Origin of the sequence: Roseovarius conchicola (assembly GCF_041403425.1) — a bacterium.
In the GTDB taxonomy this organism is placed as follows: Bacteria; Pseudomonadota; Alphaproteobacteria; order Rhodobacterales; family Rhodobacteraceae; genus Roseovarius; species Roseovarius conchicola.
This window is the reverse complement of sequence record NZ_JBGEHK010000001.1, coordinates 561,883-617,792: the sequence shown is the minus strand read 5'-3', so window position 1 is coordinate 617,792 and position 55,910 is coordinate 561,883. Positions and strand designations below refer to the sequence as shown.

At 58.4% G+C, this 55,910-nt stretch carries 59 protein-coding genes and 1 tRNA gene (2 of these 60 only partly in view); 21 read left to right on the top strand and 39 right to left on the bottom strand.

Translation table 11 applies throughout. From position 1 onward, the window contains the following. The 3 genes in view from trmFO to gluQRS are tightly spaced (at most 12 nt apart) and all read left to right on the top strand, a layout consistent with a single transcriptional unit that may run on beyond the window. Nucleotides 1–807, top strand: partial view of a methylenetetrahydrofolate--tRNA-(uracil(54)-C(5))-methyltransferase (FADH(2)-oxidizing) TrmFO gene (gene trmFO, locus V6N02_RS02885; protein ID WP_371223982.1) — the 3' portion only. Its footprint begins 558 nt before the window's first position; only the last 807 of its 1,365 coding nucleotides appear in the window; the start codon falls outside the window, past its left edge; the stop codon is at nt 805–807. A gap of 12 nt (nt 808–819) precedes the next feature. Further along, nucleotides 820–1,434: a class I SAM-dependent DNA methyltransferase gene (locus tag V6N02_RS02880; RefSeq protein WP_371223981.1), complete on the top strand. Its 615-nt coding sequence runs from the start codon at nt 820–822 to the stop codon at nt 1,432–1,434. Beyond that, complete coding sequence (gluQRS, locus tag V6N02_RS02875; RefSeq protein ID WP_371223980.1) at nt 1,431–2,285, top strand: tRNA glutamyl-Q(34) synthetase GluQRS; 855 nt, start codon at nt 1,431–1,433, stop codon at nt 2,283–2,285. The genes V6N02_RS02880 and gluQRS overlap by 4 nt, the downstream gene beginning before the upstream one ends. Here gluQRS and hisI read toward each other — a convergent pair. Beyond that, nucleotides 2,282–2,644, bottom strand: a complete 363-nt coding sequence (gene hisI, locus V6N02_RS02870) for a phosphoribosyl-AMP cyclohydrolase (protein WP_371223979.1) — start codon at nt 2,642–2,644, stop codon at nt 2,282–2,284. The two genes, gluQRS and hisI, sit on opposite strands and share 4 nt — an antisense overlap. A gap of 66 nt (nt 2,645–2,710) precedes the next feature. On the opposite strand from hisI, the gene V6N02_RS02865 reads away from it, so the two are divergent. Next, the gene (locus V6N02_RS02865; RefSeq protein ID WP_371223978.1) at nt 2,711–3,166 is read left to right on the top strand and encodes an iron-sulfur cluster assembly scaffold protein; all 456 of its coding nucleotides are present in this window, start codon (nt 2,711–2,713) and stop codon (nt 3,164–3,166) included. A 19-nt stretch (nt 3,167–3,185) separates the two neighbouring features. Next, nucleotides 3,186–3,377: a hypothetical protein gene (locus V6N02_RS02860; RefSeq protein WP_371223977.1), complete on the top strand. Its 192-nt coding sequence runs from the start codon at nt 3,186–3,188 to the stop codon at nt 3,375–3,377. 203 nt (nt 3,378–3,580) lie between these two features. On the opposite strand, the gene V6N02_RS02855 is transcribed toward V6N02_RS02860, so the two are convergent. The 5 genes from V6N02_RS02855 to sciP form a co-directional block, all read right to left on the bottom strand. Further along, nucleotides 3,581–3,703 carry a hypothetical protein gene (locus V6N02_RS02855; RefSeq protein WP_371223976.1) on the bottom strand — a complete coding sequence of 41 codons (123 nt, stop codon included), beginning with the start codon at nt 3,701–3,703 and terminating at the stop codon, nt 3,581–3,583. Nucleotides 3,704–3,933: 230 nt separating this feature from the next. Then, nucleotides 3,934–6,024, bottom strand: a complete 2,091-nt coding sequence (gene recG / locus V6N02_RS02850) for an ATP-dependent DNA helicase RecG (RefSeq protein WP_371223975.1) — start codon at nt 6,022–6,024, stop codon at nt 3,934–3,936. Next, entirely contained in the window at nt 6,021–8,288 is a 2,268-nt protein-coding gene (gene ligA / locus V6N02_RS02845; RefSeq protein WP_371223974.1) for an NAD-dependent DNA ligase LigA, read from the bottom strand. Before ligA ends, recG begins: the two co-directional genes overlap by 4 nt. A 123-nt stretch (nt 8,289–8,411) precedes the next feature. Then, a complete protein-coding gene (gene ctrA, locus V6N02_RS02840) occupies nt 8,412–9,128 on the bottom strand; it encodes a response regulator transcription factor CtrA (protein WP_371223973.1) in 717 nt (238 codons plus the stop codon). A 95-nt stretch (nt 9,129–9,223) separates the two neighbouring features. Further along, complete coding sequence (gene sciP, locus V6N02_RS02835; protein WP_371223972.1) at nt 9,224–9,502, bottom strand: CtrA inhibitor SciP; 279 nt, start codon at nt 9,500–9,502, stop codon at nt 9,224–9,226. Between the two features lie 173 nt (nt 9,503–9,675). Here sciP and mnmA point away from each other — a divergent pair, with 173 nt between their 5' ends. Further along, nucleotides 9,676–10,821 carry a tRNA 2-thiouridine(34) synthase MnmA gene (gene mnmA / locus V6N02_RS02830; protein ID WP_371223971.1) on the top strand — a complete coding sequence of 382 codons (1,146 nt, stop codon included), beginning with the start codon at nt 9,676–9,678 and terminating at the stop codon, nt 10,819–10,821. Between the two features lie 28 nt (nt 10,822–10,849). Here mnmA and lpxB read toward each other — a convergent pair whose 3' ends face one another. The 13 genes from lpxB to pyrH form a co-directional block, all read right to left on the bottom strand. Continuing rightward, a complete protein-coding gene (gene lpxB, locus V6N02_RS02825; RefSeq protein ID WP_371223970.1) occupies nt 10,850–11,998 on the bottom strand; it encodes a lipid-A-disaccharide synthase in 1,149 nt (382 codons plus the stop codon). After that, entirely contained in the window at nt 11,998–12,804 is an 807-nt protein-coding gene (locus V6N02_RS02820) for an LpxI family protein (RefSeq protein WP_371223969.1), read from the bottom strand. The genes lpxB and V6N02_RS02820 overlap by 1 nt, the downstream gene beginning before the upstream one ends. A gap of 2 nt (nt 12,805–12,806) precedes the next feature. After that, nucleotides 12,807–13,610, bottom strand: a complete 804-nt coding sequence (gene lpxA, locus V6N02_RS02815; RefSeq protein WP_371223968.1) for an acyl-ACP--UDP-N-acetylglucosamine O-acyltransferase — start codon at nt 13,608–13,610, stop codon at nt 12,807–12,809. A 4-nt stretch (nt 13,611–13,614) separates the two neighbouring features. After that, a complete protein-coding gene (gene fabZ / locus V6N02_RS02810) occupies nt 13,615–14,079 on the bottom strand; it encodes a 3-hydroxyacyl-ACP dehydratase FabZ (RefSeq protein WP_371223967.1) in 465 nt (154 codons plus the stop codon). A gap of 74 nt (nt 14,080–14,153) precedes the next feature. Beyond that, nucleotides 14,154–14,768, bottom strand: a complete 615-nt coding sequence (locus tag V6N02_RS02805; RefSeq protein WP_371223966.1) for an OmpH/Skp family outer membrane protein — start codon at nt 14,766–14,768, stop codon at nt 14,154–14,156. Next, the gene (gene bamA, locus V6N02_RS02800; protein ID WP_371223965.1) at nt 14,768–17,080 is read right to left on the bottom strand and encodes an outer membrane protein assembly factor BamA; all 2,313 of its coding nucleotides are present in this window, start codon (nt 17,078–17,080) and stop codon (nt 14,768–14,770) included. The genes V6N02_RS02805 and bamA overlap by 1 nt, the downstream gene beginning before the upstream one ends. A 171-nt stretch (nt 17,081–17,251) precedes the next feature. Next, nucleotides 17,252–17,380 carry a hypothetical protein gene (locus tag V6N02_RS02795; RefSeq protein ID WP_371223964.1) on the bottom strand — a complete coding sequence of 43 codons (129 nt, stop codon included), beginning with the start codon at nt 17,378–17,380 and terminating at the stop codon, nt 17,252–17,254. A gap of 109 nt (nt 17,381–17,489) precedes the next feature. Then, complete coding sequence (gene rseP / locus V6N02_RS02790) at nt 17,490–18,836, bottom strand: RIP metalloprotease RseP (RefSeq protein ID WP_371223963.1); 1,347 nt, start codon at nt 18,834–18,836, stop codon at nt 17,490–17,492. Between the two features lie 9 nt (nt 18,837–18,845). Continuing rightward, nucleotides 18,846–20,018: a 1-deoxy-D-xylulose-5-phosphate reductoisomerase gene (dxr, locus tag V6N02_RS02785; RefSeq protein ID WP_371223962.1), complete on the bottom strand. Its 1,173-nt coding sequence runs from the start codon at nt 20,016–20,018 to the stop codon at nt 18,846–18,848. Then, nucleotides 20,015–20,818 (bottom strand): phosphatidate cytidylyltransferase, encoded by an 804-nt coding sequence (locus V6N02_RS02780; RefSeq protein WP_371223961.1) that lies wholly within the window; start codon nt 20,816–20,818, stop codon nt 20,015–20,017. The genes dxr and V6N02_RS02780 overlap by 4 nt, the downstream gene beginning before the upstream one ends. Beyond that, nucleotides 20,815–21,573, bottom strand: a complete 759-nt coding sequence (locus tag V6N02_RS02775) for an isoprenyl transferase (protein WP_371223960.1) — start codon at nt 21,571–21,573, stop codon at nt 20,815–20,817. Before V6N02_RS02775 ends, V6N02_RS02780 begins: the two co-directional genes overlap by 4 nt. After that, nucleotides 21,573–22,136 (bottom strand): ribosome recycling factor, encoded by a 564-nt coding sequence (gene frr / locus V6N02_RS02770; RefSeq protein WP_371223959.1) that lies wholly within the window; start codon nt 22,134–22,136, stop codon nt 21,573–21,575. The genes V6N02_RS02775 and frr overlap by 1 nt, the downstream gene beginning before the upstream one ends. A gap of 94 nt (nt 22,137–22,230) precedes the next feature. Next, a complete protein-coding gene (gene pyrH / locus V6N02_RS02765; RefSeq protein WP_371223958.1) occupies nt 22,231–22,962 on the bottom strand; it encodes a UMP kinase in 732 nt (243 codons plus the stop codon). Nucleotides 22,963–23,103: 141 nt separating this feature from the next. Between pyrH and miaA the strand changes: the two genes are divergently transcribed. The 3 genes from miaA (at nt 23,104) to V6N02_RS02750 (ending at nt 26,601) form a co-directional block, all read left to right on the top strand. After that, complete coding sequence (gene miaA / locus V6N02_RS02760) at nt 23,104–23,988, top strand: tRNA (adenosine(37)-N6)-dimethylallyltransferase MiaA (RefSeq protein ID WP_371223957.1); 885 nt, start codon at nt 23,104–23,106, stop codon at nt 23,986–23,988. 84 nt (nt 23,989–24,072) lie between these two features. Next, nucleotides 24,073–24,882: a helix-turn-helix domain-containing protein gene (locus V6N02_RS02755; RefSeq protein ID WP_371223956.1), complete on the top strand. Its 810-nt coding sequence runs from the start codon at nt 24,073–24,075 to the stop codon at nt 24,880–24,882. A 69-nt stretch (nt 24,883–24,951) separates the two neighbouring features. Next, entirely contained in the window at nt 24,952–26,601 is a 1,650-nt protein-coding gene (locus V6N02_RS02750) for an ABC transporter substrate-binding protein (RefSeq protein ID WP_371223955.1), read from the top strand. 7 nt (nt 26,602–26,608) lie between these two features. Here the strand turns inward: V6N02_RS02750 and V6N02_RS02745 are convergent, their stop codons facing one another. Further along, nucleotides 26,609–27,193, bottom strand: a complete 585-nt coding sequence (locus V6N02_RS02745) for a lytic transglycosylase domain-containing protein (protein WP_371223954.1) — start codon at nt 27,191–27,193, stop codon at nt 26,609–26,611. A 216-nt stretch (nt 27,194–27,409) separates the two neighbouring features. Here V6N02_RS02745 and ssb point away from each other — a divergent pair, with 216 nt between their 5' ends. Further along, on the top strand, nt 27,410–27,883 hold the full coding sequence (ssb, locus tag V6N02_RS02740) for a single-stranded DNA-binding protein (protein WP_371223953.1): 474 nt from the start codon (nt 27,410–27,412) through the stop codon (nt 27,881–27,883). A gap of 55 nt (nt 27,884–27,938) precedes the next feature. On the opposite strand, the gene V6N02_RS02735 is transcribed toward ssb, so the two are convergent. After that, nucleotides 27,939–28,094, bottom strand: coding sequence for a hypothetical protein (locus tag V6N02_RS02735; RefSeq protein ID WP_371223952.1), 156 nt, complete (start codon nt 28,092–28,094; stop codon nt 27,939–27,941). A 30-nt stretch (nt 28,095–28,124) separates the two neighbouring features. On the opposite strand from V6N02_RS02735, the gene V6N02_RS02730 reads away from it, so the two are divergent. Further along, on the top strand, nt 28,125–29,057 hold the full coding sequence (locus tag V6N02_RS02730) for a GNAT family N-acetyltransferase (protein ID WP_371223951.1): 933 nt from the start codon (nt 28,125–28,127) through the stop codon (nt 29,055–29,057). A gap of 76 nt (nt 29,058–29,133) precedes the next feature. Then, nucleotides 29,134–30,954 (top strand): translational GTPase TypA, encoded by a 1,821-nt coding sequence (gene typA, locus V6N02_RS02725; RefSeq protein ID WP_371223950.1) that lies wholly within the window; start codon nt 29,134–29,136, stop codon nt 30,952–30,954. On the opposite strand, the gene V6N02_RS02720 is transcribed toward typA, so the two are convergent. From V6N02_RS02720 to recA, 4 genes are all read right to left on the bottom strand, one after another. Continuing rightward, nucleotides 30,951–31,427: an MOSC domain-containing protein gene (locus tag V6N02_RS02720; protein ID WP_371223949.1), complete on the bottom strand. Its 477-nt coding sequence runs from the start codon at nt 31,425–31,427 to the stop codon at nt 30,951–30,953. The genes typA and V6N02_RS02720 overlap by 4 nt on opposite strands. Continuing rightward, the gene (locus tag V6N02_RS02715) at nt 31,424–31,711 is read right to left on the bottom strand and encodes a DUF1330 domain-containing protein (RefSeq protein WP_371223948.1); all 288 of its coding nucleotides are present in this window, start codon (nt 31,709–31,711) and stop codon (nt 31,424–31,426) included. Before V6N02_RS02715 ends, V6N02_RS02720 begins: the two co-directional genes overlap by 4 nt. Before the next feature lie 3 nt (nt 31,712–31,714). Then, complete coding sequence (gene alaS / locus V6N02_RS02710; protein ID WP_371223947.1) at nt 31,715–34,378, bottom strand: alanine--tRNA ligase; 2,664 nt, start codon at nt 34,376–34,378, stop codon at nt 31,715–31,717. 127 nt (nt 34,379–34,505) lie between these two features. Then, nucleotides 34,506–35,588 (bottom strand): recombinase RecA, encoded by a 1,083-nt coding sequence (gene recA / locus V6N02_RS02705; RefSeq protein WP_371223945.1) that lies wholly within the window; start codon nt 35,586–35,588, stop codon nt 34,506–34,508. Between the two features lie 195 nt (nt 35,589–35,783). Between recA and V6N02_RS02700 the strand changes: the two genes are divergently transcribed. Next, a complete protein-coding gene (locus V6N02_RS02700; RefSeq protein WP_371223944.1) occupies nt 35,784–36,407 on the top strand; it encodes a gamma-glutamyl kinase in 624 nt (207 codons plus the stop codon). Between the two features lie 4 nt (nt 36,408–36,411). Here the strand turns inward: V6N02_RS02700 and V6N02_RS02695 are convergent, their stop codons facing one another. From V6N02_RS02695 to guaB, 3 genes are all read right to left on the bottom strand, one after another. Next, entirely contained in the window at nt 36,412–38,727 is a 2,316-nt protein-coding gene (locus V6N02_RS02695; protein ID WP_371223943.1) for a PAS domain-containing sensor histidine kinase, read from the bottom strand. 85 nt (nt 38,728–38,812) lie between these two features. Beyond that, on the bottom strand, nt 38,813–39,994 hold the full coding sequence (locus V6N02_RS02690; RefSeq protein WP_371223942.1) for an RsmB/NOP family class I SAM-dependent RNA methyltransferase: 1,182 nt from the start codon (nt 39,992–39,994) through the stop codon (nt 38,813–38,815). A gap of 36 nt (nt 39,995–40,030) precedes the next feature. Then, nucleotides 40,031–41,482, bottom strand: coding sequence for an IMP dehydrogenase (gene guaB / locus V6N02_RS02685; RefSeq protein ID WP_371223941.1), 1,452 nt, complete (start codon nt 41,480–41,482; stop codon nt 40,031–40,033). A gap of 137 nt (nt 41,483–41,619) precedes the next feature. On the opposite strand from guaB, the gene speB reads away from it, so the two are divergent. Continuing rightward, a complete protein-coding gene (gene speB, locus V6N02_RS02680; RefSeq protein WP_371224557.1) occupies nt 41,620–42,573 on the top strand; it encodes an agmatinase in 954 nt (317 codons plus the stop codon). 18 nt (nt 42,574–42,591) lie between these two features. Here speB and V6N02_RS02675 read toward each other — a convergent pair whose 3' ends face one another. Genes V6N02_RS02675 through rpmH form a run of 4 tightly spaced genes read right to left on the bottom strand, consistent with a single transcriptional unit; the run spans nt 42,592 to nt 44,249 of the window. Continuing rightward, complete coding sequence (locus V6N02_RS02675; protein ID WP_371223940.1) at nt 42,592–43,470, bottom strand: sulfotransferase domain-containing protein; 879 nt, start codon at nt 43,468–43,470, stop codon at nt 42,592–42,594. Continuing rightward, complete coding sequence (gene yidD, locus V6N02_RS02670) at nt 43,467–43,700, bottom strand: membrane protein insertion efficiency factor YidD (protein WP_371223939.1); 234 nt, start codon at nt 43,698–43,700, stop codon at nt 43,467–43,469. The genes V6N02_RS02675 and yidD overlap by 4 nt, the downstream gene beginning before the upstream one ends. Then, nucleotides 43,697–44,089: a ribonuclease P protein component gene (rnpA, locus tag V6N02_RS02665; protein ID WP_371223938.1), complete on the bottom strand. Its 393-nt coding sequence runs from the start codon at nt 44,087–44,089 to the stop codon at nt 43,697–43,699. The genes yidD and rnpA overlap by 4 nt, the downstream gene beginning before the upstream one ends. 25 nt (nt 44,090–44,114) lie before the next feature. After that, nucleotides 44,115–44,249 (bottom strand): 50S ribosomal protein L34, encoded by a 135-nt coding sequence (gene rpmH, locus V6N02_RS02660; protein ID WP_005980833.1) that lies wholly within the window; start codon nt 44,247–44,249, stop codon nt 44,115–44,117. A gap of 283 nt (nt 44,250–44,532) precedes the next feature. Between rpmH and V6N02_RS02655 the strand changes: the two genes are divergently transcribed. From V6N02_RS02655 to V6N02_RS02640, 4 genes are all read left to right on the top strand, one after another. Beyond that, a complete protein-coding gene (locus tag V6N02_RS02655; RefSeq protein ID WP_371223937.1) occupies nt 44,533–45,264 on the top strand; it encodes a TVP38/TMEM64 family protein in 732 nt (243 codons plus the stop codon). Between the two features lie 3 nt (nt 45,265–45,267). Beyond that, nucleotides 45,268–46,686 carry a dihydrolipoyl dehydrogenase family protein gene (locus V6N02_RS02650; protein WP_371223936.1) on the top strand — a complete coding sequence of 473 codons (1,419 nt, stop codon included), beginning with the start codon at nt 45,268–45,270 and terminating at the stop codon, nt 46,684–46,686. Nucleotides 46,687–46,707: 21 nt separating this feature from the next. Further along, a complete protein-coding gene (locus V6N02_RS02645; protein ID WP_371223935.1) occupies nt 46,708–48,096 on the top strand; it encodes a sensor histidine kinase in 1,389 nt (462 codons plus the stop codon). 56 nt (nt 48,097–48,152) lie between these two features. Beyond that, nucleotides 48,153–48,229 (top strand) — tRNA-Arg (locus V6N02_RS02640). 380 nt (nt 48,230–48,609) lie between these two features. Here V6N02_RS02640 and V6N02_RS02635 read toward each other — a convergent pair. From V6N02_RS02635 to V6N02_RS02610, 6 genes are read right to left on the bottom strand one after another with little or no spacing between them, the layout of a single operon-like run. Continuing rightward, nucleotides 48,610–50,226, bottom strand: a complete 1,617-nt coding sequence (locus V6N02_RS02635) for a hypothetical protein (protein ID WP_371223934.1) — start codon at nt 50,224–50,226, stop codon at nt 48,610–48,612. Further along, the gene (locus V6N02_RS02630; RefSeq protein ID WP_371223933.1) at nt 50,216–50,380 is read right to left on the bottom strand and encodes a hypothetical protein; all 165 of its coding nucleotides are present in this window, start codon (nt 50,378–50,380) and stop codon (nt 50,216–50,218) included. Before V6N02_RS02630 ends, V6N02_RS02635 begins: the two co-directional genes overlap by 11 nt. 56 nt (nt 50,381–50,436) lie before the next feature. After that, nucleotides 50,437–51,225, bottom strand: a complete 789-nt coding sequence (locus tag V6N02_RS02625) for a nuclear transport factor 2 family protein (protein WP_371223932.1) — start codon at nt 51,223–51,225, stop codon at nt 50,437–50,439. Between the two features lie 21 nt (nt 51,226–51,246). Further along, nucleotides 51,247–51,624: a DoxX family protein gene (locus V6N02_RS02620; RefSeq protein WP_371223931.1), complete on the bottom strand. Its 378-nt coding sequence runs from the start codon at nt 51,622–51,624 to the stop codon at nt 51,247–51,249. 53 nt (nt 51,625–51,677) lie between these two features. Further along, nucleotides 51,678–52,169, bottom strand: a complete 492-nt coding sequence (locus tag V6N02_RS02615; protein WP_371223930.1) for a hypothetical protein — start codon at nt 52,167–52,169, stop codon at nt 51,678–51,680. Nucleotides 52,170–52,172: 3 nt separating this feature from the next. Continuing rightward, complete coding sequence (locus V6N02_RS02610; RefSeq protein ID WP_371223929.1) at nt 52,173–52,472, bottom strand: DUF2218 domain-containing protein; 300 nt, start codon at nt 52,470–52,472, stop codon at nt 52,173–52,175. Between the two features lie 90 nt (nt 52,473–52,562). Between V6N02_RS02610 and V6N02_RS02605 the strand changes: the two genes are divergently transcribed. Next, nucleotides 52,563–53,441, top strand: coding sequence for a LysR family transcriptional regulator (locus V6N02_RS02605; protein ID WP_371223928.1), 879 nt, complete (start codon nt 52,563–52,565; stop codon nt 53,439–53,441). A gap of 390 nt (nt 53,442–53,831) precedes the next feature. On the opposite strand, the gene V6N02_RS02600 is transcribed toward V6N02_RS02605, so the two are convergent. Continuing rightward, a complete protein-coding gene (locus V6N02_RS02600; RefSeq protein WP_371223927.1) occupies nt 53,832–54,815 on the bottom strand; it encodes a LysR family transcriptional regulator in 984 nt (327 codons plus the stop codon). Between the two features lie 38 nt (nt 54,816–54,853). Here V6N02_RS02600 and V6N02_RS02595 point away from each other — a divergent pair, with 38 nt between their 5' ends. Beyond that, complete coding sequence (locus V6N02_RS02595) at nt 54,854–55,156, top strand: DUF1330 domain-containing protein (protein ID WP_371223926.1); 303 nt, start codon at nt 54,854–54,856, stop codon at nt 55,154–55,156. A 57-nt stretch (nt 55,157–55,213) separates the two neighbouring features. Continuing rightward, nucleotides 55,214–55,910: the 5' portion of a CmcJ/NvfI family oxidoreductase gene (locus V6N02_RS02590; RefSeq protein ID WP_371223925.1), read on the top strand. The gene runs 86 nt beyond the window's last position; 697 of the gene's 783 nt are visible here — the first part of the coding sequence; the start codon lies at nt 55,214–55,216; its stop codon lies off the right edge, out of view.

Genomic DNA, 55,910 nt, shown 5'->3' with positions numbered 1-55,910 from the left:
GAGACCGAAGAAGAACGTACTGCCTATCTGAATTGCCCGATGGACAGGGACCAGTATGAGGCGTTCATCGACGCCTTGCTCGCTGCCGAGAAAACCGAGTTCAAAGAAGGCGAAACCGCCAAGTATTTCGATGGTTGCCTGCCGATCGAGGTGATGGCCGAGCGTGGCCGCGAAACCCTGCGCCATGGGCCAATGAAGCCAGTGGGGCTGACCAACCCGCACCAGCCCGAGATCAAAGCCCATGCCGTGGTACAATTGCGGCGGGATAATGCATTAGGAACGCTCTATAACATTGTCGGCTTCCAGACAAAAATGAAATACGGCGCCCAGACCGAGGTGCTGCGGATGATCCCGGGTCTGGAAGACGCGCAATTCGCCCGGCTGGGGGGAATTCACCGCAACACGTTCCTGAATTCACCCACCCTGCTGGATTCCGACATGCGCCTGCGCAGCCAGCCCAACATCCGCTTTGCCGGGCAGATCACCGGGGTCGAGGGCTATGTGGAGTCCGCCGCCATGGGCCTTTTGGCCGGTCGGCTGGCTGCAGCTGAAATTCAGGGCCATCCGCTGCCCGCTCCCCCTCAGGACAGCGCCATGGGCGCCTTGATCCACCACATCACGGGAGGAGCCGACGCCAAGACCTTCCAACCGATGAATGTCAATTTCGGCCTGTTCCGCCCGGTTGATGGCCTTAAAGGCGGGCGTCGGGGGCGCAAAGACCGCTACAAGGCCTATACCGACCGCGCCAAAGCCGCGTGGATGGAATGGCTTGAACACTCCAAGCTGGACGAACCCGCATCCTTATGATTGTCTGACCGCATGTCAGAGAAATTCCTAGACCGCATTTATCAGGACGCCTCGCCCGACGGCGGCAAAGACCTGTACGATGTCTGGGCGGCCACTTATGAGGCCGAGGTGGCCGAAAACGGTTATGCGACGCCAGGCCGTGTGGCCGAGGCACTGCGCGCGCATGTCAAAGACCCTTCTGCACCCCTGCTCGATTTTGGCTGCGGCACCGGCCTTTCAGGTCTGGCCCTGCAACTGGCAGGTTTCACGACGATTGACGGGATGGACCCGAGCGAGGAAATGCTGGTGCGCGCCCGGGAAAAAGGACTTTACCGCAGCGCGATCCAGATTGATCCGAACGACCCCGAGCCGATCCCTGCTGGGGCCTACAGCGCGATCACCTGCATTGGCGTCATTGGCACAGGGGCCGCCCCGGCCAGCACGTTTGATCTGGTGATGAAGGCCTTGCCCAAAGATGGGCTTCTCGCGCTCAGCCTGAACGATCATGCACTGGCTGAAAAGATCTACGAGGCGGCGATGTGTAGCTGGCTCGACTGCGGCGCCGCGCGATTGCTGTTCAAGGAATATGGCGATCATCTGCCGGGACAGAACATGAAGTCTAACGTTTATATAATTGAAAAAGCGTGACATTCACCACTCGGTTTGCACCATCTCCGACCGGCCCACTGCATCTGGGCCATGCGTATTCGGCGCTGCTGGCCCATGACATGGCTCGGGCCGCGGCGGGAGTGTTTCATCTGCGCATCGACGATCTGGATCAATCCCGCTCACGCGCTGAGTGGGAGTCGCAAATATATGAGGATCTGGAATGGCTTGGTCTGACTTGGCCCCTTCCGGTCTTACGTCAATCCGAGCGAATAAAACGATACCGCGAAACACTACAAGTACTTTGGGATCAAGGACTTCTTTACCCCTGCTCATGCAGTCGCGCGGACATACGTGCCGCCGCATCTGCCCCTCAGGAAGGCGCCCCATTACATGGACCAGATGGGGTGGTTTATCCGGGCACTTGTCGCCCGCCATCTCCCCCCGTAGGCCCCATGCCCGATGCGGTTTTGAGGCTGGACATGGCACGGGCTTTGGCGAGGTTAAACTCCGTGATTCAGTTCACTGAAACCGGTACCGGACCGATGAATGAAACAGGTCTGATTTACCCACAGGACCTGGCCCAGACCGTTGGTGACGTGGTTCTTGCCCGCCGCGATATGGGGGCATCCTATCACCTGTCCGTGGTGGTCGATGACGCCGATCAGGAGGTTACCCAGGTCATTCGCGGGCAGGACCTGTTTGCCGCCACGCAAATCCATGTCCTGCTGCAACAGCTACTGGGTCTGCCTACGCCGATCTACCACCATCACAAACTAATCCGCGATGATCAGGGTAAACGGCTGGCAAAACGCGATGACTCACGCGCAATTGCAACCTATCGTGAGGCGGGCCACAGCCCCGCAGACGTCCGTGTCATGGTTGGTCTCTAGATGGGCTCGGGTGCCATCAGCTCCACTTCCTCGCCGTCCTGAATGCCCGTGTAGAAACAGCTCCGCCGATTGGTGTGGCAGGCCGCGCCCGTCTGCTCAATCCGCATCAACAGGCAATCGCGGTCGCAATCAACACGCATCTCGATCAGCTTTTGCACATGTCCCGACGTCTCACCCTTGATCCAGAAGGCCTGTCGCGAACGGCTCCAATAGGTCACCCGGCCCGTCTCTAACGTGCGCGTGACGGCCTCTGCATTCATCCACGCCATCATCAACACTTCGCCGGTCGCATGGTCTTGTGCGATCGCCGGGATCAGGCCACGGTCATCATAAGTCAGACTGTCGGGATTAAAACGCATGGCAAAAACCTTTTGCATCTGGCAATGGTCTCTCTATCTATGAGGTCTGAGACGAAAGGGAAAGCCATGAGCGACCAGCCAGACTTGATCAAACTGTATTCCGGCCAAATTCTGGCCCTTGCTGCGGATATTCCGCATCTGTCGCGGCTGGAGGCACCGGATGCCACGGTCAAGAAACGTGCGCCACTTTGCGGGTCCACCGTGACCGTTGATCTGGAACTCGCCGACGAGGTGATCACCGGCTATGGGCAGGACGTGAAAGCCTGCGCCTTGGGTCAGGCTGCGGCAAGTGTGGTTGGCGGGGCCATCCTTGGATGCACCCCTGATCAGGTCCGCGCGGCGCGCGATGAGCTGAAAGCCATGCTGAAAAACGATGGACCTGTGCCCAACGCGCCTTTTGACGGGTTGGCCGTCCTGCAGCCTGCGCGGGACTACAAGAACCGTCATGCCTCGATCATGCTGACGCTGGAGGCCTCTGTTGAGGCGCTGGACAGCATCGCGGCCAAAAGCTCCTGCGCCTGAACAAAGCGGACGCGAAGCCATGTCACCCCGCACCGTTTGGTCTTTCAATTTCACCGGCTGGGTATTGTTCACCGTCTCGGCAGTGTTCTTCCTGTGGGGCACCTGGAAGTCTGGCGACGTGATTGGAATTCTGGCGAGCCTGGCTTTCCTGATCGCTTGTATTTTCTTCATGATCCCTGCCTGGGTACACCGCCCCGGCCGCAAGCCATAACCCTACAAAAAAACCGCCGCGCATCCGGAGGGATGGCGGCGGAAGGAAAGCTCTGTTCCGTGGGGACCCTTTTGGTGCCTGAGGGGAGGTTGAGGCTAACCCCTCGTGGGACAGTGGACTAGGCAAAGTCAGTCAAGGTGCATCATATGTTGGGGACAGGAGATGCAAGGCACATACGGCACGGAACGTCGCAGGCAGAAACTTTAAATCAAACCGGGCAGATAGAGACCAACGATCAGAGTGACCACCAATGCCACCGCACCAATAGCATCTTCCAGCAACGTGTTCTGCGACCGGATCGCGGCGGATTTGATATCTTCAATCATGGTCATCTCCTCAATGTTCTCACTTTTGTTGCTTCTTTGTTCTCATTTTGAGGCGAACTTGTAAAGAACTTTTTGAGAACATTTGCGAACTTTTTGAGATTAACCAAGTCAACACATTGATCTTAAACAAAAAACCGTCACTTTCTGCGGTGTGTTTTCCGGCGCCTACCATATCCACAGGGCATGGTGTGTTCGCCTGATGCAATACGGGATTGCATACGGCAGCCCCCTCACCCGACGCTGATCAACCGGATGGCCTGGTCCTGCTCCATTAACCAAAGCAGAACACGGGCTGCTTGTCCGCGTGCGCCAGTCAGCCCGGGATCATCTGCCATCAGTTTGCGCGCATCTGATTGAGCCACCGCCATCAGGGCGCTTTGCCGCTCGATATCGGCCACGCGGAACCGTGGCAGGCCCGACTGCGCTGTCCCGATCAGATCGCCCGCGCCACGCATCTGCAAATCGACCTCTGAAATGGCAAAGCCATCTTCGGTCTCCCGCATGGTTTCCAGCCGCTTTTGCCCACCCTCGCTCAATGGCGGTTGATAGATCAGCAAACAGGTCGAAGCCTCCGAACCGCGGCCAACCCGCCCCCGTAACTGGTGCAGCTGGGCCAGACCAAAGCTCTCGGCGCGCTCGATCACCATGATCGTCGCATTGGGCACATCCACACCCACCTCGATGACAGTGGTCGCCACAAGCACAGAGGTGTCACCCCGTTGAAACGCAGCCATGGCAGCATCTTTTTCTTCGGGCGGCATCTGACCATGCACCAGCCCCAACTTGCCCTCGCCCAAAGCGGCACGCAGCCGTTGGAAACGGTCCGTGGCGCTGGACAGATCAATCACTTCGCTCTCTTCCACAAGCGGGCAGACCCAGTAAGCCTGACGCCCCTCGCCAATTGCCTTGCGCAGATGGTCGACAACTTCATCCATCCGGCCTTGATTGACCAATGCTGTCTTGATGGGTTTGCGACCGGGTGGCTTTTCATCCAGCACGCTGACATCCATGTCGCCATATTGCGCCAACGCCAGGCTGCGCGGAATCGGCGTGGCGGTCATAACCAACGTATCAGCCTGCGCGCCTTTCCGGCCCAGTTCAAGCCTCTGGCGCACGCCAAACCGGTGCTGTTCGTCGACAATTGCAAGGCGCAGGTCGCCGAACTCCACGTCCTTTTGAAACACCGCATGGGTGCCCACCAATATCTGGATTTTTCCCTCGGCCAGCGCCGCCAGCTTCGCACGGCGTTCGGCCCCCTTGTCACGCCCTGTCAGGATATCCAGAACCACGCCAGCACTTTCGGCCAAGGGGCGCAACCCTTCCAGATGTTGGCGGGCCAGAATTTCGGTTGGGGCCATCATCACGCCCTGCCCGCCAGCCTCGACCGCGATCAGCAGCGCCTTGAACGCCACCAGCGTTTTGCCTGCCCCCACATCGCCCTGCAACAGCCGGTTCATCCGATGCGGATCGGCCATGTCGGACGCAATTTCGGCAATCGCGCGGGTCTGGGCGCCAGTCAGGGCATAGGGTAGCTCTTCCAGCACTTTCGCCTGTAACTCCCCGGTGCCCACCGTCGCGCGCCCCTTGGCCCGGCGCAGTTGGGTGCGCGCCAAAGCGAGGGTCAGTTGATGGGCCATGAATTCGTCATAGGCCAGCCGTTCACGGGCCGGATGCGCCGGTGAAAGGTCCTGCATCTCGTCCGGCGCATGGGCAGTGGCGATGGCTTCGTGCCAATCGGGCCATCCGGCCTGCGCCTTTTGCACCGGGTCTATCCATTCGGTCAGCTCAGGCGTGCGGGTCAGTACCGACAAAACCGCCTTGCGCATGGTTTTCTGGGTGACCCCCGCCGTCAGCGGGTAGACCGGCTCAAATTCGGGAATATCCGCGGCCTCGTGCGGTTCGAGAATGTGATCGGGGTGCACCATCTGGGCCATGCCATCAAACAACTCGACCTTCCCTGACACAACGCGGCGCGCACCCGTCGGCAGGATGCGTTTGAGGTAATCTTCGCGCGCATGGAAAAACACCAGCTGGAAGGTGGTCGCGACATCCTCGACGATCACGCGATAGGCCGCTCCCTTGCGCGGTGCAGCGCGGTGTTGGCCCACCGTTACCTCCACCGTCACCACACCGGGCAAATCCGCGCCTTGCACGGTCTCCCGTTTGCGCCGGTCGACACCCGATTGAGGCAAAGTGACCAACAGGTCGCGCGGTTTGGTGATCTCAAGCGCCTCAAGCAGCTTGGCGGTTTTGGGGCCGACGCCATCCAGCGTCTCAAGGTCCGCAAACAGCGGAAACAGGATTTCAGGACGACCCGTCATGCGCCCTCGATCAGGGCCAGCCAGCCATCTTCGTCCAGCGTCTCAATGCCAAGATCCGCAGCCTTCTTGGCCTTCGAGCCAGCCCCCGGCCCGGCGACCAGCAGATCGGTCTTGGCGCTCACACTGCCCGACACCTTTGCGCCCAACACCTCGGCACGCGCCTTGGCCTCGGCACGCGTCATCTTTTCAAGAGTGCCGGTAAAGACGACGGTTTTGCCTGCCACGGGGCTGTCGGTGCTGACAGGCGTGTCGTCATCCTGAATGTCCAACGCGTCGGTCAACCGGTTGATCGAAGCGCGCTCGGCCTCTTGCTGCAGGCTGGTGATCAGGGCAACAGCCACGGTGGCCCCGATCCCGTCAATCCCGGTCAGGTCGTCCCATGCCGATTTGGCAGCAGGGTCAAGCCCCTCCCAGATTGCATCGCGCGTCGGTTTGATCCGCGCGCGCCGTCCCTCTCGCGCGGCGGCTTGTCGCTCCGATACCTCAGCAGCATCCGCTTCAAGATGACGAGCAGCCGCCGGAGCAGCCGCATCCACGGCCTGCACAAGCGCGCTCCAAGTCCCGAAATGACGTGCCAGATCAGCGGCCGCCACCTCACCCACATGGCGCAGGCCCAGCGAAAAAATCAGCCGTTTCAGGGGGATTTCGCGTTTGTCTTCAATGGCCTGAAAAAGGTTCTCGGCGCTTTTGTCACCCCACCCTTCGCGATTCTTCAACTGTTGCAGGCCCTGCCCGTACCGTTCTTGCAGCGTAAAAATATCTGCCGGCTCGGCGATCCAGCCATCCGAGTAAAACTGCTCGACCTGTTTGGCCCCCAGCCCTTCGATGTCAAACGCCGCGCGGGATACAAAGTGTTTCAACTTTTCCACCGCCTGCGCCGGACAGACCAGCCCCCCGGTACAGCGACGCACGGCATCCCCGTCTTCACGGATCGCGGCACTTTGACATTCCGGGCAGATGTCGGGGAAGACGTAGGGCGCGGCGTCATCGGGCCGTTTGGACAGGTCCACATCCGCGACTTTCGGAATCACATCTCCGGCGCGATAGACCTGCACCCAGTCACCGACACGGATGTCCTTGCCGCCGCGTATTTCAGCACCGGTGTTATCGCGCCCGGCAATGTAATCCTCGTTGTGAAGAGTGGCATTCGAAACCACGACCCCGCCCACTGTTACGGGCTGCAGGCGTGCCACCGGGCTCAGCGCGCCGGTGCGGCCCACCTGGATGTCGATCCCCTCCAGCCGGGTCCAGGCCAGCTCCGCCGGGAACTTATGTGCGATCGCCCAACGCGGGGTAGTCGAGCGGAAGCCAAGCCGCCCCTGCAAGCCCAGATCGTTGACCTTATAGACGACGCCGTCGATATCATATCCCAACGTGGCGCGGGCCTGTTCGATCCTGGCATACTGTGCCAGCAGCGCATCTGGCCCGTCGCACAGTGCCGTCAGCGGGTTGGTTTGAAAACCCAGCTCTGCCAATCTTTCAATCGCCCCCATCTGGGTGTCGGCCAATGGGGTGCTCAACGCGCCCCAGGCATAGGCAAAGAACCTGAGCGGGCGTGATTTGGTGATGGTCGCGTCAAGCTGGCGTAATGATCCTGCGGCGGCATTGCGCGGGTTGGCAAAGACTTTGGCATCGGCCTCCGCCTGCCGCATGTTCAGCGCCTCGAAATCCGCGTGGCTCATGTAGACTTCACCGCGCACTTCCAACACATCGGGTGCCTCATCAATCCGGGTCGGAATGTCGTCAATGGTTCGGGCATTGGCCGTGACGTTTTCGCCAACGCTGCCATCGCCCCTTGTCGCGGCCTGCACGAGGTCGCCCCCTTCATAACGCAGGGTCAGGCTAAGACCGTCAATCTTGGGTTCGGATGTATAGGCCAGCGGCGCATCCGCATTCACACCGAGATAACGGCGAACGCGGTCATCAAACTCAGAGATATCCTGGACATCAAACGCATTGGACAGGCTGAGCATGCGCACTGCATGGGTGACCTTGGAAAACCCGTCAGCCGGGGACGCCCCCACCTGTTCGCTGGGGCTGTCATCGCGTTTCAGATCGGGAAAGCGTGCCTCGATTGCCGCATTGCGTGCCTTGAGCGCATCAAAGGCGGCATCGGAAAGATCGGGGGCGTCCTGTGTGTGATACGCGGTGTTGGCCGCGGCGATCTCCCTGGCGAGACGCGCCAGTTCGGCGCTGGCTTCAGCTTCGCTCAGCGCCTCAACCGCAATCTTGTCAAAACCTGTTTCGGAGATGCTGTCTTGCATCGGCCTTCCCCTGAACGTCAGGGGCTTAAGCGCCCCCATTTCTGTTCAAGTGATAGGCCTGCGAGGGTCCAAGGTCCAGCCTCGGCAATCGCGGGCAGCGGCGGCAGCGCCCCTGCGCAAAAGTCAGGCCCCAACCGCCACGCGTTGATCGTCGATCTCGCTGGGTTCAGGGTCACGCAGAACATAACCCCTGCCCCAGACGGTTTCGATGTAATTGTTCCCGCCCGTCGCCTCGCTCAGCTTCTTGCGCAACTTGCAGATGAACACGTCAATGATCTTCAGTTCCGGTTCATCCATGCCGCCATAGAGATGGTTCAAGAACATCTCTTTCGTCAAAGTTGTGCCTTTGCGCAGGCTCAGCAGCTCCAGCATCTGATATTCCTTGCCGGTTAGATGCACGGTCTTGTTTTCCACATCCACGGTCTTGGCGTCGAGATTGACGTTGATTTTGCCGGTGCGAATGATCGATTGCGAATGGCCTTTCGAGCGCCGGATGATCGCATGAATCCGCGCCACCAATTCTTCACGGTGAAACGGTTTGGTCAGATAGTCGTCCGCGCCGAACCCGAAGCCCTTGATCTTGTTTTCATTATCATCTGCCCCGCTAAGGATCAGAACCGGCGTATCAATCCGTGCCATGCGCAATTTGCGCAGCACATCATGGCCATCCATATCCGGAAGACCCAGATCAAGCAGAATAAGATCGTAATCATAAAGCTTGGCCAGATCGATCCCCTCCTCACCCAGGTCGGTCGTATAGACGTTCAGGTTGGCATGGGTCAGCATCAATTCAATGCTTTTCGAGGTTGTGGGATCGTCTTCGACCAACAGCACACGCATAGGGATTCTCCGCAGGTTATCAATGTGTCTGAAAACAACGTGGCGAATAATGGTTAACTACTGGTTACCTTCGGAGAACATTTAGCGAATTCTACTTATGGTTGTCTATAGTCTTTCACCGTTGTGGCCTTAAGCGCCTCTTCGCCATGCAGGCTAACAGCCCGTACCCATTCAAGAAACTCTTCCTCGCTGAGGTCATAACGCTTGAGTGCTTCGGCCTGAGAAATCAGCCCATAGACCACCCCGCGCACCACTGCGAGTTTGCGCGAGGCGACCCAACGCCCTGTGTTTGCCTGAGGCAAATCCGCCTGTGTCATGGTTTTGCCATCCGGCAGGGTCACCATGCGGGGCCCATCCACTTTCTTGAGATACATCCTTGGCACCTTTGCTCATGCTCTGGAGATATCCTGCGCCGTCAGGCTTAACGCCAAATGAAATGGCGATTTTGAATGATTAGGATTTTCCCCAAAACTCATGTGTTCGCCGCACTCTTCCCCCCTGCCGCTTTCCACCCTATATAGCGCGGCAGAAGCCCCCGGAGGATTGGATGTCACTGGATCACCCCCTGAACTCGCTTGGATTTGCCAAGCCAGCCTCGCAAACGCGTGTCGTTGTGGCGATGTCGGGCGGTGTGGACAGTTCCGTCGTGGCCGCGCAACTGGCCGAGGAAGGCTATGACGTGGTCGGCGTGACGCTGCAACTCTATGATCACGGTGCGGCGCTGGCAAAGAAAGGCGCCTGCTGTGCTGGCGTGGACATCCATGATGCGCGCCGCGTGGCCGAGGACATGGGCTTTCCGCATTACGTTCTGGATTATGAGAACATTTTTAAGGATGCGGTGATTGACGAGTTTGCCGACAGCTATCTGGCCGGCGCCACACCTGTTCCCTGTATCCGCTGCAATGAACGGGTGAAATTCAAGGATCTGCTGGAAACCGCGCGCGATCTGGACGCCGATTGCATGGCGACGGGCCATTATATTCAGCGCAAAGAAGGTGCCAACGGCCCCGAGTTGCACAGCGCTGTAGATGCCGCGCGCGACCAAAGCTATTTCCTGTTCTCCACCACGCCCGAACAGCTCAGCTTTCTGCGCTTCCCGTTGGGCCACCTGCCCTCGAAAGAAGCAACGCGGGAACTGGCCGCTAAATACGGGCTGGTGGTGGCCGATAAACCCGACAGTCAGGACATCTGCTTTGTGCCCAACGGCAACTATGCCTCGGTGATTGAAAAGCTCCGCCCCGGTGCCGCTGAACCCGGCGAGATTGTCGATGTGGATGGCAGTGTTTTGGGCACCCATAACGGCGTGATCCATTACACGATCGGACAACGCCGCGGCCTTGGCATCGGCGGGCTGTCTGACCCGCTCTATGTGGTCAAACTGGACGTGGATGCCAAACAGGTTATCGTCGGGCCGAAAGAGCTGCTTTCGACCCGGGTGATACCAGTGCGCGAGATCAATTGGCTGGGCGATACCCCGTTCGAGAGCGAGGCGGAGCGACATGTATCTGTCAAAGTTCGCTCGACCCGCCCTCCGCGCGAGGCAATCATCCGCCCGATCAGCGCAACCGAGGCCGAGGTGGAATTGCTGACGCCGGAAGAAGGAGTCTCGCCCGGTCAGGCCTGCGTATTCTACGAAACCGGCGGCAGTCGAATCTTGGGCGGCGGCTGGATCTGGCGCGGGCATACCGGGTAACCCGGGTTTCAACCCGGCACCGGGTTACTCACAAGCGTTTCATCACAGCCTTTGCAGCCCGCAAGCCCGGCGCTTCAACGCCTCGGCCCAAGCGATCCATTGTTAGTGTCATCGCGTCGGTTTGCGCCGCGTGATCCTCGATCATCGCCAAAACGCCGGGGCCGATCAGTTCAGGGCGGCAGTCCTTGCCGTTGAATTCCGGAATTGCGCGGGTGTCTGAGATCAGATTGACCAGCGTCAACGTGTCGATCTTCAGCATCGCGGCGATGATCTGACGGGTCAGCCAAGCGGCGTCGTAAGCGATAACCATGGGGGTGCCCGCCGCCGCCAATTCAAGGGACACGGTGCCAGAGGCGGCCAGCGCAAAATTCGCGGCATGAAAAGCACATTTCTTTTCAAGAAGATAATCATCATCCCTCATGTCATTCGGTGACAGAACGACAGGGGCTTTGGGCCAGGATGGCAGGCTTTCTTCCAACACCGCCGCCGCCCCGCTGGTGGTCGGAACCACAAGGTGTAGACCCGGGTGTTTCTCCAAGACCAGCCGCAGGGACTCACCAAAGATTGGAGCCAGTCGGCGGACCTCAGACCGGCGAGACCCCGGCAAGACCAGCAAGACAGGATTCTCGCCAAATCCATGGTGATCCCGGAACGCCTGTACCTGCTCCGCACTGGGCGCGGATTCGGCCACGACCGGATGACCGACAAAATCACAATCCATGCCTTCCGCCTCCATGTAAGGCGGCTCAAACGGCAGCAGTGCAAGAACCTGATCAATATAGGGGGCCATCTTTTTGGCCCGCCCCGGACGCCACGCCCAGACGGACGGCGCCACATAATGAACTGTTCTGATGTCACTTTTGGCCTTCACCAGCTTGGCGAGGCGCAAACAGAACTCGGGGCTGTCGATAGTGATCAAGACGTCCGGTTTAGCCTCCAATATGGCCTCGGCCGTCTGGTGCAAGCGGCGGCGCAGATGCAGGTATTTCGGCAGGATTTCCGATATACCAATCACGCTCAACTCGTCCATGGGAAACAGGCTGTCCATCCCTTCGGCCTGCATCAACGGCCCGGCCAAGCCGGAAAACTCCACCGGGCCGAGGGACTTCAACCCGGCCATCAGGGCCGCACCCAGCTTGTCGCCTGATGGCTCTCCGGCCACCAGAAAGACCCGCATCACATCACCCGCGAGGACAGGAAAAGCCCCGCATCTTCAACGGCCTTTAGGGTTGCGTCGCGGTCGAGGATCATCACGCGTCCGGCCTCGATCACCAACCCGGCCAAGCCAGCCTGCGCGACAGCCTCAATCGTCTTGGGGCCAATCGCGGGCATATCGACGCGCAAGTCCTGACCGCGCTTGGCCGCCTTCACGAACACACCCTTGGCTCCTTGCCGCAATCGCTCCTCGGTTTGGCTGACGAAACGCAGCAACGCGTCGGTGCCCTGCACTGTTTCTATCCCAAGACACTGCCCGGCAGCCACCACACAGCCCTGCCCCACATCCAAAGGCGAGAGCGCATTCAGGATGTCCCAGGCGCGATCCGCGTCCTTGAGATCGTCGGCACTTGGCTCAATGCCGATTTTCAGCGTCTCGTCCGCGGTAAGTACAGGCAACAATTCATGCGCGCCAATAACAGCGAACCCCTGCTCTTCGAAAATGTCGATGACCTCGCTGAGAAGCGCATCATCCCCGGCCTTGAACCCGGCCATCAGACGCGGCGCGATTCCAATCGTGACAGCATCCAACGCAAAGGGGTCCAGTTCCGGCCGCGCCAACCCACCGGCAAAGACAATGCGGGTCACGCCAGCCGCTCTCATCGCCTCGAACATGGCACCCATCTGTTCGATCCGATGCTCTTGCGTGGTATCCCCCAATTGATGCGGAATACCTCTGAGAGACAAGCGCAGGACATCGGGGTGTGCCTCGGCGATCTGAATAGGAAGCGCCCCGCCACAGGCCAGAAGGGCCAGATCCGACGCCATGATCAGCTGGACCCCGGTGTCAGGAACGACCGATCACTGGCCCCGGTGATGAAATCGACGATGTTTCGGACATAGTCACTGTCGGTTTCCTCGCCCAGACGGCGGGCACGGTCCTGAAAGGCACCCTCGCCCTGCGCCAGCATCTGAAACGCGGCCCTGAGCGCGGTGATATCATCGCGTGCCACACCGCGGCGTTTCAGGCCGACCAGGTTTAATCCGTGCAGTTCACCGCGCGGGGCCTGCACCAAGCCATAGGGAATCACGTCGTTCGGCACCATCGTCACGGCGCCTATAATCGCGCCGCGCCCGATACGCACGAATTGATGCACACCTGAAAGACCTCCGATGATCACATCATCTTCGACAATGCAGTGGCCTGCCAATGCTGCGCTGTTCACCACGATCACCCGGTCGCCGATCTGCACATCATGGGCCACGTGACAGCCCGCCATAAACAACCCGTCGTCACCGATCCGGGTGACGCCACCGCCGCCATCCGTTCCCGCATTCATGGTGACGTGTTCACGGATTCGGTTACGCGCACCGATCTCCAGCCGGGTCTTTTCACCCTTGAACTTCAGATCCTGGGGCACTTCGCCAATGCAGGAAAACGGATAGATCGTGGTCTCGTCGCCGATCACGGTCTGACCGGTGACCACCACATGGGATTTCAAGATGACGCCATCACTTAGCCGAACCTCGGAGCCGACATGGCAGAACGGCCCGATCGAGACGCCCTGCCCGAGCTGGGCCCCGTCTTCAATGACCGCACTGGAATGAATCGTGGTTTCGCCCTGCTCTGTCATCGGCTTATCCCGCGCCCAGATCCATCATCGCTGTGAACTCAGCCTCGGCGGCCATTTCGCCGTCGACTTCGGCCACACCGCTGAACTTCCACACCTTGCCACCGGGTTTTCCACGCAGAGTGGTCAATTTCATTTCAAGCACATCGCCAGGCACCACCATGCGTCGGAATTTGCATTTATCGATAGACATGAAATAGACCAGCAGGTTCTTGTCTTCCATGCCAAGGGCAGCCCCCACCATTACGGCCGCCGTCTGGGCCATCGCCTCGACGATCGTGACGCCCGGCATGATCGGTTTGCCCGGGAAATGGCCCTGAAAATGCGGCTCGTTCATGGTGACATTCTTGATGCCCCTAGCCGTGGCGTACCCGTCCATATCCACAACCTTGTCCACCAAGAGAAAGGGATAGCGATGCGGGATCAGCCGCTGGATGCGAGTGATATCAGCGGTGGTTTGCGGCGCGGTCATAAGGGGTCCTTTCACCTGGGCACGTGTCCCGTTGTCCTATCAATTGCCCTTCGGGCGGGCAAGCGATAGACCGTTTATTGCTCGGGTGACGCGTCCGGTGTTGATTGATCCGGATCGGAGGGTTCAGGTGTGGGCGCGTTCTGGTTGCTTGGACCGGTGCCGATCTGCTGATCGATGCGGGAAATCGCGACATCGGTGATATCGACCACGTTACTCCGCAACAGCACGCTGCGCACATCCAGCACGACGACGCCATTCGCATCCTGCATCAACTGCCCCAGGATCGGTTCGACTGTTCGCATGAAAATGACCGGTGCGCGTTCCCGGCTCAGCTCCAGATCACGCACGGTACGGTCGCTATCACGGCGGATTTCCTGTACCTTTTCATCGAACGCATCGGCCAGCGCCTTGAATTCTTCTGGCGTCTTTTCAGCCCGCATATCCGTCAGGGCCTGTTCTTCGGCCTCCAACTCGGTTTCCAACTGGCGATTGCGGGCAATGATCACGTCACGCTGCTTCAGATACTCGGTGTTCAGCCGCTGACCAAACTGCGTTTCCGTAAAAAGACGGTCCGGGTCAAGCACCAGAATCTCGCTTTGCACAACCCCGACATCCTGCGCCTGCAATGGTCCGGGGACCGCCGCGGCCATAAGTGCACTGGCGAGAATGCCAATCGCAGCCTGTCGCATTAGAATTGGGATCTGACCGTCAGGTCAAAGGTCTGCTCGATGTCGCCCGGCTCTTTCTTGAGAGCATGCGAGAAGTTCATGCGCAGTGGTCCGAAAGGTGATTCCCAGAAAAGAGACAGACCCACAACATGGCGATCATTGAACCCGGTCGACGCCAGGGGACCAGTCGCGTTGGTGGTATCCACGCCCCAGATTGCACCGATATCATAAAACGCACCTGCCGAGACACCATACTCATCCGGCAGCCCGAGCGGGAACTCCGCTTCAAATTTCAACGCGGCATAGTAATCCCCGCCCAGATGCTCGGTCCCTTCTGTCGGGCCGATCCCGTTGGGCTCGAACCCGCGAATGACCTGCTGCCGGAACCGGTCAATCGTCCGGCTTTCCTGACCATTAAGGAAATTCAGGGCGCCGCCTTCGAGCGTGGCCCGCAGCACAACTTCCTCGTTCAGCACGCGAGTCTGGCCGATGATCCGGGCGCTTGTTCTAACAAAATCCTGATCACCACCAAGACCTGCAAATTCCTGACCGAAAGACAACAGCACACCGGCATTCGGGTTCAACCCGGTACGGCGGGTATCATAGCTGTAACTGTAGCCAATCGCGCTAGCAAACTCGCCGCCCCGCGCGACTTCGGAGGCGATAATACCACCTTCGTTTACAGCAGTGAGCGGGTCATCCGGGAATGCACCCGTATAGTCGTCCATTTCACCATAGAGCGCCGAATAGAACACTGACAGGCGGCCATTCTCGCTCACCGGAAAGGTCAGGCTCGGACGTAGCGCGCCGGTGATCGAGTCAAACAGCTCGTTCGTATCGCTCGAGGTTTCCGTTAGCGAGCTGGCAAACCCGAACTCGACATTCCGCCCCAGAAAGGCGGGCTCTGCGAAATCCAACGAATAGTTGAGATTGTCGGACGATCCGGTGATTTGCGCGCTCAGCCGCTGACCGCGGCCAAGGAAATTGCGTTCGCTGAATCCCGCCGTCGCCGCGACCCCGCCATTGGTCGAATAGCTGATACCGAACGACAACGTCCCGGTGGTAGTTTCCTCGACATCGACATCGACCACAACCTGATCCGGGCGTGATCCTTCACGGGCGTCCACATCCGCATTCGAGAAAAACCGTAGGGCGCGGATCCGCTCGGCCGATTGGCGAATGCGGCGCGGGTTGAACGGGTCACCTTCCACCACATCGAATTGACGACGAATGACACGATCCAGCGTGGTGGTGTTGCCCTCGATATCGATACGCTCGACGAACACCCGCGGCCCCTTGGTCAGAACAAACTCGACATCCAGTGTCAGCTCGCGGTCATTGCGCGTGATGCGTGGCTCGACCCGCAGGAAATCGAGGCCTTGTTTCACACCCAGCCGCTCCATCCGGGCGATCGAGTTCTCAACCAGCGTAGGAGAATAGACAATACCGGGACGTATCTTGAGCACGTCCTGATAATCCTCGGCGTCCGCACCTTCCATCTCGCTGACGGTGGTGATCTCGCCAAAGCGGAACTGTTGGCCTTCCTGAACGTTGAACGTCACGAAAACAGTGTCACGCTCCTGCGCCAGTTCGGCGTTTGTGCCAGTGACCCGGAAATCGACATAGCCGCGCGCCTGGTAAAAATCGGTCAGCAATTGCTTATCGAATTCGACGCGATCTTCAACGAACGTATCCCGTCCGATGATGGCCCGCAGCAAACCCGCCTGCTTGCTGTCAATGGCTCGGCGCAGGCGACGATCCGAGTAGGCACGGTTGCCGACGAAACCGATCCGGTTCACCTCGGTCTGACGGCCTTCAAAAACTTCGAACACCAAGTCGACACGATTATCACTGCGTCGAATGATGCGGGGCGTGACACGCGCCGAGATACGGCCGTTTTGCTCGTAGGCTTCGGTGATTACGGCGGCGTCTCGTTCCGCCTTGGTGGGGCTGAACACCTGGCGCGAGCGGCTTTCGATAAACCCTTCAAGATCTTCGTCTTTCAGCCGTTTATTGCCTTCGAAGGCCACCTTGTTAATGGTCGGATATTCCCGAACGGTGATCACCAGACGGCTGCCTTGGGGTTCAATCGCAACGCTCTCGAACAAGCCGCTGGCCTGGATGCGTTGGAAGGCGTCATTCAGATCAGCTGCGGATACCGTCTCGCCGCGGGCGATTCCGGCGTAGCTGAGAATGGTTGCAGCCTCGACCCGCTGATTGCCTTCGATCGAAACCGAGTTGAAGCGGTAATTCTGCGCTGATGCATCTTGCGGCGAAAGAAGACAAGCTGCCGTTATAACTGTAAAAAATACCGCTCTGATCAATCCTGTCATGTGCCCTACACCTGTAGCCTGTTCGGTGCGTCCTCGGCCATTATTATACATATTTTCGCCCAGTCCGACACCCCAATAAGATGTCAGTACCGCGTCTGTCTGAGCTTGTCAAAACGGCAATTTCGGAAAGATTCAGAGTGGTGTTTCGTTGCCCGCAAGTGAGCTACGAAATCAGAAGTTCGACCCCAGGTACGCGCCCATCAAAAGAGCAGCCCCCAAGGCACCCAGAAACAGCATCCGGTCCAGGTTCAGGTTGAACAGCAGGCGCAGCCCGCGATATCCGCTTACGATGTGTTGCATTGGTTCTGTTCTTCTTTTCCACCACTAGGCACAAAATGCCCACCAATTGTGGCGGAACTACACGTGCAATTGTGGCGAAATCAGGGCGTATACCCACCCGACCGGAAAATCAGGGACAGAAAAGGTCATTGGTGATGGCAAACACCATCAAGCCCAACACAAGGGTCAACCCCACCGTCATCATGATGCGCAACGCGTTTTCGCTGGGAGGTTTGCGCGCGACAGCCTCATACGCATAAAACACAAGGTGGCCACCATCCAGGATCGGGATCGGCAACAGGTTCAGAAAACCCACCGCCGCCGACAGCACCGCGATAAACCAGATAAAGCTTTGCGCCCCCTGGCTGGCCATCGCCCCAGAGACTTGCGCGATTCCGATCGGCCCTGACATGTTGCAGCTGCTGATCGCGCCAGTGATCATGTGATAAAGCCCTGACACCGACCCGCTGATCACACCGAAGGTCTGCTCGACCCCGCCTGTCACGGCACCAACGAGACCCAACGGCTCGGTCGCGGCTTCAAAGGCAAAACCGCCCGAGATGCCGATGCGATACGTGGTCTGGAATCCGCCCTCGGACAGCGGTTCATCCACCCGCCGCGGCGCTAGGGCAAAGTCAATCAATTCTCCGTCGCGCCAGACCTTAATTTGCAGAACCCGACCTTCGGACCCCTCGACTATCTCCTGGAGTTCGGCAAAGGCATAGATCGGGGCGCCGTCCACCTCGACGATCACATCGCCGGGCCGCATATCAATCGAGAAGGCCGCCGATTTGGGCGCAAGTTGAAGAGCGACCGGCGGCATCGGGTACGGGCCTTGCACCGTCACTTCGCGCCCATCCCGCGTCACCACATAGTCCAGCAGCGGCGCGGCCGGCAGCGAGTCGACAAAATTCTCGAACGCATCACGGTCATCAAAGGCTGGCAGCGCCGTTCCCGCCACCGAGATCAGCTGATCGCCCGGCTCAAGTGTGATCCCCTCAACCGGCAGGGGACGCATCTCATCCACAACCAGCGGAACGATGGACTTCCCATCCGCCATCATCACGGCGCCAAAGACAACAATCGACAGGATGAAGTTGAAGATCGGCCCGGCCGCAACCGTGGCCGTGCGGGCCCACAGCGGTGCACCCAGCATGGTCTGGCGACGCATCTCGGGCGACATTTCGGTGGTTGTATCCTCGGCATTGGCACTGGCGGCATTGGAATCGCCCAGAAACTTCACGAAGCCGCCAAAAGGCAGCATCGCGAATTGCCACTTGGTGCCATGCTTATCCATCCGTGAAAACAACACCGGGCCAAAGCCGAGCGAAAACACCTCGGCCTTTATGCCGGACCAGCGCCCGACGATGTAGTGGCCATATTCATGCACCGCGACAATCACCGATAATGCGAGGATAAACGCCACAATCGTGAAGAAAACACTGCCGAATTGCGGAAGAATAGTCAGAAGGTCCACGCCATAGTCCTAACTTGATTGCGCGCGCACGACATCATCGGCGCAGGTTCTAGACAGATGGTCCACATGCCCAACCTGATCAAGGGTTATCTCGGCATCAAGAAGGGATGCATCGGCGCTGATACGGTTTAGCACCTCTTCGACAAGGCCATTCATGGCGAAAAACCCGATGCGCCCGGCGATGAAGTGATCCAGCGCCCGTTCCTTGGCCGCATTGAACACCGCCCCCGACAGGCCCCGCCGCTCCATCACATCGCGCGCCAGCCGCAGGGCCGGGTACCGCGCCAGGTCGGGTTCGCGAAAGGTCAGCTGCCCCAATGCAGCCAGGTCCAGCTTTTCGACGGGCAACGCCTCGCGCTGCGGCCAGTTCAGGGCATAGCCGATCGCATGGCGCATATCGGGCGGGCCGACATGGGCGATAAATCCACCATCGCAAAATCCGACCATCGCGTGAATCGTGCTTTCAGGATGAATCAGCACCTCGATCTGCTCGGGTGTGAATCCAAAGAACTCGCGCGCCTCGATCACTTCCAGCGCCTTGTTGAACATCGAAGCGGAATCGATGGTTATCCGCTGGCCCATGTCCCAATTCGGATGGCTGCCCGCCTGCTCCAGCGTCGCATGGGCCAGGTCTTCCAAAGGCCAGTCACGAAACGCGCCCCCACTGGCGGTGATCACAACCCGCTCAACCGCGGCCATGTCCTCGCCCACCAAGGATTGGAAAATCGCCGAATGTTCGCTGTCCACCGGCAGGATGCGGGCATGGTTTTCCCGCGCTGTCCGCATCAGCAGCGGTCCCGCCGCAACAAGCGATTCCTTGTTGGCCAGCGCCAGGGTCGCCCCCTGTTCCAAAGCGGCCAAGCCGGGGGGCAAACCGGCCGCGCCCACAATCGCCGACATCACCCATTGCGCCGGGCGTGTCGCTGCCTCGACCAGGGCCGCCTGCCCCGCTGCCGCTTCGACACCGCTGTCGCCGAGGGCGGCGCGCAGATCGTCCAGCAAGTCATCAAAAGCCGTCACGGCGACATCGGCGTTAAGGGCAATGGCATCCTCGGCCAATTGCTTGATATTGCGCCCACCCGTCAGGGCCACGACATCAAAACGACCCGACGCGCGTTTGATCAGATCAATAGTGTTCTGCCCAATCGACCCTGTTGCCCCAAGTATGCTGACGCGTTTCATACAACCTCCGGCACGGCGGCGATCAACCAGAGAACAAATACGAAGGCCGAGGCCCCCAGCATCGCATCGAACCGATCCAGCAATCCACCATGGCCCGGGATCAGGGACGAACTGTCTTTGATCCCGACCCGGCGTTTCACGGCACTTTCGGCAATATCGCCCATTTGCCCGGCAAAAGCCGCGACGGCCGAAATGACGGCCAGCCCGAACAGGCCAATATCCGGTTTCACCAACAGGCCAAAGATAACACCGATCACCGCCGCGCCGATCCAGCCGGCCACCGTTCCCGACCATGTTTTCTTGGGGCTGACACGCGGCCAGAACTTCGGGCCGCCCAGCAATCGGCCCGCGAAATAGCCAAGCACATCCGAGATGACGACAACCGCGACCAGCCAGACGAACCACTCCAGCCCCGCCAGATGCCGCAGCACCAGAAACGCATAGCAGCCCGCCATGATCCAGATTGCGAACAGCCCGTAAATCGCGCGATCCCTGGGCACCTGCCCGATACCGACCAACACCGCGGCCAGCATCAGCGGCAGAGACATGGCAGTGCTTTCGATTACAAGCGGCAGCTTCTCCGCCACGCACAGCACAACTGAGCTCAACAGCGCCAACGCGATGGGAAAGCGCGCCTTGAACATCCGCGCCAATTCCCAGGTCATCAGACCACAGGCAATCCACACAAGTACGCTGAACGGTAGGCCTCCAACGTAGATCTCGACCCCGCAAACCGCCAGAAGCAGCACAGCCGACAAAACCCGCGGTACCAGGTCAGACCATTTCGCATCTGCACTCATGCAGGCACGGCCCCAAACCGGCGATCCCGCGCGCCATAGCCACTGAGCAGTTCGGTAAACGCCTCGCGGGTGAAATCGGGCCAGAGCGTGTCGATAAATTCGTATTCTGCATAGGCCGACTGCCAGAGCAGAAAGTTGGAAATCCGCGCTTCGCCGCTGGTCCGGATGACGAGGTCTGGATCTGGTAAAACATAGGTATCCAAGTACTTTGGAAGCGTTTCCTCATCCACATCCGCGGGATCGAGCCGCCCGTCTGCGACATCCTGCGCCAACCGTTTGGTGGCGCGCGACACCTCGTCACGTCCCCCGTAGTTCAGGGCGATGGTCACGTTGGTGCCGGTGCAGCCCCTGGTCATCGCCTCGGCCTCGTCCATCAGGCTGCGTAATTTCTTGTCCAGACGCGGACGATCCCCGATGAACCGCACCCGCACGTTTTCCTTCACGAACTCCTGCATCTCTTTCATGATATAGCGGCGAAACAGGCTCATCAGGCCCGCGACTTCGGTTTGGGTCCGTTTCCAGTTTTCCGTCGAAAACGCGAAGATGGTCAGATACTCGACGCCGAGGTCAGGACAGGCGCTGACAATTTCACGCACCCGGCGCGCGCCGGCGTGGTGTCCAAACAAACGCGGTCGCCCCCGCGCCTGCGCCCACCGTCCATTGCCATCCATAATGATCGCCACATGGCGTGGTCCCCCGGGCACCGGTGAACCCTCACGTGTCTTAGCGCCGGTGGTGTCGGTGCTGTCTGCCATCAGACCTGCATGATCTCGGCTTGTTTGGTCTCAAGCGCGTCGTCGATCATGCCAATGTGGCGGTCGGTCATTTCCTGAACTTCGTCTTCCCAGAATTTCTGGTCATCCTCGGACATGCCGTCTGCTTTTGCCTTCTTGATCTGATCCATCCCGTCGCGGCGCACATTGCGCACCGCCACGCGGGCGTTCTCCGCATATTGCGAGGCAACCTTGGTCAACTCGCGGCGACGTTCTTCGTTCAACTCGGGGATCGGCAGCATGATGATCGTGCCATTCAACTGGGGATTGATGCCAAGCCCGCTTTCGCGGATGGCCTTTTCCACCTTGCCCACAAGCCCCTTGTCCCAGACATTGACGGTGACCATGCGTGGCTCGGGCACATTAACGGTACCCACCTGATTAATCGGCGTCATCGCGCCGTAGGCATCTACCATCACCGGTTCCAGCATCGAGGCCGACGCCCGACCCGTGCGCAACGACGCAAATTCACTTCTCAGCGAGGTCATGGCCCCGTCCATCCGGCGTTCCAGATCACCCGTATCGAGCTCAAATTCCTCAGCCATGCCGTCCTCAATCGCTGTTTTTCATCTTGAGACCGTTTTCTAAGCGACGTGGGTTGGAATGTATAGGACTTCCATGCGCCAGGTCGCGGTGGCCTTAGTCCTGTACCCGCGTATAGGTGCCTTCACCCGCAAGGATGCCTTTGAACCCGCCGGGTTCATCGAGGCTGAAGACGATAATCGGCAGGTTGTTGTCGCGCGCAAGGGCGATTGCGCTGGCGTCCATCACCTTGAGATGTTTGGCCAGCACATCGTCATAGGTGACAGTATCATAGCGCACCGCGTCTTCATGCTGCATCGGATCCTTGTCATAAACACCGTCCACTTTAGTGCCTTTGAAGATCGCCTCGCAGGCCATTTCGTTGGCGCGCAGCGTGGCGGCCGTATCGGTTGTGAAATAAGGGTTGCCGGTGCCCGCGGCAAAGATGCAAACCCGCTTTTTTTCAAGGTGTCGCACGGCGCGACGGCGAATATAGGGCTCGGCCACTTCATCCATACGAATGGCGGTGATCACCCGGCAAAACACGCCTTCCTGTTCCAGCGCGCTTTGCATGGCCAGCGCGTTCATGACCGTGGCCAGCATCCCCATGTAATCGGCCGTTGTCCTCTCCATCCCCTGCGCGCTGCCCTGCAACCCGCGAAAGATGTTACCACCGCCGATGACCATGCAGATCTCGACACCCATGTCATGAACGCTTTTCACCTCGCGCGCGATCCGCTCGACCGTCGGCGGATGCAAGCCGAACCCTTGATCCCCCATCAACGCCTCGCCTGAAATTTTCAGCATGACACGTTTGAAACTTGCGGCGGGGATGTTGACGTCGGCCATGGGCAGCACTTTCACTTGAATGTCAGATTTGCGCGCAAGATGTCGGAATTGGGCGCAAGGTTCAATCGCAGAGTCGGCACCGTAGATGAAATTACACAAATCCGCCTCGCACCTGCGGCTAAATTTGGTTAATCCGGCGGGATGAACGGGTTTGACTTGGATATCCCGACCGACCGCCCCGTGTTGATTGCCGGGGCAACGGCCTCGGGCAAATCGGCGCTGGCAATGAAGATCGCGGCACAGGGCGGTGGTGTGATCGTCAATGCCGACGCGATTCAGATCTATGCCAACTGGCGCGTGCTAACTGCCCGACCAAGCGCCGAGGACGAGGCCACCGCCCCTCATCACCTGTTCGGTCACATCGCGTATGATCAGCCCTACTCTGCTGGCGAGTGGCTGCGCGAACTGGCCCCCTTGCTTGGTGGCCCGCAGCGCCCGATCATCGTTGGCGGCACCGGGTTGTACTTCGCCGCCCTGACCGATGGATTGGCAGAAATCCCGCAAACCCCCGGCGATATTCGCCGCAAGGCCGATGCGATGCTGCGCGATCAGGGTTTGGACGCGATGATCTCGGCGCTTGATCCCGCCACACGCGACAAGATCGATCTGCAAAACCCGATGCGCGTTCAGCGCGCGTGGGAGGTAAAGGCCACCACCGGGCGCGGGTTGGCCAGTTGGCACGCCGACACGCCTCCCCCCCTCCTGCCGCTGGATCACTGTATGCCAATCTTGCTCGATGCCGGCAAAGACTGGCTGAACAGCCGTATTGCCGCCCGGTTTGATCAGATGCTGGCCTCCGGCGCCCTGGACGAGGCGCGTGCAAACCTCTGCCACTGGGACCCGGCCCTGCCTTCGGCCAAGGCGATTGGCGCGCCTGAACTGATCGCCCATCTGCACGGCGATCTGACACTGGATCAGGCCCGCGAAAAGGCCACCATCGCGACCCGCCAGTTTGCCAAGCGACAACGCACATGGTTTCGGGCACGAATGGGCGCATGGCACCGGCTGGATCCCGCCAAACTTTAGAATTTTCAACTTTTTTCCCTGACAAGGCCATATTTGTCTGTCAAATCTGTAAAAACCGAACTGATTTCACTTGGCAGGCCGCATTTGTCCCATCACCCCCGAATACTGACCGTCACCCAATGGGCCGGTGGCGCAAACTGGTCGATGGAGCTTCAACACAGCTGCACCGATCATACGTTGATCTGGCAAACCCGTGGTCAGGGCCGCTGTGTCATTGAGGGTATCCGGCGCGGCTTTGGCGTGCACACCGCGCTTGCGATCCCCGCAGGTACGCCATTTTCAATCGAGATTAACAAGCAAACATTTGGCCTTGTCTGTCTCGTGCCCGCCCAAGGCCCGCTGTTGATGCCCGATACGCCGACGCTTTTGCGCATTCGGGAGGTGCAGGCGCAGGCCGAACTGACCGGCATTCTGGAAGCGATGCAGCGCGAGCAGAACAACAAGCGTCCCTTCATGGACGAAGGGTTGAATGCCCAAGGCGCGCTGCTGACGATCTGGTTACGACGCGCGATGATCGCCGAGGAATCCTCACCTCCGAAGCTCAGCGCCGCCGAACGTCTGGTGAGGGCTTATGCCGCCCTGATTGAACGCGACTACACCACGGGCCGGCCGATGGCGGATTACGCCCAGACGCTGGGTGTTACGCCGACCCATCTGACCCGCACCTGCCGACACTGCGCGGGCCTGACCGCCTCGGACCTGCTGACCCAGCGCAGCTTGCATGCCGCGCGCACCTTTCTCGAGCGGGGCGATCAACCTATCGCACAAATTGCAGCCCGGCTGGGGTTCAACAGTGCCGGATATTTCTCGCGCTTCGTGCAACATCACACCGGCCTGACACCATCGGCACTGCGCAAGCGCGCGCGATCAGAACCTCACGCAAATGTGGCGTGATCCGGGGCTGGTGGCGCAGCGCGATGCCCTGTAGTGTCGCGCGCATATCTACCTAGCCCGGAAGACAAAATGACCGCATCCCTGTCCCCTGCTGCCCAGACTTATGCCAAGGATTATCAGGCCAACCGCCTGTCGCGTCGCGAATTCTTAAGTCGCATGACCGCACTGGGGGTGTCTGCGGCAAGTGCGGGCGCTTTGATCGGTCTTCCAAGCCCGGTCAAAGCCCAGACAGAAATTCGTCAGGGCGGTACACTGCGCATTCAGCAAAGTGTGCGCCCGATGCGCGATCCGCGCAGTTATGATTGGAGCGAGCTGGGCAATCAAACCCGGGGTTTCCTTGAATACCTGGTGGAATATGAAGGCGATGGCAGCTTTCGCGGAATGTTGCTGGAAAGCTGGGAGGTCAATGACGACGCTACCCGCTATACCCTCACACTGCGTCAGGGCGTGACTTGGAACAATGGCGATCCCTTCACCGCTGCCGATGTGGCGCGCAATCTGGCGCGCTGGTGTGACAGCACCGCGCCCGGCAATTCGATGTCCAGCCGTTTTCCGGGGTTGATAGACGCCGCCACAGGGCAACTTCGCAGTGACGCCGTAAGCGTTGAAAACGATCATCAACTCACTCTTACACTCAGCGCGCCGGATGTGACACTTGTGGCCAATCTGTCGGATTATCCGGCCGCCATCATGCACGAAAGCTATGATGACGGGAATCCGTTTGACCACGGCATTGGCACAGGCCCCTTCCGCCCCGTTGAACTGATCGTGGGTGAGAAATGCGTGTTGGAACGCCATCCTGATCATACATGGTGGGGCACAGAGGTGTTTGGCGGTCCCTATCTCGATCGGGTGGAGTTCCTTGATTACGGGACAGATCCCTCTAACTGGGTGGCCGCTGCCGAGGCCGGTGAGGTCGATCTGCTCTATGAAACAGTCGGTGATTTCATTGATGTGATGGACACTCAGGGCTGGGTGAAGTCAGGAGCCGAAACCGCCGCCACCTGCGTGATCCGGGCCAATCAGACAGCGGATGCTGGCGATGAGCGCCCCTATAGCGACCTACGCATGCGCCGCGCATTGGCCCTGGCCGTCGATAACGAGATTTGCCTGGAACTGGGTTATTCGGGGCGCGGTACGGTGGCGGCCAATCATCACGTCAGCCCTGTTCACCCCTCTTATGCCGATATCGGCCCTGCCGAGTATAATCCAGCCGAAGCGCAGACGCTAAAAAACGAGGTTGGACAGGCTGAATTCGAACACAACCTGATCACCATCGACGACGAATGGCAGCGCAACACCGGCGATGCCGTGGCTGCCCAACTGCGCGATGCAGGGTTTGCTGTGAAACGTTCGATCCTGCCCGGTAGTGACTTTTGGCAGAACTGGCGAGATTACCCGTTTTCGCTGACTCAGTGGAACCATCGCCCACTGGCGGTTCAGGTGCTGGGTCTGGCCTATCGCAGCGGGGCCGTTTGGAACGAATCCGGCTTTGCAAATGCCGAGTTTGACGCGCTGCTGGATCAAGCCATGGCCGAGGCCGATGCCACCAAACGCCGTGATATCATGCGTCGGCTACAGACCATTCTGCGCGATGAAGCTGTGATAATTCAGCCCTTCTGGCGCACGCTTTACAATCATCACAACGGCACGCTGGTGAACGCGGACAAGCATCCATCGCATGAAATTCATCTTTATAAGATCGGATTTGCCGCCTGAACCAGGCCTAGCTGCCCCAGATTTTCCGCACGTAATTCCGGGTTTCCTTGAACGGTGGCACACCGCCGTATTTGATCACTGCCCCGGGGCCAGCGTTATAGGCCGCCAGCGCAAGGCGCCATGACCCGAAGGTGCGATATTGCTCGGCCAGATAGCGTGCGCCCCCATCGAGGTTTTGATAAGGGTCATGCGGATTGACCCGCAGCACCGAGGCTGTGCCCGGCATCAACTGCGCCAGACCAATCGCGCCTTTGTGCGAACGTGCCGTGGGCTTCCAGTTTGATTCCTGCTGCACCAGGCGCAAGAACAGGTCCTCGGGTACATTATTGCGCCGCGCGGCATCGCGCGCCATTTGCATGAACTTACCACGATACTTGCCCGAGTAACCCCGCGTCGGCAGGCCGTCATTGTTGCCCCATTTCGTGGGCGTGATCACCTTCTTGGGCTGCAGGCGTACCGAGCTTTTATACTGCTCATTGGCCCGCGTATCCAGAACGCTGGTCTGCGATTTGAACAGCTTCGTGCGGCTTTTCGACGAAAAAATATCCGCCTGAGCAACACCGGGCAAAATCATCCCTGCCGACAAAAGCATAATCGTTGTAAATTTCATAACGGGCAAATGTCCCCAAACCCTAATCGGACGTAACTATACGTGATTCTGGCTGAAATTCCAGAACCCTAAGCCAAATTGGCGACATCCTGCAGAAAAAGAGCGAATTTTATCTGGGATTTTTACCTTTCCTTCACCGCGATGGGGTGGTGTAACCACTGCTAAGTTAGACAAACCGTGAATCAGCAGGAGGTCAGAATGGCCGGATCCGTTAACAAAGTTATCCTTATCGGCAATCTGGGCCGTGACCCCGAAGTGCGTACTTTTCAGAATGGCGGCAAAGTGTGCAATTTGCGCATTGCGACCTCCGAGACATGGAAAGACCGCAATACCGGTGAGCGCAAAGAACGGACCGAGTGGCACTCGGTCGCGATCTTCCAGGAAGGTCTGGTGCGCATCGCAGAGCAATATCTGCGCAAAGGCTCCAAAGTTTACATCGAAGGTCAATTACAGACCCGCAAATGGCAGGATCAATCCGGCCAGGATCGCTACTCAACCGAGGTGGTGCTTCAGGGCTATGGTGGAACCTTAACCATGCTGGATGGCCGCAATGAAGGCGGCAGCGGCGGAGGATATGGCGGTGGCGGCCAAGGCGGCGGGTATGGCGACCCCGGCCCGTCCAGCGCGCCTGTTTCAGACCGCGGCGATATCGACGACGAAATCCCGTTCTGATCGAAAGATACCACTCGGATGTATTGTGCAAAGCCGCCCCTACCGGGCGGCTTTGTTACATCCAGAGCCACTCAATCACCCACAGGATCACCGCGACGGGGGCAGATACCGCCGAGGCAATACAGAAGGCCGCGTAGTAGGTTGGGCGCGACGCCGGGGCACGGATTCCCAACACAGGTTTATCCACTCGTTTCATAAGATCATTAACCATGAATTAGGTGTTCATCTGGTTAATCAGGGCATGGAAATCCTGCCCTGCTCTGGCGATCTGACCGCTTTTGGTCCATTGGCGATGCAACAACATCCCAGCTATCTGCACACCGTGCGGCGGATGGGACACATGGCGCAGGCACATATGATCCGCACCCAGGGACAGGTGATCGGGCGTGCGCAGGTGGTATACCGCCGCTTCGGCCCGATATCTGTGAACTGGATTGCCCGCGGACCGATCTGGACCCAAGACACGGAAAATGCGCAGAAATCGGATGCCTTGGCCGCGTTGATCCGACACCTTCCCGCCGCCACCTTCACGCTTGCGACGCCGGATCGCGCAGATACGCTTGCCTTTGGCCGACGTCAGCGTTTTCACCCTGTCATGACGCCTCAATACGTGGCTGAACTCGACCTGACGGCCCCCGAGCCAAGCCGCCTCGCGGCCCAACATGGCAAATGGCGCAACCGCCTGCGTCATGCTCAAGGACAGGGAACAACCATCAGCGACACGCCTTTTCGAACGGACCGCGACAGCCACCTTCTGGCAATCGAGGCTACCCAGCGCAAGCAGCGCCGCTACCACGCCCTGCCCCTGCCTTTCGTGCAACATTGGGCCGCCGCCAACCCGAAGGGTATCCGCATTTTCCGCGCCTTGGGCTGCGACGGGCTGCACGCTTTTATGCTGGTTCTGCTGCATCATCCCGGCGCGACCTACCATATCGGGTGGAGCAATGCCGCCGGGCGCACGGCCTCCAGCCACAACCTGTTAATGTGGCATGCCTCAAACTGGCTGGCGGACCGCGGATATACGCGGTTTGACCTTGGCGTTGTGGATACCGAACACAGCCCCGGCCTAGCGCGTTTCAAAATCAGCACCGGGGCTCAGATAGGCCCCCTCGGCCCCACCTTGCTGCGGCTTGAACGGCCTCGCCTGACATGGCGGAAATCGCGCGTAGCCTGAAATCACGTGCATTCGCTCTGGCCTTTCTGCAGGCTTCCCTGTAGGGCGCGACCAAGCATCTTGAGGAACCGCCGAAATGGACCTGCGCAACATCGCGATCATCGCCCACGTGGATCACGGAAAAACCACCCTGGTGGACGAATTGTTGAAACAATCCGGGGCCTTCCGGGAAAATCAAGCCGTCTCTGAGCGCGCCATGGACAGCAATGACCTGGAACGCGAACGCGGGATCACCATTTTCGCCAAACCCACCTCGGTCGAGTGGAAAGGCCATCGCATCAACATCGTCGATACCCCCGGCCACGCCGATTTCGGCGGCGAGGTTGAGCGGATCCTGAGCATGGTCGACGGTGTTGTGCTGTTGGTGGATGCTGCCGAAGGCCCGATGCCGCAAACCAAATTCGTGACCTCCAAGGCGCTTGCCCTGGGCCTGCGCCCCATCGTGGTTCTGAACAAGGTCGACAAGCCCGATGCCGAACCAGACCGCGCGCTGGACGAATGTTTTGATCTGTTCGCCAACCTTGATGCCAACGACGATCAACTGGATTTCCCGCATATGTATGCCTCTGGCCGCTCCGGCTGGGCCGATCATGAACTGGACGGGCCGCGCAAGGACCTCTCGGCCCTGTTTGATCTGATCGTCAATCACGTCCCTGCCCCCCGCCAGCTGGCCCACGAAAACGAAGATTTTCGCATGCTGGCGACCACGCTGGGCTCGGACCCGTTTGTGGGTCGCCTGCTGACCGGCCGCGTGGAATCGGGCAAGCTGAAGGTCGGGGCCACCGTGCAGGCTCTCAGCCGCGTGGGCCAAAAGATCGAACAATTCCGCGTCACCCGCATTCAGGCTTTCCGGGGTCTCGCCTCGGCCGACATCGATGAGGCAACAGCAGGCGATATCGTGTCCATCGCGGGCATGTCCAAGGCCACCGTGGCCGACACGATCTGTGCGCTCGCTGTGGAAGAACCGCTGGAAGCGCAACCCATCGACCCGCCCACCATCACCGTCACATTCGGCATCAACGACAGCCCGCTGGCAGGCCGGGACGGTAAGAAAGTCCAGTCTCGTGTGATCCGCGAACGTCTGATGAAAGAGGCGGAATCCAACGTCGCGATCCGCGTTTCCGACACACCCGGCGGCGAGGCGTTCGAGGTTGCAGGCCGCGGCGAATTGCAGATGGGCGTGTTGATCGAAAACATGCGCCGTGAAGGGTTCGAGCTGTCAATCTCGCGCCCTCAGGTTCTGTTGCGTGATGGTGAAAACGGCGAACGGCTGGAACCTATCGAAGAGGTCACCATTGATGTGGATGACGACTATTCCGGTGCGGTGATCGAGAAAATCACCGGCGCCCGCAAAGGCGAGCTGGCCGAGATGAAGCCCGCTGGCGCTGGCAAGACCCGGATCATCGCTCATGTCCCCTCGCGTGGGCTGATCGGCTATCACGGCGAATTCCTGACCGATACGCGTGGCACCGGCGTTCTGAACCGCGTGTTCCACGGCTGGGCCCCGCATAAAGGCGCAATACCGGGACGGCGCGCAGGCGTTCTGATCTCGATGGAGAACGGCGATGCGGTGGCTTATGCGCTGTGGAATCTGGAAGAGCGGGGCAAGATGTTCATCACCCCGCAGGAAAAGGTCTATACCGGCATGATTATCGGCGAACACAGCCGCGAAAATGATCTTGAGGTGAACCCGCTCAAGGGCAAGAAGCTGACCAACGTCCGCGCCAGTGGCACCGACGAGGCCGTGCGCCTGACCACGCCCGTGATCATGAGCCTGGAACAGGCAATTGCCTATGTCGATGATGATGAGCTGGTCGAGGTAACGCCCAGTTCGATCCGCCTGCGCAAGCGCTATCTTGATCCGCATGAGCGCAAGCGGATGTATAAAACGACCTAGTCGAAGATCGGTTCCAATTCGTCACCTACCGAGACACAGCCCGGCTCCAGCACTTCGGCGTAATACCCGCCATGCCCGCGCATCGCATTATAGCCACCCGTTCCCAGCGCCTTTTCCATGCGCGAACAGGGGCTGCAGGGTTTGGTCAACTGAATAACGGCACTGCCAAGCCTAAGGCGATCATGGCGCAGTGCGACAAGGTTGATGCCCTCGATAACGATATTGCGACGTAAATCTTCCGGCTGAACCTCGGCCAAACCCGTCAAAGCGGCGATCACCGGAAGATGTTCAGCTTGAATCACAGTCAGCGCCCTTGGTCCGGGCTTTGCATGGTCGCCAACCAACCCATCTTCCAAAATCCCGGCGGACGGAACGCTTTGGACCGCCGCACGGCGTTCGGATCGCAGCCCGATCCAACGCACCTTCCCAACCGCCGCGTGGCGCTGACGAAGGCTGCGCAGGGGAGATGTCACTCAGTTGTCTCGACGATCAGCAAATCGCGCTCGGACGCGCCGCGCGCATGGCTCAGCGCCTCTTGATATTCGGGGCTGTGATAACAAGTTTCGGCCGCCTCGACAGACGGAAACTTGGCCACCACATTGCGGGGTCGATCCGTGCCTTCCAGCTGCACGTAACGCCCCGCGCGCGCGATGAAGTACCCGCCATGCTTTTCAATCGCAGGTCCGGCCAGTTTGGCGTATTTTCCATAGGCTTCTTCGTCAGTTACAGTCACATGGGCAATCCACAGGGCTGGCATCTCTTATCCTCCGATCACGGCTTTGGCCGCATCTATGGCGGCGTCAGCATTGCTGGCATCCTTGGCGCCACCTTGGGCCATATCCGCGCGGCCCCCGCCGCCCTTACCGCCTAACTCGACCACAGCGGCCTTGACCAGATCGACTGCCGACACTGTACCGGTCAGGTCATCTGTCACGCCCGCGGCTACGGCCACCTTGCCGTCACTTTCGCCGATCAGCAAGATCGCGCCCGAGCCCAGCTTGGACTTGTGCTCATCAATCAAAGGGGGCAGGTCCTTGCCAGACACACCGGACATGACTTGTGCGACGAACTTCACACCGTTCACGTCCTCGGGCGCAGCGCCGGCGCCCTGCCCGGCTCCACCGGCCATCGCAAGCTCGCGGCGCAGCTGCGCCACTTCGTTAGCCAGTGCCTTGCGCTCGTCCTGCAAGGCCTTTACGCGATCCACGAGCTCTTCCGGGCGCGCCTTCATCTCACCGGCAAGGGCACGGACCGTGGCGTCCTGACTGTTGAGATATGCCAATGCAGCAGGACCCGTCAGCGCCTCAATCCGACGCACACCGGAACTGGACGCACTATCACCCAGGCTGACAAACAAGCCGATATCGCCGGTCTTGCTCACATGTGTGCCGCCGCAGAGTTCGATCGAATAGGTCTGTTTATCAAGGCCCTTGCCCGACCCATCCTCGCGGCCCATCGAGACTACGCGCACCTCGTCGCCGTATTTCTCGCCAAACAGCGCCTGCGCGCCAATCTCGCGCGCGTCATCCGGCGTCATGATCCGGGTTTCCACAGGGCTATTCTGACGGATATAGTCGTTCACTTCCGTTTCAACCTGCACCAGTTCCGCGTCAGTAAGCGCCTTGGAATGGCTGAAATCAAAGCGCAACCTGTCGTCGGCATTCAACGATCCACGCTGTGCCACGTGATCACCAAGCGCATTGCGCAACGCCTCGTGCAGCAAGTGAGTGGCCGAATGGTTGGCACGAATAGCAGCCCGGCGCGCGTGATCCACCTCAAGCTGGGCCGCTTGCCCCGGTTCAATCCGTCCATCCGTAACTTCGCCCACATGCAGGAAAACGCCTGCCACCTTGCGGGTGTCGGTGACACGCACAGTTGCGCTCTCGGTTTTCAGGGCCCCGCTGTCGCCCACCTGACCACCGGCTTCGGCGTAAAACGGCGTCTGGTTCAGAACCACCTGCACGGTTTCTCCCGCCCCTGCTGCATCAATCCGCGCACCATCACGGACCAAGGCCACAACCTGCCCTTCTGCGGTCTCAGTGTCATATCCGAGGAAATCGGTTACGCCGTCCGCGTCGGCGATATCGAACCAGATCGTGGCGTCCGCCGCTTCGCCCGAACCGGCCCACGCTGCGCGCGCTTGCGCTTTTTGTTCGGCCATGGCGGCATCGAAACCGGCCACATCCACTTCGCGCTTCTTCTCACGCAGGGCATCCTGCGTCAGATCGAGCGGGAAACCATAAGTATCATAGAGCTTGAACGCGGTCTCGCCAGGTAGGTTCGCACCATCCGGCAGTTTCGCCAGTTCGTCATCCAGCAGGCGCAATCCGCGATCCAGGGTCTGCTTGAACCGGGTTTCTTCCAATTCCAGTGTTTCCTGGATCAACGCCTGCGCCTGTCCCAACTCCGGAAAGGCCTGCCCCATCTGCGCAACCAATGCGGGCACAAGACGATGCATCACCGGGTCCTTGCTGCCCAGTTGATGCGCATGGCGCATGGCCCGGCGCATGATCCGGCGCAGAACATAGCCGCGCCCCTCGTTGGACGGCATCACGCCATCAGAAATCAGGAAAGAAGTCGAGCGCAGGTGATCCGCAATCACTCGGTGGTGGATATTGCCGGAACCGTCCGGGTCGCTGTTGGTCGCATCGGCGCTGGCCTCAATCAGGCTGCGGATCAGATCGGTGTCGTAATTGTCATGTTTGCCCTGCAGCAGCGCGCCAATCCGCTCCAGCCCCATACCGGTATCGATTGACTGCATTTCAAGATCGATCTGGCTGCCATCCTCGAACCGCTCGTTCTGCATGAAAACAAGGTTCCAGATTTCGATAAACCGGTCGCCGTCTTCCTCGGCGCTGCCCGGAGGACCACCCCAGATCTCAGGGCCATGATCATAGAAAATCTCGGTACACGGACCGCAGGGGCCGGTCGCGCCCATCGACCAGAAATTGTCATCTGTGGCGATACGGATAATCCGGTCATCGCTGAGGCCGGCATGTTTTTTCCAGATCTCGGCGGCCTCGTCATCGGTGTGATAGACCGTGACCAGAAGCTTGGATTTATCCAACCCAAAATCCTGCGTCAACAGATCCCAGGCCATCGGAATTGCTTCTTCCTTGAAGTAATCCCCAAAGCTGAAATTCCCCAACATTTCAAAGAAGGTATGGTGGCGCGCCGTGTAGCCTACATTATCCAGATCATTGTGTTTGCCGCCCGCGCGCACGCATTTCTGGCTGGTCGTTGCGCGTTTGTAGTCGCGGTGTTCCACCCCGGTGAACAGATTCTTGAACTGCACCATGCCCGAGTTCGTGAACATCAGGGTAGGATCGTTGCGCGGCACGAGGGGCGAGCTATCGACGATCGTGTGACCGTGTTTTTCGAAGAAGTTCAGAAAGGTCGAGCGGATATCGTTCAGGCTGGGCATGGGGCGTCTCTTTTGCGCGGCGATCGGGGGCGTCAGGCTGATTTAGCCGCCGCCACCGCGCATGTCCACAGCAAGAAAAAACCCGAGGGTGCGCCCCCCGGGTCATCTCAATCATTTTGCGATGGGATCAAACCTCGATGATATCCTCGCCGCCCTCTTCGCGTTCGCCCTCGGGCATATCAAAATCCAGGCCATGCGCAGCGCGGATCTTATCCTCGATTTCATAGGCGATATGGGTATTTTCCTTCAGGAAGCCCTTGGCGTTTTCGCGGCCCTGCCCAATGCGCTCATCCCCATAGCTGAACCAACTGCCGGATTTCTCGACCACGCCGGCCTTAACGCCAAGGTCAAGCAGTTCGCCCGTCTTGCTGATGCCTTCGCCATACATGATATCGAACTCGACCTGCTTGAAGGGCGGAGCCACCTTGTTCTTGACCACTTTCACCCGTGTGGCATTGCCGACCACCTCGTCGCGATCCTTGATCGCGCCGATGCGGCGAATATCCAGCCGAACCGAGCTATAGAATTTCAATGCGTTGCCGCCGGTTGTGGTTTCAGGGCTACCAAACATCACGCCGATTTTCATGCGGATCTGGTTGATGAAAACCACTGTACATTTGCTGCGGTTGATCGAACCGGTCAGCTTGCGCATCGCCTGGCTCATCAGGCGGGCATGCACACCAACACTGCTGTCGCCCATATCCCCTTCCAGTTCGGATTTCGGGGTCAGGGCAGCGACCGAGTCAACCACGATCATGCTGACCGCACCCGAGCGCACCAGCGTATCGACAATCTCCAAAGACTGCTCGCCGGTGTCGGGTTGTGAGATCAGCAGCTCGTCCAGATCAACACCGAGCTTCTTGGCATAGATCGGATCAAGCGCATGTTCGGCATCCACAAAGGCGCAGACACCGCCCTTTTTTTGCTCCTCCGCAATGCAATGCAGCGTCAGAGTAGTTTTACCCGAGCTTTCAGGTCCGTAGATTTCCACGATGCGGCCTTTCGGCAGGCCGCCGATTCCCAACGCGATATCCAAGCCCAGCGAACCTGTCGATGTCGAGGCGATATCCTGCGCAGGATTGTCCGCCCCCAGTTTCATAATCGAGCCTTTGCCGAACTGCCGTTCGATCTGGGCCAACGCGCTGTCCAGCGCCTTTTGCTTGTCTGCGTTCGACTTGCTGTCCATTGTCAAAACATCTGCCATTGCCATGAGTTCGCCTTCCTTATTCCACACCCGGTTGCGGGCAGCAATCACTGCCTTCGTTCACCTCTTGTTCTGCATCTTATGGAGACAAAAAGAGAACATTTCAAGAAAATTGTTTGTATCTCATCTTTTGTCCGGAATGGTTAAAGAGTAGTTTACGCCAATGGCCAGTCTTGGCGAAAATGCAGGATCGCGTTCAAAATGTTGGTTTTTTCCTCGGCCAAACTGGTGTTTTTGTCGGTCCCCAAAACCGGTTCCACCGCATATGAGCAAGCGCTTTTACCGGTGGCTTCCATGGTGGTCAGTGCCCCGCCCGAGCTGAAACATGCGCCGGTCTTTCGATACAATCGGTTTTATCGCCCCGCACTTGAGAAATTTATCGGCACCGATCTGGAGGTGTTGGCCGTGATGCGCGAACCGATTGACTGGCTCGGCAGCTGGTACCGGTATCGTCAACGGCCTGCCCTTGATGGTCATCGCAGTTCGACCAAAGGGATCAGTTTCGATGAATTTGTTGAGGCTTACATGAAGGGGCAACGCCCGGCCTTTGCCAATGTCGGCTCACAAGCCAAGTTTCTGGAACCCCAAGCCAACGGAACGGCTGTCACACATCTTTTCCAGTATGAGGACCCGGACGGTTTGAATGGGTTTCTGGAAGGTCGCCTTGGGGTGAACCTGAAAACAGACCGGTTGAACTCTTCACCCAAAATGACTTTGGAGCTCTCCGAGAAGACCGCGCAAAAGTTTCGCCGCAAGTGTGGAGATGAGTATCGCCTTTGGTCATCCATCAAAGGCGACGGGCGCTACACACCGCTGGAGGGCTAGCAGTTCAGGCGATTTGACGCTGGACGGTTTCAGTGAGTTCAGTCAGTGAAAATGGCTTCGGCAAGAACACCGAGTTTGGAATTTTTGCTTGCGTGTCGCCAAAGGTTTCCTCGGCGTAACCTGACATAAACACCACGCGTACGTCCGGGCGATCCTTGAGCGCTTCTTGCACCCAGCTGGGTCCATCGATTCCCGGCATCACCACATCGGAAACAAACACGTTCACCTTAAGGTCCGGATCACTCAGCAACTCCAAAGCGTCTTCTGCCGATTCCGCCTCAAGCACTGTCAGTCCACGCAACTGCAACGCGCGGCTGGCGAAAGCCCGTACCGGCGCTTCATCCTCGACCAACAGAACAACACCCTCGGCCTGCGGCATGGCAGCACCCGTGTCGGCCACCCTGGGTTTTGGTGCATCCAGGTCAGCGCTCACATCATGGGCAGGCAGCAACACCTGGAAACAAGCGCCCTCCCCCAATGAGCTGTCCACAAAAATAAATCCACCCGTCTGTTTGACGATGCCGTAAGCCGTAGACAAGCCAAGGCCCGTGCCCTCACCCACCCGTTTAGTGGTGAAAAACGGCTCGAACACTTTCTGAAGCTTGTCCGGGCCAATCCCTTCGCCCTGGTCAATCACCTTGATCGACACATAGCGCCCGGGGGCAACCACAGCACGATCCCGGCTCAGGGGTTCTTCCAGAACCAAGTTTTGCGTCTCGATCCTGATCTCTCCGCCCTTTTCCATCGCATCGCGCGCGTTTACGACGAGATTCATGATCACCTGCTCAAGCTGGCGTTTGTCAGCCCGGGTGGCCGACAAGGTGGGATCGTGGCTGAGCGACAAGGTCACTTTTTCACCCACCAGCCGGTTCAAAAGGTGCGCCAGATCCGACAGCGTATCGCGCATATCAATGACCTCAGGGCGCAGGGTCTGTTTGCGCGAATAAGCCAGCAACTGACCAACCAGCGCAGCCGCGCGATTGGCGTTCTGGTTAATCTGCATCAGATCCGCATAGTCCGCATCGCCCTGATCATGGCGCAACAGCAACAAATCACAATGCCCGGAAATCGCCGTCAGAAGGTTATTGAAATCATGCGCAACACCACCGGCAAGTTGTCCTATCGCTTGCATTTTCTGGCTCTGGACGAACTGTTCTTCCAGCGATTTGAGCTTGGTTGCGTCGTTCAGAACCGCGATCAACACCGGCTGACCATTCTCGGACATGCGGTTCAGCATCACCTGTATGAAAACTTCGCTGTCATCGCGTTTGACACGCAGCGTTTCAGATTGGATTGTTCCGCGCCCGGCCGCAGCGTCCCCCAACCAATCGCTGATCGAACGTCCCAACCCCTCGGTCAGATCACCAAAGCTTTTGCCTTTGCAGTGTTCAACGCCCAACAGATCGCGTGCCATCCGGTTTGACAGCAGAATATCCCCATCACGCGCCAGCTTGAGCAACGGAACAGGCAGATCATCAAGCACGGCATCATCGCTGGGCCTGTCACCCTTGTTCGCTTGCTCGCTGTCGCTGGGCATCAGGAAAATCTCACGCCGCCCGGCGGTACCTTCCAGCTCCATCGCAAAGCATGAGACAGGACCATCCTTCGTATGAATCATGTTCATCTGACCCGGACGCAACGGCAAGGAGACACAAATACGATCTAACGTCCGCACCCGCCCACCAATCAAGTCACGCGCAGCGGTATTCATGAACAGTACCCCATCATTGCGTCCTAGCGTAAAGGTCGGCAGAGGCAGTGCTGCATCATCGCGCAGCGGGCGATCGGCTGACTTCTCGATCCGCCACAGGAAGCGCTCAGGGCCTGCACGATGCACGGAAATCATCACATGCCCCGCGCGGGTGACTACATCCTCAAAGGCTGAACCTTGGGCAGCGGCGCGCGTTTCAAGGCGAAACAGGATCGCGCCAGGGTTGGCCAGGGTCGAACGCAACACCCCAGCCAGTGTTGTGGCACCTTCGGCATCCAGTTGGTTTCGTGCTGCTGGGTTGAGATACACGATGGCGCCATCCGGCCCGGTCACCACACTGGGTGCAGTGTCATCGCCAATGATCTGAGGCAGTATCTTGGCCGTGCGCGCATCGGAATCTCGGGCCAGCTTCACCAAAGCCAGCACCCAGACGAACGACATCATCAGTGTCAGCCCGATGCTGACAAACGCGATTTGCACGAGGCCTGTCGGGGAAATCGCCGCTGCCGCCAGAAAACCCAAGGCCGCCAAGAGGATCACCCATGAGCTATGCTTGCTTTCCTGTGCAGCCTTACTGATCGGCCCTGCAACGCCGGATAAAAATGCCAATAGTCTTACCCTTGGGTAACGATTCTCTGGCGCATCTTTTCGTCAAAACACTTAATCGGTGTTTAACATCTGTGCGCATTACACGTCAGGATTGAGTATTTGCACCATCTTTGCAACGCATAATCGCAAGAAAGAAGCCGTCTCCTCCGTCCGAGATCGCCCAACGATGTTGCGCCACACAGCACCAACCGGGGTGAGCCGCCAAAAACCGGGCAACCTGGTCGTCATTCTCCTGTTTCAGAACCGAGCATGTGGCATAGGCCAGCGCGCCGTCATCCGCCAGATACTGCATGGCGTCGGACAGAATAGCCGCTTGCAGCGCCAATACCTCGTCCAGCCGCTGGGGTGTAAGGGTCCATTTCGCTTCGGGCGTGCGCCGCCATGTGCCACTGCCGGAACAAGGCACATCGCAAAGGATCAGGTCGAATGGGCCAGCACTAGAGAGATCTTCTTTGCCCAACTGCGTCACATTCACGCCGGCCCGTGTTGCGCGCGTAGGCAAATCTTTCATACGTTGCGGCAGACCATCATGGACAAACCATCGTGCCTCGGCGCGTCCGGCCAGAGCCAACGTTTTGCCGCCACCCCCGGCGCAGAAATCCAGCACCTTACCGCCATCGGGAACAGGGATTTGCTCCATGGCGGCCTGGCTGGATCCATCCTGCAACTCGATCCATCCATCTCGGAACGCGGCTGAACCCGAAACACGCCGTGCGCCCTCGGTGATCAGGACAGCACTTTCGGCAATCGGGTGGGCAGAGGCAGTAACCCCCTCATCAGCCAAAGCCACAATCGTCTCTGGCACAGTCGCCTTGGCCAGATTGGTGCGCGCCATGATGGGGGCACGGTCGCGCAAGCTGCCCGCGGCCTGCTCAGCATCTTCGCCTAAGGACAAGCGAAACTCCTGCATGACCCAGTCCGGAAGATCGCAGAGATCCTCCGACGTTGCGGTCCCCGCAGTTTGCTCGTTTTCGCTCAGCATGTCTGGCGCATAGGTCTGACCCGAGAAGATGCCGTCCGGCGCAATGCCTTGATCGCGCAGCGCTCCGATCATAAGGCCACGACCCGTCAGGGTGCCTCCCAGAGCGGCATAGGAACGACGACAACGCAGCGCCTGAAAGACATGGTCGCGCACCGCAGCGCGATCCTTGGAGCCCGCAAAGCGCGACCGGCGCGCCCAGTTGCTAAGGGCCTTTTCCGCAGGAACACCATCGAGATTGGCGTCCAGCACCTCAATCGCCGCCTGAACACGCGCTGCCGGGGTCATAAGACAACCTGAACTTTGCCGGGCAACATATTGTTTTTACGATCCAACCCGGTAATTCGGGCTTTCCCGTGTGATCTGGACGTCGTGGACGTGGCTTTCGCGCAGGCCTGCACCAGTGATCTTAACGAAGGCGCAGTTCGTGCGCATCTCGTCCACCGTGGCACAACCGGTATAGCCCATCGCCGCACGCAAACCGCCCACCAGCTGGTGAATCACCGTTCCGGCACCACCCTTGTAGGGCACCTGCCCTTCAATACCTTCCGGCACCAGCTTGTCACTGGCGGCATCTTTCTGGAAGTAACGATCCGCCGACCCGCGCGCCATCGCACCAAGGCTGCCCATGCCGCGATAGGCTTTGAACGACCGGCCCTGATAGAGGATTACTTCACCGGGGCTTTCATCGGTGCCCGCCAACATTGAGCCGACCATCGCACAGGACGCCCCGGCCGCAATCGCCTTGGCAAAATCGCCCGAGAATTTAATGCCGCCATCGGCGATCACCGGTACATTTCCGGCACCTTCAGCGCAATCTACAATGGCAGTCAGCTGCGGCACACCGACACCGGCGACCATACGGGTGGTGCAAATGCTTCCTGGGCCGATGCCCACCTTCACCGCATCCGCCCCAGCCCCAATCAAAGCGCGTGTCGCTTCGGCAGTGGCAACGTTACCGGCTACGATCTGCACCTCGTTCGACAATTGCTTGGCGCGCTCGACGGCCACCGCAACGCCTTCGGAGTGTCCGTGGGCGGTGTCGATCACGATCATGTCGACTCCGGCATCTACAAGCGCCTGCGAGCGTTCAAAGCCAGCATCCCCAACGGTCGAGGCTGCGGCCACGCGCAACCGCCCCAGCTTGTCTTTGCAGGCAGTGGGGTTCAGCACGGCTTGCTCGGTGTCTTTCAGCGTCAGCAAACCAGTCAGCTTGCCCTCGCCATCCGTGACCAGCAGCTTTTCGATGCGCCGCGCTTTCATCAACGATTTGGCCTCTTCCAGCTCGGCAGGTTCATGCAGGATCGCCAGATCATCACTTGTCATCATCACGCTGACCGGGGTCTTGTCATCCTCGGCAAAGCGCATGTCGCGATTGGTGACGATGCCCACCACGCGGTTGTCACTATCCACCACCGGAAAGCCGGTGACACGATAGCGTTCTTGCAGCGCCTTGGCATCGGCCAGCGTCTGATCCGCCGTCAGGGTAATGGGGTTATAGACAATACCACTTTCAAACCGCTTCACGCGGCGGACCTCGCGAGCCTGTTCGTCAATATCCAGGTTACGATGGATCACGCCCATGCCACCGGTCTGGGCCATGCAGATCGCCATGCGCCCTTCGGTCACCGTGTCCATTGCCGAACTCAGCAGGGGGATATTCAGGTCGATCGAATTGGTCACCCGCGTGCGGGTGTCGGCGGTGTTGGGCAACACGCTGGACTTGGCAGGAACCAGTAGAACATCATCGAAGGTAAGGGCCTCACGAATCTCCATTGCATCACTCCTCGGGCATGGGTCGTTTGGCGGTTCCCTATCTCATGGATTGGGACCAGAGGAAAGGCCAATTCGTGGTGGACCTCTACCCTATTTCGGGCCACGCTGCGGTCGGACCACTTTATGGAGGGCTGGACATGGCATCGCATGGGTATGAGGCGGGGCGGCTGAACCTGCCTTTCGTTGGAATTTCAACCTTTGGCAAGCGACCCTATGTAGAAGATTGGAGCGCGATTGATGCCGATGCCTGCATCCTTGGCGCCCCCTTTGATGCAGGCACGCAGTGGCGTTCTGGCGCGCGGTTCGGGCCGCGGGGCGTGCGTGAGGCCAGCACCTTGTTCAGCTTTGGCCATGCGGGTGCCTATGATCACGAGGATGATGCCACCTACCTCCCCGGCGACGTACGCATCGTTGATCTAGGTGATGCCGATATCGTGCACACTGACACGATCCAAAGCCACGCCAATATCGAGATGGGCGTGCGCGCGATCCTGAAAGCGGGCGCCCTGCCCGTAATCATTGGCGGAGATCACTCGATCAACATCCCTTGCGTCAACGCCTTTGACGATCAGGGCGACATACATATCCTGCAAATCGATGCGCATCTCGATTTCGTCGATGAACGCCATGGCGTGCGCAACGGCCATGGCAACCCGATGCGCCGAGCTGCCGAGAAACCCTATGTCACGGGCCTCACCCAGTTGGGCATTCGCAATGTCAGCTCCACGGCCAAGGAAGGTTACGAAGACGCCCGCGCACGGGGTTCGGACATCCTGTCGGTCCGGCAGGTACGCTCGCTGGGCCCCGAGGCCACAGCGGCGCGCATCCCCAAAGGCGCGCGGGTCTACATCACCATCGACATTGATGCCTTCTGCCCGTCAATCGCGCCCGGCACAGGGACGCCAAGCCATGGCGGTTTCCTTTACTACGATGTGCTGGAGATCCTGCAACGCGTGGCGCAGACCCACGAGGTGGTTGGAATTGATCTGGTCGAGGTAGCGCCGGATTACGATCCCACCGGATCAACCTCGATCCTTGCTGCACAGGTCTTGTTGAACCTGCTGGGGTTCATTTTTCATGAACGCGGATAAGATGCCGTAGGGCGGGGTTCACCCCGCCATCTGCGCCAGCAAAGCAGAATAATTCGGCAGCCCGAACTGCGCCCCCATCACCTCGGCCCATTTCGCATCCAGACGGGCGCGAATCTCATCGCTGACCGCCGCTTTCCCCTGCCCGGCCTTGCCGGTGCTAACCTTGGTTGAAACGCCGTCGGGCGGCAATCCACAACGCGGATCAAGAATGGCGCGCAGGTAATGGTCATCAAATTGACCCGCATGGGCTTTCATAAACCGAAAATCAGCCTGCTTTGTCGCCAGCGCCACCCGGTCCTCCGGATAATCACCCATGAAGTCGGCCACCTGTTGCACTGCGCCGGGCAGGTCCTGTTTCATATGTTCAAACGCCAGCAGCAGCACATCCGGGTTGTCCCGCTGCCCCCACCAGGACGCTGTGTGCAGCCAGTAGTTAAAGCTACCACGGCGGCTCAGAACATAGTCGGCAAACTGGTCCAGCGAGACACTCCCGCTTTCAAAATGCCAGCCATCCAGAAACTTATAAAAAGACAAGAACGCATCCACCGGATCGCGCATCACGACGATGTAACGCCCACCCTTGGGAATCTCATCCCAGCCGAGATGGCTTTTGAAGGCGTGGGGCCGCGCCTTTTGCGGCGCGTGGATGTCGAGGTTCAGATCATGTGCCAGCTCAATCCAGGGTACAACTTCGGTGATCTCGCCAAAATCCATATCCCCGCCCGTGCGCAAGCCATGCACGATCTGCTGCATCCAGGTGGTGCCGCATTTGGCGTAAGGAGAGATGAAAATATCCGTCGGGTCCGGTTGATAGGCCAGCCCTTTTGCAAAGCCTTCGTCCGTGGCGAAGGCAGCGGTTTGCTTTTCCATCTGGGCAATGCTTGTGGGGCGCTTCATGGCTCGTCCTTTTCCGGTACCGGATCATAGCCTGAGCAGCCCCAGGGATGACAGCGCCCGATGCGCTTGGCCGCCAGCCAGCCGCCTTTCAACCCGCCATGTTTCTGCAGGGCGTCCAGCGCATATTGGCTGCAGGTGGGTTGATATCGGCAGTTGAAGCCCACCCAAGGGCTAAAGACCAGCCGATAAGCCTTGACCGGCAAGGCCAGAAGATGAGCCAACGGTGTCATCTGTGTAACTTTGCAAGGGCCGAGATCAGATCGCGGCGCATATCGTCGAAATCGCGGCTCACGGTCGCCTCGGGTTTGCCAATCAGCACATAATCCCAGCCAGAGCGCGCCTTGATGCTCAAAACCTCTTGCACAAGCGCGCGCAGCCGTCGTTTGGCGCGGTTGCGCAGCACGGCGTTTCCAACTTTTTTTGAACACGTAAAGCCAACACGCACGGCAGGATCGCTGTCTTGACGATCCCGCGCTTGAACCAGCATCGAGGGGGTGCCCTGCCGCTTGGCACGGGCCGCAGCCAGAAACTCGGGCCGGGTGCGCATAGGGACAAGGCAAAGCGAAGCCGCCGGGGGCGTCATCCCCGTGGTATCCTCGGGGGCCTCCGGCGGCATCAATTCAATACACCTGTAAAACTGGCGCTTACGCGCTCAGCGACTTGCGGCCACGGGCGCGGCGCGCGTTCAGGATTTTGCGGCCCGCTTTGGTGGCCATCCGGGCGCGAAAGCCGTGACGGCGTTTGCGAACCAGGTTCGAGGGTTGGTAGGTGCGTTTCATCGCTCCGTCTCCGACTTAATGGGGCGCTGGCACGACTCGCCGCGCTCCCTGATCTATCCGAAGCCCGGTCAATAGAAGGGAATGTTTCATAAGTCAAACCCGGGAACGCGGTTTTGCAACAAAAACCACGCCACCACGCGGCGTCAATGTTACAAAAGCCGAAAAACACCGCCGAGAGCCCCAAAATCAATCACCCGCTATCACCCAACCGTGAGGGCTGTAGCATTCCCACCGCCCCCCGCGCATTTTGAGGGAGAACGAAATCAAACCGGATATCGACCCCATGGAAGATGTGACTCCTCAAGAGCGCCCCAGCCTTCTGCGCCACGCGCCACTGGCCGCCATTCTGACCGCTGCCGTGGTTGGCTATTTCACCCTGGGGGACTACCTCAGCTTTGAGACGTTACGTGAAAACCGCGAGGCGTTGATCGCTTTTCGCGACAGTCACTTTATTGCATTGGTGGCAGCGTTCATCGCCATCTACTTTACGATTGTCGCCTTTTCCCTGCCCGGCGCTGCCGTTGCCTCGGTCACTGGCGGCTTTCTGTTTGGCCTCGGGTTGGGTACCGCTTTCAACGTTACAGCTGCCACCTTGGGGGCTATTGCGATCTTCCTGGCCGCCCGTGCCGGACTTGGTCGGTCGATGGCCGCCAAGATGGAGGCCTCTAACGGCACGTTGGGAAAGTTGAAGAAAGGGCTGGCGGAGAATGAAATTTCAGTACTTTTCCTTCTTCGCCTTGTGCCGGTCGTGCCGTTTTTTGTCGCCAATCTGTTGCCCGCTCTTGTCGGTGTGAAATTCGTCAACTTCGTCTGGACCACCGTTCTGGGCATCATTCCCGGGGCCATCGTGTTCACATGGATTGGCGTTGGCTTGGGTGAGGTGTTTGATCGCGGCGAAAGCCCGGACCTGTCACTGCTGTGGTCGCCACAAATCATCGGACCAATTCTGGGCCTTGCAGCACTGGCTGCCCTGCCCATCGTGATCAAAGCCATTCGTGGCAAGAAGGACATCTGAGACATGACTGATCTGAAAGCAGACCTGCTGGTCATCGGGGCCGGCTCGGGTGGGCTGTCTGTCGCCGCCGGAGCCGTGCAAATGGGGGCCTCGGTGATCCTTCTGGAAGGGCACAAGATGGGCGGTGACTGCCTGAATTATGGCTGTGTGCCCTCCAAAGCGCTGATTGCCTCGGGCAAAGCGGCCTATGCGCAGGCCCATGCTGGCAAGTACGGCGTGGCCGATGTTTCCCCTTCGGTCGACTATGCTGCCGCCAAGGACCATGTGCATGATGTGATCGCCCAAATCGCCCCAGTCGACAGCGTCGAACGTTTTGAAGGGTTGGGCGTGCAAGTCATTCAGGAATACGGCGAATTCATCTCGCCCGCACAAGTGAAGGCGGGCAACAACATCATCAGCGCGCGCCGCACTATCATCGCAACCGGGTCATCCCCTTTCGTGCCCCCCATCCCCGGACTCGACACGGTGCCTTACGAGACCAACGAGACCCTGTTTGAGCTGCGCGAGCAGCCCAAGCACCTGCTCATCATCGGCGGCGGCCCGATTGGCATGGAAATGGCACAGGCCCATCGCCGTCTGGGCAGCGACGTGACCGTGATCGAAGGCATGAAGGCGCTGGGAAATGACGACCCGGAAATGGCCGCGATCGTGCTGGATAATCTGCGCGCCGAGGGGATCGAGATCGCCGAGGATGCCATGGCCGCCGAAATCCGCGGCACGGCGGGCGCAATTGAAGTTGAGGCCAAAGATGGCCGCATCTTCAAAGGAACGCATTTGCTGATGGCCGTCGGGCGCAAGACCAACACTGACAAACTGAATCTTGAGGTAGCCGGAATCGAAACCACCCGCCGGGGCATCAAGGTGGATGAAAGCCTGAAAACCACCAACAAGAAGGTTTATGCCATCGGGGATGTCGCAGGCGGGCTGCAGTTCACCCATGTCGCTGGCTACCACGCTGGTGTCATCATCCGCTCGGCCCTGTTTGGCCTGCCGGCCAAGCAACGCACCGATCATATACCCTGGGCCACCTATACCGACCCGGAGCTGGCCCATGTCGGCCTGACCGAAACGCAAGCGCGCGACGAACACGGTGATAAGCTGGAAGTCGTACGCTTTCACTATGAACATAACGATCGCGCCATTGCAGAACGCAAAACCAGGGGCCTGATCAAGGTCATGGTTGTCAAAGGCCGCCCTATCGGGGCCTCGATTGCCGGGTATCAGGCGGGTGAGCTGATCAATCTCTGGGCGCTGGTGCTGGCCAACAAGATGAAGATGAAACATGTCGCCGCTATGGTCGCGCCCTACCCGACGATTGGCGAGATCAACAAACGCGCCGCAGGGGCCTATTTCTCACCGCGCTTGTTTGATAACCCTACGGTCAAGAAAGTGGTGGGCCTTGTTCAACGATGGCTTCCCTGACGCAGAAACAGGCGTGAACGCATGAATTCACTCTCGGGCAGATTCCTGATCCTGACGGCGATCTTCGTTATGATCGCAGAAGTCCTGATCTTTGTGCCGTCCATTGCGCGCTATCGCGAGGATTTCCTGATGTCGCGACTGGAGCGGGCGCAAATCGCATCGCTGGCGCTTCTCGCCAATGATGCAATCGACGCCGGGCTGCAGGAAGAACTGCTGGACAATGCAGGTGTTTTTAACGTCGTGCTGCGCCGGGACGAAGCCCGTCAGCTGGTTCTGGCCTCGCCAATCCCGCTGCCGATCTCGGAAACATTCGATCTGCGTGATCCCGGCGCGTTTGAACTGATCGGCGATGCGATTGCCCGGCTGATGGAACCTGACAACGAGGTGATCCGCGTGATCGGAGAACCCACACGTATGGGCGGGTTACTGATCGAGGTGACACTGGAAACACGCGAATTACGCAGCGCGCTGGTGGATTACGGGATACGCATTCTGATCCTGTCGCTGGTGATTTCTCTGATTACAGCTGTTCTTTTGAACCTTGCCGTGCGGCGCTTGTTGGTCAAACCGATCCGCCGGGTGGTGGGACACATGAAATCCTACGCCGCCGCCCCACAGGACGCCCGGCTGGTGATCAAACCCTCGGCCGGTGTGACCGAGCTGCGCGAAGCCGAGGAAACCCTGCAGAGCATGCAGACGCAGCTGACCAGCGCCCTGAAACAGCGCGAGCGGCTGGCGCAGCTTGGGTCAGCTGTGGCCAAGGTCAGCCACGATCTGCGCAACATCCTGACCAGTGCGCAACTGTTCACCGACCGCATCGAGATGAGCGAAGACCCAAGTGTGAAACGCATGGCCCCCAAGCTGGTCAACTCGATCACCCGGGCCGTGCATCTGTGTGAAAGCACGCTGGCCTTTGGCAAGGCCGAAGAACCCGCCCCCACCATGACGATGTTTCAGTTGGTGGATATCGTCCACGACGTGATCGACAGCGAACGTTTGTCGGTCGCAGATCATGACCTCAGCTTCTCTGAAGATATCCCGACCGGCATGATGATCCGGGGCGACACGGAACAGCTGTATCGCGTGGTGTCTAACCTTGTGCGCAATGCGCGTCAGGCGATTGTCGGTAGCGGCAAACCCGGTGAAATCAGTGTCTCGGCCTCGGAAACCGAAACCGACTGGTGCATTCGCGTCACCGATACCGGACCGGGTCTGCCCAACAAGGCCAAGGACCACCTGTTTGAGCCGTTTCAGGGCGGCACCACCCGCGGCGGCACCGGTCTGGGCCTGTCGATCGCGATGGAACTGGTCGCCGGGCATGGCGGCGAATTGACGCTTGAGCGCACAGGCAGCACAGGCACCGCCTTTGTCATCAGGCTGCCCAAGGGCGATATGCTGACCACGGTGTAAATTCTGCAACTGCCCTCTTGCCAAGGCGGTGATCAGCAGATAGATGCGACACCGACGGACCGATAGCTCAGCTGGATAGAGTACCTGACTACGAATCAGGGGGTCGGGGGTTCGAATCCTCCTCGGTCCGCCATCCTCTTAATGTAAGACGTCAGACGAAATTGACCTTTGCGTCATAAACTGACCCTATTCACCACGAACCGGATGTTTGTGGTTGATCCGCAAATGTCCGGTTCGACCCCTTAATCTGATGCCGTATGAGATCTCCGTGACGCCGATACGCAGATTTCTTCCTTTCCAAAGCTGCGACTGATGCTCTTGCCAGATTGGCGTGACCGGCCCTGAGCGGACTCTCAGCCCCTTTTCCGAATGCTGTGTTTGCAGCCCGCATAGCTGCCATTCGCATGGGCCAGTGAACTGCCCCTAGGATTTCTCCGTCCGGCTACTGCGCTCCTGGAAGAAATGAAAGATTATTGAGTCTGCCAACTAAATTGGTTGCTGATTTCGGCCCGCTTATGGATGCCAGCGTTCTCCCACCGCCGCTCGCTCGTCTTCTCGACGTCCATCCCATTCGTAACCTTCAGCGATGCGAACTAGCATTTGTGCTACTCTCGGGTGTGAGTTTCCAAAACGTGCAGCCAGATCGCGATATCGCTCGGCAAGTCGCCTTTCCTGCTCGCCACCATCGTACGGGCCGCGCGTCGTAACGCCTCTGGCATTTCGCACGCCAAGATCAAACTTCTCTCGGAGCCCGTCACTTTCAGGGCGTTCAAGGTAATCCAATATACAGACAGGCAACCAATCGTCCCATGGCCGGCGGCGTGCAAATCGAGCCAGCAACGCCCCAAGATGTGTTTCGGCAACCTCCTTACGATCTGCCTCTTCTGCCTCTGCCAAGGCCATGTCTGCCCATGTGTTGAAATCGTCCTGGTTTAAGATGCCACTTGCATCATCGCCTGGGACTATGTTCCAGCCCTCCAGCGCATGATAGGCCAGCTCTGCCAGAAACTTACTCCTGTCTTCGGGAAATTCTTGCCGGTCGGGCTCATCAGTTCCGTCTCGCCGTCGATAATGCCAACGAAGCAGCTCAACAAAAAGGCTCGGATCCTTGGGCAATTGTCGATGCACCGCCAGAGTTCTTTCGTGGTTGCGGTGGCCATACCGGCAGAGCAGTGGAACGAACGGAAGTTCTAGGTTCGCAATCTGCTCGTCAGCAACACCGTCGGCTGCGTCAAGGTACTTTAACACTTCGTCCAATCTGTAAGCGTCAGGAAATGGACCGTCTGGTTCTTCGCCTCTGGAAACCGCTTGAATAATGTCGATCCAAAGCGCCGCAGGTAGTCTATCGCCAATGAATTGAACGGCTGAAAACGCGGATCTAGGCCTTTGGGCGGCAAGAAGCTTAGCAACGGCGTATTCAACTTGTTCAACGGGCGTGTCATCCCAAACTCTTATTTGGGTCGACTCCCAAAACACGGAAGCAACGTCATCACCGAGTGCTTCAGCCACTTCCCATCCGATTGGCCGGCCGGGAAGGTGCTTTGCCAAGCGAGACCTCGCGTTTGCAGTATTCAAGTGGCCTTGCTGATCGAGGCCTCTGATAACACCATGTAAATCAATCCAACTCGCGCTCGACAAAACTTGTCTCAGAAACACATCCGACTTCTCACTCTCTTCTGCGAGCAATGCATCGCGCGACCATTGCACTGCCGCATCCACACTGGCCTCCTGTGGAAGCAGAACTTGTGCCACGGTTTCTGGCTGCTTTACGCGCAACGCGAACGACAGCAAAGCTTCGTCGCCCAGTTCTTCTCTGATTTCTTCCAGTGCTGCTCGGCGACGTTCTTGTACCAATGCGCTGCGTTCTTCCCATGAAAGACGACCTTCTCCCTCGCCTTCGACGAGCGAGCGCCACTCGACATGCGAGTTTTCAAATAGCCATTTGTGTCGAGATACTGCGGATTCTGGTTCCAGTGCTAATTCAAGACGACGGAGCGAAGTGACGAGTTGCTCGTCTTCCTCGCCCTCCTGATACGCCCTCATAACGTCACGACGTCTTAGGCTATTCCGAAGTTCTGCTTTGTCCTCATCCGACGCGTTTTCTGACCAACGCTCTGCCTCAGTCGGCATTGCTCTCGCCCACGAAGCGCCCCATGAAACTGGCAAAGCAGTACATGCAGGCAAATTGGCAGCCGGTATAGGGATTGATGACGTAGTCCGCGCTCGGCACTTTGGTGCTGGCGATGATGGACTTTGCGGTGGTTTCGTGGATTTGAAGCGCCATGTCACGGCTCCTGCAATAGGGAGATGCGCGGCCCCCAATCGGGGACCGCAATGTGCTTAGAATTTGCCTGAGTTGTTCCAGGTTTCCTTGGGGCCGATCTTTTCCTGGATGTCCCAGTGTTCAACGATCTTTCCACCTTTGAGGCGGAACAAATCGAAAAAGGCCCAGTCATCACCGCCCTGATTCACATGGCTGTAGATCACCACGAAGTTACCCTGACCCAGCAAGTGATGAACCTTGACATATTGCGCGGCTTTGCCGCTTTCCATCACCTCTTTCAAATGCGCGCCAAAGCCTTCCAACCCGTCGCCCACTTCCGGGTTGTGCTGGTCGTATTGTTCGGTCGAGATGTAGTCGGTCACCAGATCTGCGCGCCCGCCCATCAGCACGTTGTCGACAAATCCCTGCACCACCGCCTTGTTGGCCTCGGTCTGGTCGAGGTCTTTGATCTCGGTTAGGCCATCAACCATGGTGCGCCCCGAAACCGTTGGCCATTTGCACTCGGCGATCACGTCCCAATGCTCGATGATCTTGCCGTCTTCATCGGTGTCAAAGATGTCGGCGGTGACCCACTGCGCCTCCCCGTTACCAAGGTTCTGATATACGTGGCAGAAGACAAATTTACCGTCTTCAATTGTGCGCAAAACCTGAATGTCGCGGATCGGATTGCGTTCTAGAAACGGCGTGAAGAACTCAATGAAGCCTTCCTTCCCGTCGCGAACACCTGTGGAATGCTGGGTGTAGCGATCACCGGTGTACTTATCGAGCGCTTCGACCATGTTGCCGTCGCGGATGCCTTCCAGATATAGGCCTTTTGCGTTCGAGACGCGGATGCTGTCTGTCATGTTCTTTCTCCAATGTTGGAACTAGATGAGCCCTAAGAACCCGAGTAAGGCTGCCCGCCCTGACCATGCAACGATGGCGGACAAGGTGCCTGTGATCATCGCAGGAACACCCTCTTTCCAAGTGTCCCAAATCAGGTGACATCCGATCGCACCGACCGAAGTCCCAAGTAGTGCCAACGCACCCAAGGTGCCGATCCACGATCCCTGGAACCAAATGGCAATCGCGCCAAACAATTCGACCATGCCAGTCAAAGCCATGATCTGGCGGTTCAGCCCATATTTGATGAACATTGCCAGTTGAGTCTCAAAGATCATCTTTTGCCAACCAAAGATCTTGATTGAACTGGCGAACAGGAAGAAGGCAGACAATAGGCCAACAAAGATGGTGATTAGGGTCATGTGTGTGTTCCGTTTTGAGGTTGCTGGCCCCGTTCTGGAGCCAGCAATTTGCGTTATTGAAGGTTGACAACCACCTTGTTGCCCGGCGTGAAATCGGCGCCTTCGCCAAAGGCCACAACAAGACGGCCGGTTGATGTAACAGTAGCGGTTGCGCCATCAGCAATCGCAGCTGTGGAAGCGTCGGCGTCGATGTTAGCCGAAGTCGGGCCCGCACCGGTGAAGGTGTAGTAATAGCGATCAAAGCGCTCGGCCGGCATCGGGTTGTTGGCGGGCTTGGCCGTTTCACTGACAGTCATGGTCAGTGTGGACATATCTTCCGCCACGTCGATCTCATAGAAATTCACGAAATTTGGGATCTCGATATCTGCGCTCACCGTCGCGGCCTGATTGGCGTAGACATCGGCGCTGAAGGCGATGGTCGAGATCTCGTTTCCACCAGTCATTTGCGGGTCTTGGAAAGTGTTCGCAACGGTAAACATGGTGTCGGCAGAAGCAGCACCAGCCGTCAGGGCCACCGCGGCGGCCAGAATTGACTTATGAAACATGGGTTAGTCCTTTGATTGATGCGCGGCGCGGTGCCACGTCAGGATTGCGTTCTCACGAAAGGCGATGCGTTCTATCCATCCACCAAACATCTCTTCCATTCGGTCGATATGATCCGGGCAGGATTGGATGCATGCCGCGAAGCCATCGCCGCTTGCGGTAAGGTCGCAAGTTCCGATCGGCAACGTCACTTGCGCCTGGCCCGATTGGGCTTGAACGGGCACGCGTTTTGAAAAGTGCGCACAAAGCTGTTTGAGATATTCAGCGCCATGCGTCGTTCCGAATTGGCTGGTGGATATGATCATTTGTCGTCCTTTCGTGAGAACAAACTAGCCAATCCCGCGCCTTTCAATAATATAGAGCAAAGTGAAATCATTATTCAGTCAGGATGAAAGATGATCGATGACCTACGCGCGATGGCGATCTTTGCAACGGTTGCGGAAACAGGCAGCTTTTCAGCGACAGGGCGGCACTTACGGTTGGCAACATCGGGGATCAGCCAGCATGTGACCAAGCTTGAGGACCGGCTGGGCGTGACACTGTTCTACCGATCCACGCGGTCGCTCTCGCTCACGAATGAGGGTAAACGTTTGCTGGAGCATGCCCAACGGATGATGACCGCCGCAGAAGATGGGCTGAACAGTATTGTCGACATCAGCAACGAGCCGGCGGGCGCGCTGACCATTACCCTACCGGCTTTCATGGCGGGCAGTACCTATGAGCAGGCCATCTGGAGCTTCACCCGGCAGCATCAGGCGGTCGCTGTCACGATCAAGTACCTCGACCGCAATTTCGACTTGGTGGCTGAGGGGATCGACCTTGCCCTGCGCATGGGAGATTTGCCAGACTCGGCACTTCGCTCACGAAGATTGGGCAGCTTCGGTCGAAAACTCGTCTGCGCGCCATCTTACCTCAGAACGCTCCCACGAGTGGTCACGCCTGACGACCTCAAAAATGCCGACTTCGTAGCGATGGAGGGGTTGGTGGATCAATTTGCGTTACTGAAAGACGGTGAGGAACAAATGCTGCATACGGGCCGTGGCCGTGTCCTAGTCGACAATTTCGCGGCCTTGCGATCCGCCCTCTGCGCCGGATTGGGCATTCAACGACTACCGGCCATAGTCGCTAACACTGACCTGAAAACTGGCACGCTCATCGAGATATTACCCGATTGGAAAATCCCCGATTTAGGCACCTACGGCGTCTGGCCAGACACCAGCCGCCGCAGCTCTCTTACACGGCTGTTGATCGATCACATTGTCGCCGAAACCTGAAGATACGCTGGTAGTAGTGTCGGACCGAAATCACATCAGCCGCCATTGGTTCACTGCGCAGCATTTGGAAGAAAGGGCTCTTTTGACACCTACGCCGCTGATTCAACGAATGGCGGATCTGTGTGTTGGGTCGGAAATGCTTGACGTTTGGGTCAGAATTGAATGACGTAATTTTCCTGTTTCCTGAGGTTTTGGCAGCCGATTGAGTCAAAGATTCGTGACGTTCCACAATGCTTGTCGAACGTCAGACGAATTTGACCTTCGCGTCAGTAGTTGACCTTTTCCGCAAGAACCGGGCGTTCATGCAGAATGCAACGAATGCCCGGTTCGAGCCAAAGTTCCAAATGCTGCGTTACGCATAGATGGCCGCTTAGCGCTCAACTGGGTTCATCAATGGCTATGCCCATGCCAAGGAGGTTTGTTCCCAATGCGCTCGAGCAAGAAATCCATAAGCACTCGCACCTTTGCTGAGAGAACGTTTGTATGCGGATAGATCAACCAGAGCGCTGTGTCAGCCACGCTCCGGTAGGCTGGCAGAACGCGGATCAGGCGACCTGATGCAAGCTCTGAATGGACGCTCCAGAGCGAATGTGGTGCAATGCCAGCACCAGCCAGCGTCGCGACCTTATGACTATGACCATCGTCGATGATCAGATTGCAGCGGCCCAGGTTTGGGTCAAACTCGGCGAATGCACCATCATCTTTGACCAACCGGTGCGGTATGTCATTTCCGAATGCCACCAGGTGATGGTCTTGCAGATCGTCGGGCGTCTCTGGCTGTCCATGCTTGATCAAGTAGCCAGGTGAGGCACACAGGATGCGGGAGTCATCGGCAAGTTTGCGACCACGCAGGCTTGAATCCTCAAGGACTGCATTCCTTAACGCCAGATCGAAACTTCCATCGATTAAGTCAAACTGTTTGTCCGACAGCCGCAAATCCAAACGAAGTCCTGGGTGGTCTGTCATGAAGTCCGGCAGGATAGGCGCGATGTAGAGTTGTGCAAATGTGCTGGGCGCGGTGAAGCGCAACGTCCCCGATACCCTCGCTGTTCCCTGGCCAAGTGCGGCTCTAGCGGCGTCCTCACGGGCAACGATGTCTCTGGCATAGGGTAAGAACTCCACCCCTTCCGTCGAAAGCGCGACCTTCCGTGTAGATCGATGAAGCAGGTCTGCACCAACACTCTTTTCCAGTTTGGTCATCCAGGCACTGGCGACTGATGGGGCAAGCCCGAGTTCCCTCCCGGCTGCGCTAATGTTCAACTTGTCGGCGGCCAACACAAAGAGGCGCAGAGTGTCCGTTTCCATCATTATATCCAAAATCAGAAATATCTTTTCCGTTTTGACCCGGTTTATCCCGTTTTTGCAATAGCCCATATCCCCCGTGACATGCACTACTCAACAGGAGATACCCTATGACCTATTATTCCGTTCTCGCCGTCACGCCTTCCAGTGAAGACTGGATTCCCGATTATCTGCCGACCGCGAACAAGTTGGTCGCAAAGCATGGCGGCAAGTATTTGGCCCGCACCGCCTCACACGAACAAGTAGAGGGCGGTGAGCAAGCTGCCGCACTCCGCATCATTCTTGAATGGCCATCGAAAGAGGCTGCCATGAACTTTATGAATGATCCTGAGTACAAGCCAAATCTCGATGCGCGGACCGCAGGATCGGAAAGCTACCATTTCGTGATCGAAGGTAAAGACGATCTCGCCTGAGTTGCCGATCTTGGCCCGATGCATCGCATCGAGCCTACTTCAATGAGGACACCCACGATGACCCGAACTGCGACGGTGAATTACCATGTTCACGCATCCGAACGGCAAGCCTACCATATTGATGCCGGTGGCGTTGTCGGGAAAATCGTCTCGCCCGAACACGCTGTGTTCGAAGTCCAACTCACCGATGTCCGCACTGATAAAGGTGTGAGTTTTGACCGGGACAGTGTTGCGTTCCTGACCGTGCCTTCGACCGTCAACGTGTTTAATCAGAAGCAAACATGGCGGGAAACTTACGATCAGGAACTCACGAGCCTTCTAGTCCGTGAAGTGGGTGCAACTGAGGTCATTGTCTTTGATCATACTGTGCGCATCGATGACCCCAACGCGCTGCGCAAGCCTGCCCGCAATGTGCATAGCGACTACAGCCCCGAAGGTGCACATCAACGGCTGATTGACATACTAGGCAACGAAAAAGCCTCCGAGTGGTCGGAAGGGCATTACGGATTCATCAATGTGTGGCGTCCGATTGAGCAGCCAATAAATTCGGCACCTCTCGGATTTGTCCGGCCTTCCAGCGTGGAAGACGAAGACTGGCTTCGGCTCGACCTGATCTATCCTGACAGGCGAGGGCATATCATGGGGCTTGTTGCAAACCCGAACCACGAATGGGTCTATCAATCCCGCATGACGCCAGACGAGGTGGCTGTCTTCAACATCTACGACAATCAGGGCAAGCCGTCGGTCGCTCACT

Excerpts from the sequence above, each read along its gene's own strand:
- V6N02_RS02880 (WP_371223981.1), top strand. The coding sequence starts at position 820 with ATGTCAGAGAAATTCCTAGACCGCATTTATCAGGACGCCTCGCCCGAC.
- hisI (WP_371223979.1), bottom strand. The coding sequence starts at position 2,644 with ATGCGTTTTAATCCCGACAGTCTGACTTATGATGACCGTGGCCTGATC.
- V6N02_RS02865 (WP_371223978.1), top strand. The coding sequence starts at position 2,711 with ATGAGCGACCAGCCAGACTTGATCAAACTGTATTCCGGCCAAATTCTG.
- V6N02_RS02860 (WP_371223977.1), top strand. The coding sequence starts at position 3,186 with ATGTCACCCCGCACCGTTTGGTCTTTCAATTTCACCGGCTGGGTATTG.
- V6N02_RS02855 (WP_371223976.1), bottom strand. The coding sequence starts at position 3,703 with ATGATTGAAGATATCAAATCCGCCGCGATCCGGTCGCAGAACACGTTG.
- recG (WP_371223975.1), bottom strand. The coding sequence starts at position 6,024 with ATGACGGGTCGTCCTGAAATCCTGTTTCCGCTGTTTGCGGACCTTGAG.
- ligA (WP_371223974.1), bottom strand. The coding sequence starts at position 8,288 with ATGCAAGACAGCATCTCCGAAACAGGTTTTGACAAGATTGCGGTTGAG.
- ctrA (WP_371223973.1), bottom strand. The coding sequence starts at position 9,128 with ATGCGTGTGCTGTTGGTCGAAGACGATCCCACAACCTCGAAAAGCATT.
- sciP (WP_371223972.1), bottom strand. The coding sequence starts at position 9,502 with ATGTATCTCAAGAAAGTGGATGGGCCCCGCATGGTGACCCTGCCGGAT.
- mnmA (WP_371223971.1), top strand. The coding sequence starts at position 9,676 with ATGTCACTGGATCACCCCCTGAACTCGCTTGGATTTGCCAAGCCAGCC.
- lpxB (WP_371223970.1), bottom strand. The coding sequence starts at position 11,998 with ATGCGGGTCTTTCTGGTGGCCGGAGAGCCATCAGGCGACAAGCTGGGT.
- V6N02_RS02820 (WP_371223969.1), bottom strand. The coding sequence starts at position 12,804 with ATGGCGTCGGATCTGGCCCTTCTGGCCTGTGGCGGGGCGCTTCCTATT.
- lpxA (WP_371223968.1), bottom strand. The coding sequence starts at position 13,610 with ATGACAGAGCAGGGCGAAACCACGATTCATTCCAGTGCGGTCATTGAA.
- fabZ (WP_371223967.1), bottom strand. The coding sequence starts at position 14,079 with ATGACCGCGCCGCAAACCACCGCTGATATCACTCGCATCCAGCGGCTG.
- V6N02_RS02805 (WP_371223966.1), bottom strand. The coding sequence starts at position 14,768 with ATGCGACAGGCTGCGATTGGCATTCTCGCCAGTGCACTTATGGCCGCG.
- bamA (WP_371223965.1), bottom strand. The coding sequence starts at position 17,080 with ATGACAGGATTGATCAGAGCGGTATTTTTTACAGTTATAACGGCAGCT.
- V6N02_RS02795 (WP_371223964.1), bottom strand. The coding sequence starts at position 17,380 with ATGCAACACATCGTAAGCGGATATCGCGGGCTGCGCCTGCTGTTCAAC.
- dxr (WP_371223962.1), bottom strand. The coding sequence starts at position 20,018 with ATGAAACGCGTCAGCATACTTGGGGCAACAGGGTCGATTGGGCAGAAC.
- V6N02_RS02780 (WP_371223961.1), bottom strand. The coding sequence starts at position 20,818 with ATGAGTGCAGATGCGAAATGGTCTGACCTGGTACCGCGGGTTTTGTCG.
- V6N02_RS02775 (WP_371223960.1), bottom strand. The coding sequence starts at position 21,573 with ATGGCAGACAGCACCGACACCACCGGCGCTAAGACACGTGAGGGTTCA.
- frr (WP_371223959.1), bottom strand. The coding sequence starts at position 22,136 with ATGGCTGAGGAATTTGAGCTCGATACGGGTGATCTGGAACGCCGGATG.
- pyrH (WP_371223958.1), bottom strand. The coding sequence starts at position 22,962 with ATGGCCGACGTCAACATCCCCGCCGCAAGTTTCAAACGTGTCATGCTG.
- miaA (WP_371223957.1), top strand. The coding sequence starts at position 23,104 with ATGAACGGGTTTGACTTGGATATCCCGACCGACCGCCCCGTGTTGATT.
- V6N02_RS02750 (WP_371223955.1), top strand. The coding sequence starts at position 24,952 with ATGACCGCATCCCTGTCCCCTGCTGCCCAGACTTATGCCAAGGATTAT.
- V6N02_RS02745 (WP_371223954.1), bottom strand. The coding sequence starts at position 27,193 with ATGCTTTTGTCGGCAGGGATGATTTTGCCCGGTGTTGCTCAGGCGGAT.
- ssb (WP_371223953.1), top strand. The coding sequence starts at position 27,410 with ATGGCCGGATCCGTTAACAAAGTTATCCTTATCGGCAATCTGGGCCGT.
- V6N02_RS02735 (WP_371223952.1), bottom strand. The coding sequence starts at position 28,094 with ATGGTTAATGATCTTATGAAACGAGTGGATAAACCTGTGTTGGGAATC.
- V6N02_RS02730 (WP_371223951.1), top strand. The coding sequence starts at position 28,125 with ATGGAAATCCTGCCCTGCTCTGGCGATCTGACCGCTTTTGGTCCATTG.
- typA (WP_371223950.1), top strand. The coding sequence starts at position 29,134 with ATGGACCTGCGCAACATCGCGATCATCGCCCACGTGGATCACGGAAAA.
- V6N02_RS02715 (WP_371223948.1), bottom strand. The coding sequence starts at position 31,711 with ATGCCAGCCCTGTGGATTGCCCATGTGACTGTAACTGACGAAGAAGCC.
- alaS (WP_371223947.1), bottom strand. The coding sequence starts at position 34,378 with ATGCCCAGCCTGAACGATATCCGCTCGACCTTTCTGAACTTCTTCGAA.
- recA (WP_371223945.1), bottom strand. The coding sequence starts at position 35,588 with ATGGCAATGGCAGATGTTTTGACAATGGACAGCAAGTCGAACGCAGAC.
- V6N02_RS02700 (WP_371223944.1), top strand. The coding sequence starts at position 35,784 with ATGTTGGTTTTTTCCTCGGCCAAACTGGTGTTTTTGTCGGTCCCCAAA.
- V6N02_RS02690 (WP_371223942.1), bottom strand. The coding sequence starts at position 39,994 with ATGACCCCGGCAGCGCGTGTTCAGGCGGCGATTGAGGTGCTGGACGCC.
- guaB (WP_371223941.1), bottom strand. The coding sequence starts at position 41,482 with ATGGAGATTCGTGAGGCCCTTACCTTCGATGATGTTCTACTGGTTCCT.
- speB (WP_371224557.1), top strand. The coding sequence starts at position 41,620 with ATGGCATCGCATGGGTATGAGGCGGGGCGGCTGAACCTGCCTTTCGTT.
- V6N02_RS02675 (WP_371223940.1), bottom strand. The coding sequence starts at position 43,470 with ATGAAGCGCCCCACAAGCATTGCCCAGATGGAAAAGCAAACCGCTGCC.
- yidD (WP_371223939.1), bottom strand. The coding sequence starts at position 43,700 with ATGACACCGTTGGCTCATCTTCTGGCCTTGCCGGTCAAGGCTTATCGG.
- rpmH (WP_005980833.1), bottom strand. The coding sequence starts at position 44,249 with ATGAAACGCACCTACCAACCCTCGAACCTGGTTCGCAAACGCCGTCAC.
- V6N02_RS02655 (WP_371223937.1), top strand. The coding sequence starts at position 44,533 with ATGGAAGATGTGACTCCTCAAGAGCGCCCCAGCCTTCTGCGCCACGCG.
- V6N02_RS02650 (WP_371223936.1), top strand. The coding sequence starts at position 45,268 with ATGACTGATCTGAAAGCAGACCTGCTGGTCATCGGGGCCGGCTCGGGT.
- V6N02_RS02645 (WP_371223935.1), top strand. The coding sequence starts at position 46,708 with ATGAATTCACTCTCGGGCAGATTCCTGATCCTGACGGCGATCTTCGTT.
- V6N02_RS02635 (WP_371223934.1), bottom strand. The coding sequence starts at position 50,226 with ATGCCGACTGAGGCAGAGCGTTGGTCAGAAAACGCGTCGGATGAGGAC.
- V6N02_RS02630 (WP_371223933.1), bottom strand. The coding sequence starts at position 50,380 with ATGGCGCTTCAAATCCACGAAACCACCGCAAAGTCCATCATCGCCAGC.
- V6N02_RS02625 (WP_371223932.1), bottom strand. The coding sequence starts at position 51,225 with ATGACAGACAGCATCCGCGTCTCGAACGCAAAAGGCCTATATCTGGAA.
- V6N02_RS02620 (WP_371223931.1), bottom strand. The coding sequence starts at position 51,624 with ATGACCCTAATCACCATCTTTGTTGGCCTATTGTCTGCCTTCTTCCTG.
- V6N02_RS02615 (WP_371223930.1), bottom strand. The coding sequence starts at position 52,169 with ATGTTTCATAAGTCAATTCTGGCCGCCGCGGTGGCCCTGACGGCTGGT.
- V6N02_RS02610 (WP_371223929.1), bottom strand. The coding sequence starts at position 52,472 with ATGATCATATCCACCAGCCAATTCGGAACGACGCATGGCGCTGAATAT.
- V6N02_RS02605 (WP_371223928.1), top strand. The coding sequence starts at position 52,563 with ATGATCGATGACCTACGCGCGATGGCGATCTTTGCAACGGTTGCGGAA.
- V6N02_RS02600 (WP_371223927.1), bottom strand. The coding sequence starts at position 54,815 with ATGGGCTATTGCAAAAACGGGATAAACCGGGTCAAAACGGAAAAGATA.
- V6N02_RS02595 (WP_371223926.1), top strand. The coding sequence starts at position 54,854 with ATGACCTATTATTCCGTTCTCGCCGTCACGCCTTCCAGTGAAGACTGG.